Source organism: Roseibium sp. LAB1 (assembly GCF_054658235.1).
This window is the reverse complement of sequence record NZ_BAAGIB010000001.1, coordinates 1-56,864: the sequence shown is the minus strand read 5'-3', so window position 1 is coordinate 56,864 and position 56,864 is coordinate 1. Positions and strand designations below refer to the sequence as shown.

The window sequence follows — 56,864 nt, the reverse complement described above, 5'->3', positions numbered from 1 at the left end:
AGTCATGATGACTGCCCTGTCGTTCCTGTTGGGTGTCGTGCCGCTGATGACTGCGTCGAGTGCCGGCGCAGCCAGCCAGAAAGCCATTGGTTTTGCCGTGTTTGGTGGAATGCTGTTTGCAACCTGCATCGGCATTCTGATGATCCCGATTCTCTATGTGAACATGCAGACGATGCGTGAAACGGTCAAAGGCTGGTTTGGCGGCAAAGGAAAAGCCCCGACGGATCAGGAGCCTGTCGCATCCTGATCTGAAAATTTATTCAACACGCGGATGAGTTTGCGTTGTTTGAATCTTACTTAAGGTAAGTTTTGCCGGGCGATCCAGATGGGTTGCCCGGTTTACTTTTTCCGGTCAAGATTCTGAAAGCAACGGAGCAGCCGAGTTTCACGACCGTGCAATCGCAGAACAAGTTTCAGCAGCAGAGCCATTGGCTCTGTGTAGATGTTACAAGCTTAAAAATTTTAAGGATAAGTTTTTGGAAATATTGGTGAGCCGACAGGGGTTCGAACCCTGGACCTACTGATTAAAAGTCAGTTGCTCTACCAGCTGAGCTATCGGCTCTCACCAATTTCCGAAGCGGTTCAGTGCGTTGTTGCAGCGCCACCGCGTTGGTGGCGTGTGTTTAGGCCGACCGTGAGGACATTGCAAGAGGCAAAATCGATTTTTTCAACAGGGTAGGAAAAAACGGTGTTAATCGCAGGTCACTGTTGAAAACACATAACCAAATTCGGGGAATGTCGATCTCCCGCAACTGAATTTAGCAATATTGAGAAGTCTCTTGATAGTAATAACAGGTACAGTCCAGTTTACTCTTTTTAAATCTAGTTGCTAATTTTCGCTTTTAAGAAAATAACGATCATTCTCCTGCGAAAACTGTCAGGTAGCGCAATAAAGCTTTGTGATGTAACGTTATCTGGCACATGAGAGGTTACATGCACACTACAACAATGGACACCCATACGAGCTCCGTCGAGTTCGATTTCGTGAAGGGACATATCGCTGCAACGATGACCCTGATTCACGGATTGATCGACCAGGGCTTGATTGACCGGGATCGACTCGACCTGTTTTTCGCGTCGTTTATCGGAGAGTTACCGCATAGCCGGGAAACGCTCGGTTTGCGCCTGATCCTTGACCAGTGGCGGCAAGGTCTTCGGGACGGTGATGCTGACGAAGAGCTGAAGGGGAAGCTCTTTGAAGTGATCCGGGGAGGGCGAAACAACTGATGTTGTCTGGGGTGTGGCCGGTTCAGGGTTTGAACTTGGTCTTATTCGTCAGGCCCCTTCAACGCATTGATGCAGATCGATTAGAACCTGAATTCAATTTTTTTGCTGATTTCGTCACTGGCCCCAGACACGGGTTCAGATAACTTGTGATTGAACCTGATTTTCGCGAACTGGTGTTCACCCGTCACCTTTGCTATCCCTTGGACATCGCGTATTTCTGCGAATGCTGCAGTATCGAATGAACACAGTTCGAAACTGCGACGGATATTCGGGTGCTGCGGCTGGCGGCTCGCCCGTGTTAAAAAGGGCGCCGTCTCTGGTGGGCGGCAGAAGGGCGGAACGATTTGGCAAAGTCTCGTGAGATTCTCGTTGCAGCTAAGTGCCTTGTGCACCAGTTGACTGGAGGGAACGCCGCACGCAGCCAGCTTTCCGTTCTTCTCGGTGCAGGCCTGGTGGTCTTGAGCGGTGCATTTGCCGCTGTGAAGGCGGACGATCAGCATTTCATCACAATAGGCACTGGGGGCGTCACTGGCGTTTACTATCCCTCCGGAGGAGCAACCTGCAAGATCGTCAACATGACGCGTGCGGACCATGGGGTCCGCTGTTCTGTCGAAACGACACTCGGCTCTATTGCCAACATCGAGAAGATACACTCAGGTGAGATTGATTTTGGTTATGTACAGTCCGACTGGCAGCATCATGCTTTTCTAGGGACATCGGCCTTTCAAGAAAACGGGCCGTTCGAGGATCTGCGCTCCATTTTTTCGCTGCATGCGGAAGTGGCAACCATCGTCGTTCGTGAAGAATCCCCGTACCGGGAGTTCGATGACTTGAAAGAGGCGAAGATCAACATCGGCAGCAAGGGGTCCGGCTCTGCCGCTTCCTGGAACGCCTTGATCAGCAGACTGGGCTGGACGCAGAAGGATCAGGAAGGGCTAGAGGAGCTCAAGACCTCTGCACTGGCGGAAGCGCTGTGCTCAGGTAGGATTGATGCCTATTTCGAACTTATCGGCCATCCTGCAGCCTTGATCGAGGAAACGCAGGAACGTTGTGATATTCGCCTGATCGGCATCGATGGAGAGGCGGTCGACAAGCTTTTGGCGGAATTTCCCTACTACATGCCGGCGGATATCCCTGCTGGCCTCTATGGTCTTGCTGAGCCGGCGGAATCCTTTGGTGTTATCGCGACATTCGTAACCTCTGCGAAAATGCCGGAAGCAATCGTAAAGACACTCGTGGAAGCGGTTTTCGAGAATTTCGACAGTTTCAAACGTCTGCATCCGGCTCTGGGCCGGCTGACCGAAAAAGACATGGTGGCTTACAAGATGCCCGCGCCGCTACATCCTGGCGCATTGACCTACTTCCGGGAAAAGGGCTTAGTGCCCGCGACCACACCGGCGCAGGGAAATTGAGCGGGCGTTTCTTGCTCTCCAAATGGTGAGCACCTTGTGTCTTTGGTCAAAGTGGGGAAGCGGCTAAGAAGGTCGCTCCGAGCCTATCCGGATTACCGGCCGGGCTACCAGAACAACCGGAATGTCGAATGATCCAGGAAGTCACCATAATAGGCGCCGCACTTGCCGGTGTCCTATCCTTTGTCTCGCCTTGCGTCCTGCCGCTCGTGCCACCCTATCTCGGATTTCTGGCAGGCGTCTCGCTGGAACAACTGTCCGGTGAGGCGGAGGACAGCACGGCAGCATCGAGACGTGTTTTCCTGAGCGCGCTGTTTTTTGTGCTCGGGTTTTCGACGGTATTCGTTCTGCTAGGGGCGACGGCCAGTTTTCTGGGACAGTTCATCCGCGCCTATCTGGACTACCTGAGCTACATTGCAGGTGCTGGAATCATCGTAATGGGGCTTCATTTCCTGGGCGTTTTCCGCATCGGCATGCTCTACAAGGAAGCGCGTGTTCATGTGGAGAAAAAGCCGGCAGGCCCGCTCGGGGCGTACGTGATCGGTCTGGCCTTCGGCTTCGGCTGGACGCCATGCGTCGGGCCCATTCTGGCTGCCATTCTTTTTGTCGCAGGCGGAAAAGAAACCGTCGGGCAGGGTGCGTTGCTGTTGAGTGCCTATGCGCTCGGCCTTGGGATCCCGTTTCTGATCGCAGCACTGTTTGCGGCGCCGTTCCTCAAATTCATGAGGCGGTTCCGTAAACACATGGGCGCGGTTGAAAAAACCATGGGCGGCGTGCTCGTTCTGACCGGAATCATGTTCCTGACCGGGCAGATGGCCGTTTTGTCCTACTGGCTTCTGGAGACGTTTCCGGCCCTTCAGACTGTTGGATAGAAGGCTTTCGGAAAACGGGCCGCGATGTCCTTAAGTTCCCTCTGGCGTTGCCGAAGACACGGTTTGCCCGGGTTGACCTGGTCTAGAACGCCGTATCGCGAAATTCAGCTGCGGTGACGAGAGGGTCGCCTGCGAACAGGGCCGGGTGACAAAGTTCCGTCACATCCAGAAGGTGAAGGCAGGCGACGGCGGCATCGGCAGCATTTGCGAAGGGGCCGACCAGTAAGGCAATGCCGCCTTGTGGCGTATTCCGCTCCCTCAGAAGCGGGCGAAGGTCGCGCATACGTTCCACATTCTGGTTCTTGAAATCTGCCCAGGCTTTCGCCGCCGCGGCCGTGGAACTGTAGTGGCCGATAATTGCTCCGAAATCGCTTCGCTTCAGTTTGCTGTCGCCGCCGCTGCGAAGCCGTCCGGATGGAGTTGAAGGCGTGATCACCTTTGGGCCATCGGTCGTGCGCGTTGGCGTTGCATCAAACGTGCCCGGTGTGGCCGTGGCTGGTGGAGCGCTCTCTTCGACTGCCAGGGGAATGGATCCGGTTGACCGTGGTGCGTCGCTGGTCTGAGGCAGGTCGACCTTGGGCATGTCGACGATCCGAACCGGGTCAGCCGGATTGAAACCTGCGGATGGTGCCGCAGCAGGAACTGTGGCGGACTGAAGGCTGATCAGCCTGGGGGGAGTCTTCGGAGGTTCCGCCAATGTTTTTGGAGACGGACCCTTCTGGACTGCCTGACCATCTTTCATTGAATTAGCCGGTGCAGGTGCTTCAACCTTCATTCTTGGCGCGGCCTGCGGAACGGGAAGGGGCTTTCCGGATGCTTCCGGCGCAGCCTTCGTTCGCACAACTCCAGGACCTGGTTCGGCCGGGGGGGCGTTCGCCGTGGCAAGATTTTGCGAGCTGGAAAGCTTCGAAAATGCGGCTTCCTTTTCAAGTGCCGCAATGCGGCGCGAATAGGTGAGGTTCTGTTCTGCTAGTGCGCCAAGGCGCCGGCGCAACCCGACGATCTCCTTTTGCAGCACTTCGATCTGGCTCTGGCTCAGGTCGGGCAGGGCACCCTGTTCGCCATCTTCCGGCACCTGCATGACTTCGATCGGCATTCCTTTGCCGGAAGATGTTGCGATGGAAGCGGTTGAACCGACGTTCCCGACCGAAGGCAGCGGTAATCCCGCCGGAAAATCGAATTTTGGGGCGAACTGGCTGTTGGCAGTGCTGAACTGGTAAGACGCAAGTCCAACCGTTCCCATGCAGACGGCAGCAAACGCCCAGGAAAGCAGGCCGACACGCGAGGGCGTGAACGTATCCCGGACAACGTCCCGAACGGATTTCTGTGCCTTCCGTTTTGCCAAAGGTGCTGCTTCCTGAACCTGAAACCGAATCTCAAAGAAGATACCCCATCAGGTGCGTATTATGGTTAATGAAAAGCAAACCTGAATGCTCGGGAAGTCAGATCTTTCAATGTTCTGTGGATCGGGGCATATAGAGGCCGACTTGTGTGGGCATTGCCCGGAAAATTTACAGTGGACCTTTCATGACTTCCCGTTCTTGCCTTTCGATCGTTCTGGCCGCCGGGCTCGGCACCCGGATGAAATCCAACCTGCCTAAAGTGATGCACGAGATTGGCGGACTGCCGCTGGTCGGGCATGTGGTGAGGGTATTGAAACAGGCCGGATCCGACAGGATTTCCGTTGTAACCGGCCCGGACATGCCGGAGGTCGAGACGTTGGTGAGAGCTTTGGCGCCTGAGGCCCGCTGCCATGTCCAGCATGACCGCCTGGGAACGGCCCATGCGGCCCTTGCCGCGCGCGAGGCGCTCGAAGAAGCGTCAGACGATGTCCTGGTGCTGTTCGGCGACACACCATTGGTGACGGCAAACACGATCAGTAAAGTCCGGCAGGCATTGTCCAACGGCGCGGATCTTGTTGTGCTCGGGTTTGAAACCGCGCAGCCATTCGGGTACGGGCGGCTTTTGACCGAGAACGGCAGGCTGGTTGCCATTCGCGAGGAAAAGGACGCGTCGGAGGATGAACGGAAGGTCACATTCTGCAATTCCGGTATCATGGGCTTTTCTGGGCAGCGCGCACTTTCCTTGCTGGACGCCATCGGCAATACCAACGCCAAGGGCGAATTTTATCTTACCGATGCAGTTGAAATCGCCAACAGCCGAGACTTGAAGGTTATCGCGGTTTCGGGGACTGAAGACGAAACGCAAGGTATCAACACGCGCGCGCAACTGGCGGTCTGTGAAGCGGATTTCCAGGCACGCATGCGCCATGCAGCCTTGGAAAACGGCTGTACCATGCTTGCTCCGGACACAGTGTTTTTCTCTCACGATACCGTACTGGAACCGGATTGTGTTATCGAGCAGAACGTGGTGTTCGGGCCCGGTGTCAAGGTGGCCGGCGGGGCAAGGATCCGAGCTTTCAGTCATCTGGAAGGAGCTGCCGTCGGTGAAAACAGTGTCGTTGGGCCCTATGCGCGCTTGCGGCCCGGTGCCGTTCTGGGCGCTGATACCCGTGTCGGCAATTTCGTGGAAGTGAAAAACGCCACCTTCGGACCGGGCGCAAAGGCCAATCATCTCAGCTATATCGGTGATGCCAGCGTCGGGTCCAAGTCGAACATCGGCGCAGGGACAATCACCTGCAATTACGACGGTTATCTGAAACACCGGACGGACATCGGCGCAGGCAGTTTCGTGGGATCCAACTCAACGCTTGTTGCGCCGGTAAAGCTCGGCGATGGTGCCTTCATCGCAGCGGGAAGCGTGATCACTGAAGACGTCAAGCAGGATTCCATGGCTTTCGGTCGGGCTCGGCAGACTGCCAAGGAAGGCAAGGCCAAGCAATTGCGTGAGCGGCTGAAAGCCGCGAAAGACAAGAAATCCTGATCTTCGAACATTTACCGACCCCTGTCATTTTCTGAAACAGGGATTGATTTCTGGCTGGACGGCACTGTCGTCTAAAGCAGTACGGTCCGTTGGATCCATTTTTAAAGGGCTTTTGCATGTGTGGCATTGTTGGCGTGTTGGGAACGGTTGACGCAGCGCCGCGGATCGTGGATTCGCTGAAGCGCCTGGAATATCGAGGTTACGATTCCGCCGGCGTTGCCACCCTGGTGGACGGTGCCATCGTGCGCCGCCGGGCTGAAGGCAAGCTTCGCAACCTGGAAGCCGTTCTCGAGACGTCGCCGCTGCAGGGCTCCGCCGGCATTGGCCACACGCGATGGGCAACGCATGGTGCACCGACAGTTGCCAATGCCCATCCGCATCTTGCCGGCTCGGTCGCTGTCGTTCACAACGGCATTATCGAGAACTATCTGGATCTGCGAGAAGAGATCGTTGCCTCAGGCGCGATTCTGGATACGGAGACCGACACTGAAGTCGTGGCTCATCTGGTGAATCTGGCCTTGGCTAAAGGCCTTTCTCCACGCGATGCCGTTGCAGAAGTTCTGCCACGTCTGAAAGGTGCGTTCGCGCTCGCCATGTTGTTTGCAGGTGAAGACGATCTGCTGATCGGTGCCCGCAAGGGATCGCCGCTTGCCGTCGGGCACGGTGAAGGCGAAATGTTCTTCGGTTCGGATGCTATTGCCCTGTCACCCTTCACAGACCGGATCACCTATCTGGAAGAGGGGGACTGGGCGGTCATTACAAGGGCAGGAGTGCAGATCTTCGATCAGCAGAACCAGCCTGTGACCCGTCCTGAAGCCAGGTCGTCTGTGACCTCCAGCTTGATGGACAAGGGCAATTACAAGCACTTCATGGCCAAGGAGATTCACGAGCAGCCGGAAGTGCTTGGTCATACGCTGTCGCGTTACTTCGACTACACGACCAAACGCGCGCGGGTTGAAGGGGCCGAGCAGCTGAAGTTCAAGGATCTGTCGCGCCTGATCATCACCGCTTGTGGCACGGCTTATCTGGCCGGTTTGGTATCCAAATACTGGTTCGAGAAATATGCCCGTCTGCCGGTGGAAATCGATATTGCCAGCGAGTTCCGCTATCGCGAAACCCCGATTAGCGACAAGGATACGGCGCTGGTGATTTCCCAGTCGGGTGAAACTGCCGACACGCTGGCGTCGCTGCGCTATTGCAAGACTCATGGTGCGACGATCGGAGCGATTGTCAACGTTCCGGAAAGCACGATTGCGCGCGAAGCCGACAGAGTGTTTCCGACCATCGCGGGACCGGAAATCGGGGTTGCCTCGACGAAGGCCTTCACCTGTCAGTTGGCGGTGCTGGCCGGTCTCGCCCTGCAGGCCGGACGGGAACGTGGTGTGCTTACCCCGGAGCGCGAGCAGGAACTTGTCGCGGAATTGACGGAAGTTCCGAGCCTTGCGCTCAAGGCGCTGGCCTGTGAAAGCGACATTGAGAAGCTGGCACATCCGCTGTCCAAGGCGAGCAACGCGCTTTATCTCGGCCGGGCAACCAATTTCCCGCTTGCCCTGGAAGGCGCACTCAAGCTCAAGGAACTCTCCTATATCCACGCTGAAGGTTATGCCGCCGGGGAGCTCAAGCACGGTCCGATTGCGCTGATTGATGAAAACATGCCGGTCTTCGTGATCGCTCCCCATGATGCGATCTACGAGAAGACCGTTTCGAATATGCAGGAAGTGGCGGCGCGCGGCGGGCGGATTGTACTCATCACCGATGAGCGCGGTGCTTCGGAATGCGGTAATGCCGCGGAAAACACCGTCATTCTTCCGGACATGTCAGACATCGTCGCACCGATTATCTATGCACTTCCCGTCCAGCTAATTGCCTATCATACGGCCGTCTTCATGGGGACCGACGTCGATCAGCCGCGAAACCTCGCCAAATCCGTGACGGTCGAATAATCCGAGGACGATGAAATCATGCAAGATCGGGTTCTGCCGTTCGAGGAACGGTACAGAAGCGATGTGATCGCGCTATGGGAAAAATGCGGCCTGACGCGGCCGTGGAACGACCCGGACAAGGATATCGATCGCAAGCAGACTGACGAAAATGGCGCGTTTTTCATGTTGCTCCGTGGCGAAAGACTGATCGGGTCTGTCATGGTTGGCTATGACGGTCACCGCGGGTCGATCAATTATCTTTCCGTCGATCCCGAATGCCAGACGGTCGGGCTTGGAAAGATGCTGATGAGCCGTTGCGAAGCATTCCTGATTGCGCGGGGTTGCCCAAAGATCAACCTGATGGTGCGTCAGGACAACGAAAAGGTTCTGCGGTTCTATGAACAGCTCGGGTACGCGGAGGAATCTGCCGTTTCCTTGGGAAAGCGACTGATACCGGACATACGGCCCTGAGGATCAGGACGGATCCTTGCAGCCGTCGGGCGGTGTGTTTCCCGGGCCCGAGGGGCGCGACAGGACGTAAGCTGCACAGCCGACCATGAACAGTCCCACAAGAATGGCAAGCCACAGGTCAGGATGGGCTGACAGATAGAAGACACAATAGCCGAAGGTCATGCCGGAAACGGCGAAGATCTTAGCTTTTGGCGGGATTGCTCCATGTTCGCGCCAGGCGATCACTGGTGGTCCGAAAATCGGGTGTTTGAGTATCCGGGCTTCGAGAGCCGGAGATGACCTGGCAAAGCAGGCAGCGGCCAGAATGAAGAAAATGGTGCTTGGCAGGATGGGCAGGAACGCACCGACAATCCCGAGCCCGACACATCCGGTTCCCAGAAGTTTGAACGTGGTCCGCCGCAACACTGCCTCCAAATCCGGCACTATTTGAATATATCGCTGAAAAATAAATCGAGCGAAGGATACCGCACTGCGATAAAGATGCTTATCTAAATGCGGGTCAATTGAAAAGACGAGCACACACAGGGACGTTTCGTGTTTAACCCATGAGCCGACACAAACATAAAGCAGAAGAGACGCACAAGATAGGCCATCGGCCGCGTGCGGCAACGCGTCTTCGCAACTACTTTCTGACCGGGCTGGTGATCGCCGGTCCGATCGGCATTACCTTGTGGTTGACCTGGACCTTCATCAAGTGGGTGGATGGCTGGGTCAAACCGTTTGTGCCCAAACTCTATAACCCGGACACCTATCTGCCGTTTCCGATCCCGGGGTTCGGGCTGATCGTTGCAGTGTTCGTTCTGACCGTCGTCGGTTTCTTCGCAGCTAACTTTCTTGGCCGTAGTCTCATTTCGGTTGGCGAGAAGATCGTTGGCCGTATGCCGCTTGTTCGTAATATTTACAGTGGCTTGAAGCAGATATTTGAGACAGTACTTGATCAACGTGGAAGCAGCTTTACCACGGCTGCCCTGATCGAATATCCTCGCCGCGGCCTTTGGGCGATCGTCTTCATTTCCACTGACACAAAGGGCGAAGTGGAGCGCAAGCTCAAGGACCAGGCCGATACGCTTTCCGTGTTCCTGCCGACCACGCCGAACCCGACATCAGGCTTCCTGTTGTTCGTGCCGAAGGAAGACGTGATCGAATTGGACATGAGCGTCGAGGACGCGGCAAAGCTTGTCATCTCAGCAGGTCTGGTCAATCCGAAATATCCGGAAATACTGGAAGAAGAAATTGTCGACCCTGTTCAGCTGGAACGGGTGAGAACTTCCGAAGACGCCTGAGCGACGTCGTCTGTCAGATCAGTAACTACGCGTTACCAGCGGATGCTTTGAGCAATTGCCGCGAAATGGGCTTGACGGGTTGCCGACGCAGCACGACCGACGTCGTCACCGTCCCGAGGCGGGCGATGAAATCCACGATCTGTTCCAGGTCTGCCGGTCTTGGCACCAGGACACGCAAGACAAAGCAGTCCTCACCGGTCACCCTGTCTACGCCGACAATTTCCGGCGTTTCGTCAAAGAGTTGAAGGGCGCGGGAAATATTCTCGTGGGTCGTTTTCAGCCGCAGGATGGCTTGCATGGCAAGCCCCAGGGCTTCCGGATCAACGCAAGCGGTATATCCCGTAATAATGCCACGTTCTTCCAGCCTTTTTATGCGTTCGGATGCGGCTGGTTGAGACAGACCGACGCGGCGCCCGATTTCCGATACGGATAACCGGCCGTCCTGCTGCAGCACGTCCAGAATTGCGATGTCTGTCGGGTCAATTTTGATTTGCAAGTCGATCTCTCATTTTGCCGTCAAATCATCTGAAATTTGATGCGCAATCCGATGAAATACCCTTCATCTAGGGCCTGTCTGTCTTGATTATCGTCATTCTCATTGAAAGTACAAACCACAAGGGTTTTCTGAATGACGAAGATTGTCTCCATTCCAGGAATTGGTAACTCGGGTCCTAACCATTGGCAGACACATTGGGAGCGGATCTTTCCGAAGATGATCCGGATCTCACCTGCTTCGTGGACCGCGCCAGAACTTGGTAACTGGGTTAAAGCGATTGATCGCGTGTCGGGTAGCAGTGATATGGGGCCAGTTTTCGTCTGCCATTCGCTTGGCTGCCTCGCCTTCCTTCATTGGGCTCAACAGACCACCAGCTCCTGGCAGGGGGCGCTTCTTGTGGGTGTTCCCGATGCTACCGGAGTGAATTTTCCGAAATCTGCCGCAGGGTTTGCTGCCAGAAACATTTCGGTAATGCGGTCCCCGATGCTGGTTCTGGAAAGTTCCGATGATCCGTATGATCCGGTTGGAGAAGGGCGGCAGCTTGCTCAAACAGCCGGCGGGACAGTGATCAACCTCGGCTGCAAAGGTCACATCAACGAGGCAAGCGGTCTTGGAGACTGGAAGGAGGGGCAGGGGATCCTTACCGCGTTCATTGCCGGGTTGGCGGCTGCCTGAAACCTGCTAGCCCGCTCGAAGAAGTCTGATGGCAGCGTCCCGGCCGAATAGATACAAGAGACAGCGCAGCGCCTCGCCGCGGTTCGATTTCAGATCCGGGTCCAGTTCGAGGATCAGCCTTGCATCGTCACGGGCAACTTCCATCAGATCGGCGTGTTCATCGGCACGCGCAATTCGGAAGCCGGGTGTTCCCGACTGGCGCGTGCCGAGAATTTCACCCCCACCACGCAGTTTCAGATCTTCTTCGGCGATCAGGAAGCCGTCATTTGTCTGCCGCATGATGTTGAGCCGGGCGCCGGCCGTTTCGCCCAAGGGGCCTTTGTAAAGAAGGACACAGGAGGACGGCTTGTCGCCGCGCCCGACCCGTCCTCGCAGCTGGTGTAGCTGTGCCAGTCCGAAACGTTCGGCATGTTCGATCACGATGATCGTGGCATCGGGCACGTCAACGCCGACTTCGATGACTGTGGTCGCCACCAGTACCTTGGTTGCTCCCGACTTGAAGTCTGCCATTGCGGCGTCCTTCTCGTCAGCGTTCATCCGGCCGTGGACCAGCGAAACCCGCTGTCTGAGGGCATGTTCCAGTACACGGTGTCGTTCTTCGACGGCGGCAAGGTCGATCTTTTCGGATTCCTCCACGAGTGGACACACCCAATAGACCTTCTGGCCGTCCGCGACCGCAGCACCGACACGCCCGATGATCTCGTCCAGCCGATCGAGGGATACGGACACGGTGGTGATCGGCTTGCGCCCAGCGGGTTTGTCGGTCAAGCGTGACACATCCATGTCTCCAAAGCCTGTCAGCACAAGTGTTCTGGGGATCGGAGTTGCGGTCATGACGAGAACGTCGACCCCATTGCCTTTTGCGGACAGGGCCAGCCTCTGGTGGACACCGAACCTGTGCTGCTCGTCGACAACGACCATGGCCAGATTGCGGAAGGTCACAGATCCCTGGAAGAGAGCATGGGTTCCTACCACCAAGTCGATCTCTCCCGCGTCCAGCTGCTCCTGCCGGATACGGCGCTCTTTCTGGCTATCCTTTCCGGTCATCAGGGCAAGGCGGATGCCCACCTTTTCACACAGCGGCAACATCGATGCGTAATGCTGGCGGGCGAGGATTTCGGTTGGTGCCATCAGACCGCCCTGAGCGCCGGTTTCGATCACCTGAGCCAGGGCGGCAAGCGCCACCACGGTCTTGCCGGCGCCGACATCTCCTTGCAGAAGACGCAACATGCGCACAGGCTTGGCGAGGTCTTCGTTTATTTCCTCAATTGCCTTCGCCTGGCTACCGGTCAATTGAAACGGAAGTGCCGCGATCACTGCTTTTTGCAGATCCCCTTTCGGGATCCGGGCAATGCCGCCAAGCGTGCGCATGTGCGCTCGCACCATGGCAAGAGCCAACTGGCTGGCAAGTAGCTCGTCGTAGGCGAGCCGCTGCATGAAAGGAGAGACGGGGTCGATGTCACTGCGTTCATGCGGCGCATGCAGTGTTTTCAGAGCCTCGGCAAAGTCCGGCCATCCAGTCTGGTGAAGATGTGCATCATTCAGCCATTCCGGCAGGTGTGGAATACGGTCGACAGCGGCCCGGACTGCCTTCTGCAGGGTTTTGGAGGCAAGGCCGGCGGTCAGAGGATAGACCGGTTCGATGGCCGGCATTTCCTCCGCCTCCTCGGGTTTCAGCGAATAGTCCGGATGCACCATCTGCGGGCGCTCGTTGAACCATTCGACCTTGCCCGACACGATTCTTCTTTCGCCTTCGGGAAAGGTCTTCTCCAACCAGTCGCGGCGTGAATGAAAAAACACGAAGGTGATCTGTCCGGTCTCGTCAAACGCGTTGATCCGGTAGGGAGCCTTTGAATGCCGGGGTGGAGCCATGTGCCGGCCGATTGTGACATCCAGGGTGACGATGTCGCCATTTTCCGAATAGGCAATGCCCGGGCGATGGCGGCGGTCGATCAGACTATGAGGAATGTGAAAGAGCAGGTCGGCAACCGTTGCGTCCCGGTCAGGCTGGCTGCCGACGAGGCCGGATACGAGCTTCTCGATCTTAGGACCGATTCCAGGCAGGGTCGAAACCGGGGCAAACAGGGGATCGAGGACCGGAGGGCGCATGTTCGGCGTATAAACCTTCAGAAGACAGCGAGGCGTTCGGGCATCAGGGCTCCCTGTTCTGCCATGAAGGCGGAGCCCTGCGCAACAAATAGAACATTCTGTGAACTGGACGCTGACAAGCGTGAACTCTGGCGCTATATAACCGACACGAAATCACCCGTCCGGCCCATATCGGCGAATGGAAAACCGCCTTTCGCTTCAAGACCGGTCAGCTTCATATAGGTCTGTCTCACATGTCCGAAACGTCCGGCGCACAAGTCGATACCAACGGTGGCGAACGGGATTCCCGGCGCAAGAAAATACTGTTTCGGTGCTGGCACCGGGGTATGAAGGAGATGGACCTGCTTTTGGGTGGATTTGCGGATGCCCAGATCGATAACCTGTCAGAAGATGAACTCCGTGAACTGGAGCACCTTCTGACGGCGCACGACCAGGATCTTTACGCCTGGATGACCGGGCGCAAGCCTTTGCCGCAGGAGTGGGACGGGCCGCTTTACCGCCGTATCATTGCCTATCACGAAGCCGCCGGTCCGGCCGGGTTCGTCAGATAACAACAAGGACGCCAGCTGTGTTTGACAGCCTGCTGAAGGATCAGGCCAACGTGACGCTTGCCAGCGTTCCGGATGGGGCCGAAAGCTACGCTCTTGCCAGGTTGCTCGCCGAAACCGACAAACAGGGTCTTGCACTTGTGTTTGTCGCCCGCGATGCCACCCGTATGGCCATGGTCAGTGAAGCGCTGCAGTTTTTTGATCCAACGGTCGACATCCTGCAACTGCCGGCCTGGGATTGTCTGCCCTACGACCGTGTGTCACCGAACTCGGCCATCAGTGCCCGCCGGCTGCTGGCGCTTGGTCAACTCGCGCGGGGCATTGCGGACGGGCGGAAAACCGTCTTGATGACGACGCTCAACGCTGCGCTCCAGCGCATGCCTGAGCGTTCTTTCATGGCTGATCAGACCTTTTCCATGGCACCGGGAAACCGTGTGGATATGGCAGCCATTTCCGCCTGGCTGGAAATGAACGGCTTTTCGCGAACCCCGACGGTGCGCGAGACGGGTGAATATGCGGTGCGCGGTGGCATTGTCGATCTGTTCGCGCCCGGCGCGGAAGAACCGGTGCGGCTCGATTTCTTCGGCGATACGCTCGAGTCGATCCGCTCGTTCAACGCCGAAACCCAACGGACTTCCAAACAGCTGAAGCGGCTCGACCTGGTTCCGATGAGCGAAGTCGTCTTGTCGGAGGAAGCGATCTCGCGTTTCCGTCGGTCTTATCTGGCCAATTTCGGCGCCGCCAGCCGTGAAGACGTGCTTTATCAGTCGATCAGCGACGGCCGGCGGTATGCCGGAATGGAACACTGGCTGCCACTGTTCCACGAACGGCTGGAAAGCCTGTTCGATTACATCGGCGACACGCCCGTTGTGCTGGATACCAGCATGAGCGACGCGGTGCGTGAACGGGTCGACCAGGTCAATGAATATTACCGCGCGCGTCAGGAAGCGCGTGAAATGGGGACCAGCGCCGGAACGGTACCTTACATGCCGGTGGAGCCGGCCAGTCTCTATTTCACTGAAGACGAATGGCGTGCCGCCGTTGCCGACCGGGCAAGCGCCTCGCTTGATCCTTTCACTCCACCGCCAGGCAGTGGCAAGACGATTGTCGAACTTGGTGGGCGCCAGGGCCGCAGTTTCGCCGCTGAACGGGCCGCCGGCGACATCAATATTTTCGATGCGCTGACCACCCATGTGCGTGACCTGCAAAAACAGGGCAAACGCACAGTGATCGCCTGCTGGTCTGAAGGTTCGCGGGACCGTCTGGGTCAGATCCTCGGCGATCATGGTCTCGGCGCGGTCAAGAATGCGGACACGCTGAAGGAACTCGAGGACCTTCCCGCCAAAACGACGGCGCTTTGCATCCTCGGCATCGAGCACGGTTTCGAGCTGAAAGACGTTGTCTTCATCGGCGAGCAGGACATTCTGGGCGACAGGCTGGTGCGCAAGTCGCGCCGAAAGGCCAAGGGCGCCAACGTCATTACCGAGGCGACCGGCCTGTCCGAAGGCGACCTTGTCGTTCATGTGGACCACGGTATCGGCCGGTTCATCGGTCTCAAGACGATCGAGGCTGTCGGCGCGCCGCATGACTGCCTTGAACTGCAATATGCCGGTGGCGACAAACTTTATCTGCCGGTCGAAAACATCGAGCTTCTGTCCCGTTATGGTTCGGAAGATCAGGAAGCCCAGCTTGACAAACTAGGCGGCGGAGCATGGCAGGCGCGGAAGGCCAAGCTCAAGAAACGCATTCTGGAAATCGCCGACGGCCTGATCAAGACAGCTGCACAGCGCGCACTCAAGACCGCACCTGTGGTGGAAACGCCGGACGGCGTCTACGACGAGTTCGCAACACGATTCCCATATGAGGAGACGGACGATCAGCTCACAGCAATCGATGCCGTATTCGATGACCTTTCCTCCGGCCGGCCGATGGACAGGCTGGTGTGTGGAGATGTGGGCTTCGGCAAGACGGAAGTCGCGCTGCGCGCAGCCTTCATTGCGGCCATGTCTGGCCGACAGGTGGCCGTGGTGGTGCCCACGACCCTTCTGGCCCGCCAGCATTTCAAGACCTTTTCCGAACGTTTTCATGGTCTTCCTATCAACGTTGCCCATGCTTCCAGGCTGGTGCCGGCCAGGCAATTGAATCTTACGAAGAAAGGCATCGCCGACGGGTCTGTCGACATTGTCGTCGGCACCCATGCCTTGCTGGGCAAATCCATCGAATTCCGTGATCTCGGGTTGCTGATCATCGACGAGGAACAGCATTTCGGGGTCAAGCACAAGGAGCGGCTGAAGGAGCTGAAATCTGACGTTCATGTGCTGACGCTCTCGGCAACACCGATCCCGCGGACCTTGCAGCTTGCGCTGACTGGGGTACGCGAACTGTCGCTGATCGCAACGCCGCCGGTTGACCGGCTGGCGGTGCGCACGTTCGTTTCGCCGTTCGATCCGTTGGTGGTTCGAGAAGCCCTTCTACGCGAGCATTACAGAGGCGGGCAGAGCTTCTATGTCTGTCCACGCCTTGCCGACATTGCAGAGCGTCTGGAGTTCTTGGAGAACCAGGTGCCTGAACTGAAAGTGGCGGTTGCCCACGGCCAGATGCCCCCGGGTGAACTGGAAGATGTCATGAACGCCTTCTATGAAGGCAAGTACAACGTCCTGCTGTCGACCACGATCGTGGAATCCGGGCTGGATATTCCGACCGCGAACACGTTGATCGTGCACCGGGCGGATATGTTCGGCCTAGCGCAGCTCTACCAGCTGCGGGGTCGTGTCGGCCGGTCCAAGACCCGCGCCTACGCGCTCTTTACGGTTCCAGCCAACAAGACGTTGACGGCAACTGCCGAGCGCCGATTGAAGGTCCTTCAGTCTCTCGAAACGCTAGGTTCAGGCTTCCAGCTGGCCAGTCACGATCTCGACATTCGCGGGGCCGGGAACCTGCTTGGTGAAGAGCAATCCGGCCACATCAAGGAAGTCGGCTTCGAACTTTACCAGCAGATGCTGGAAGAGGCCGTTGCCCAGCTCAAGGATGGCGGCGCGGATTTCGGCGACGAACAATGGTCGCCGCAGATCAATATCGGTACACCGGTCCTCATACCGGAAGACTATGTCGCCGACCTGCAACTGCGCCTGCAGCTCTACCGCCGTTTGGGCGATGTCACCGAGGCGGAGGAAATTGATTCCTTTGGCGCTGAACTGATCGACCGTTTTGGGCCACTTCCAGAGGAAGTGCAGCATCTCCTCAAGATCGTCTTCATCAAGGGTCTGTGCCGCAAAGCCAATGTGGAGAAGGTCGATGCCGGTCCGAAGGGGATCGTCATCACGTTCCGCAACAGCGAATTCGCCAATCCGGCGGGGCTTGTTTCCTACATCGCCGAACAGGGCGTTCTTGCGAAGATCCGGCCGGACCAGAAGGTGGTGCTGTCTCGCGACTGGGAGAAAACCGATGCTCGCTTGAAAGGCACGGCAACGGTGCTGACAAAGCTGGCGCGGTTGGCGGCAGCTTGACTGGTTGCTGCCGCCAGGCCTGGCCTTGGAGCCAATCTATCTGATACTTGTTGAGCAACATTCGGACCTCAATCCCCGTCCGACCAGCCTTCCGCCCCTACAAGTGGCACATAAGCGACTGCACCAAGATTCTCCACCTGGAACTCTGTTTCGGAAGTCCGCAACACCCGGATCAGGTCCTGCAATCGCCTGGAGCGGCCGACCGGAACGACAAGTCGTCCTCCAACCTTGAGTTGCTTTTTGAGTGAATCGGGAACAGCCGGCGCACCTGCGGCAACGGCAATGGCATCGAAGGGAGCTTCGACCGGGCAGCCGAGAGTACCGTCAGTGCACATGACTTCAACATTGCTGCAACCGGCCTTTAGCAGATTGTCCCGGGCGAGCTGGACAAGTTCCGGAAGGCGCTCGAGGGTGATGACTTTTTGTGCCAGGTCTGCAAGCACGGCTGCCGCGTAGCCTGACCCGGCACCAACTTCGAGAACCTTCGCGTTTTCGCCGATTTCAAGGAGTTCGCAGGTGAGGGCCACCACATAAGGCTGGGATATTGTCTGGTCATGCCCGATGGATAGCGGGCCGTCCCAGTAGGCGCGAGGCTGCTCAGCTTTTGGGACAAAAAGGTGGCGCGGCACTCTGGCCATGGCAGCCAGAACCCGCTCGTCGCTAATGCCGCGACTTTGCAGTTGCCTATCAATCATTTCCGAGCGCGCAGTTGCGAATTGATCCATGGCGCAGCTCCTGCATGACACAAATTTACCGTGCATTTGATTGGTCGTCTCAAGATTCTATTAAACCTAAGACCGCATAGTAGGGGAACCAAGAGGCCAGTGTATCAGCGTTAAGGTCCAAAGAGTGCCCCGAGCAGCTACCCGTCAGCGAAAACAGTCTTTTCTTCGTCGTCTGATCACGCCCGCGATCGCTATCGCGGCGCTTGGCTATTTTGGCTTTCACGCCATGAGCGGTGAGCTCGGTATGGTCGGTCGGGCTATGATCGAGCGCCAGGTTTCCGAGCTGGAGGGAGAGCTGGCTGTCCTGACAGCGCAACGCCAGGAACTGGTTGCCAAGGTCAGCCTGCTTCGGCCCGAGAGCCTCGATCCCGACATGCTGGATGAACGGGCAAGGCTCAATCTCAATCTTGTGCATCCTGACGAGCTTGTAGTTCTGCGACCGGGGCATCGTTACAGCATGAACTGAATTTCGGTTTATTTTGCTCAATTAACAAGAAATCAGTTAAACATTAAATTATATAGCCAAAACAAAGCGTTGATGTATTTGTTGCAGTGCGAGATGTGTGGATTGGATTGACAGACCCAACCGGATAAGTTGCTCCTACCTATCTTAGGGGAAACGTCACGCCGAGATGAGGGTTATGGCCACAGCATCAAAGACCACTTCCGCTAGCTCCAAGAGCACCAGCCGGACCCGCAGCTCCGCCAAGAAGGCGAAGCCTGCGATCGCCGAGTTCGATAAGGACGAAGAACTTCACGCATACCGCGAAATGCTTCTGATCCGCCGTTTTGAGGAAAAAGCCGGACAATTGTACGGTATGGGCCTCATCGGCGGATTTTGTCATTTGTATATCGGACAGGAAGCTGTCGTCGTCGGTATGCAGATGGCCAAGAAAGACGGCGATCAGATGATCACCGGTTACCGGGATCACGGCCACATGCTGGCGATGGATCTCGATCCGAAAGGCGTGATGGCGGAATTGACCGGTCGTCGCGGTGGCTTGTCGAAGGGCAAGGGCGGCTCCATGCACATGTTCTCCAAGGAGAAGCATTTCTATGGCGGCCATGGCATCGTCGGTGCGCAGGTGCCCCTCGGTACCGGTCTCGGCTTTGCCAACAAATACCGCGAAAACGGCAATGTCGCGATGGCCTTCTTCGGAGACGGTGCGTCCAACCAGGGCCAGGTCTACGAGAGCTTCAACATGGCCGAGCTTTGGAAGCTGCCTGTCGTTTATGTTGTCGAGAACAACAAGTACGGCATGGGCACCAGCGTTGCCCGGGCATCCGCCACCACGGACCTCTCCCAGCGCGGCGCCTCTTTCGGCATTCCGGGCAAGCAGGTCGACGGCATGGATGTACGCGCCGTCAAGGCTGCCTCCGCCGAGGCACTGGAATGGTGCCGTGAAGGCAAGGGGCCGTTCATTCTCGAGATGATCACCTACCGCTACCGCGGCCATTCCATGTCGGATCCGGCAAAATACCGCTCCAAGGACGAAGTCCAGAAGATGCGGACCGAGCACGACCCGATCGAGCAGGTGCGTGCGCGCCTCATGGACAAAGGGTGGGCCTCGGAAGACGACCTGAAGGCCATCGACAAGGATGTTCGTGCCCGGGTTGCCGAAGCTGCCGAATTTGCCCAGACGGATCCGGAACCGGATGCGTCTGAACTTTACACCGACATTCTGCTCTAAGGCCGGGGGACAACATGCCGATTGACATTTTGATGCCGGCGCTTTCGCCGACAATGGAAGAAGGCAAGCTCGCCAAGTGGCTGAAAGCCGAAGGTGACACCATTTCCGCAGGCGATGTGATCGCCGAAATCGAAACCGACAAGGCCACCATGGAAGTCGAGGCGGTCGATGAAGGCACGCTTGGAAAGATCCTGGTTGCCGAAGGAACCGACAACGTCAAGGTGAACGAGAAGATCGCCGTTCTCCTGGCCGAAGGTGAAGACGCCAGCGCTATCGATTCCGCTGCATCCGCACCTGCCGCCGCCGCTCCGGCTCCGGCTGCCAACGAAGCGCCGAGCGCACCTGCTGTTGCTTCTGCGCCGACACCGGCAGCTCCTGCACCCGAGACTGCCGAAGATCCGGAAATTCCGGCCGGTACATCGATGAAGTCCTCTACCGTACGCGAAGCCTTGCGTGACGCCATGGCCGAGGAAATGCGCCGCGATCCGGACGTCTTCGTCATGGGTGAAGAGGTTGCCGAATACCAGGGTGCCTACAAGATCACCCAAGGCCTGCTCGACGAGTTTTCCGCAAAGCGCGTTATCGATACGCCGATTACCGAACACGGCTTTGCCGGTCTTGGGGTCGGGGCAGCGATGTCGGGGCTGAAACCGATCGTCGAGTTCATGACATTCAACTTCGCCATGCAGGCGATCGACCAGATCATCAACTCCGCCGCCAAGACGCTTTACATGTCAGGCGGACAGATGGGCGCGCCGATTGTTTTCCGTGGACCTAACGGTGCCGCGGCTCGCGTCGGCGCGCAGCACTCTCAGGATTATGCATCCTGGTATGCTCATGTGCCCGGCCTGAAGGTGGTGCAGCCTTATTCCGCGGCGGACGCAAAAGGTCTTCTGAAGGCTGCCATCCGCGATCCGAACCCGGTCATCTTCCTGGAAAACGAAATCCTCTACGGACATTCCTTCGAGATCCCGGACATGGACGATTTCGTCCTGCCGATCGGCAAGGCCAAGGTGGAGCGTGGTGGTACCGACGTGACCCTGGTTTCCTGGGGCATCGGCATGACCTACACCATGAAGGCCGCAGAAGAGCTGGCGGGCATGGGTATTTCCGCCGAAGTCATCAACCTGCGGACCATCCGGCCGCTGGACATCGACACGGTGCTGGCGTCGGTGCGCAAGACTGGCCGGGTCGTCACGGTTGAAGAAGCCTACCCGATGTGTTCGGTGTCTTCGGAAATTGCCTATCAGGTTCAGGAAAAGGCCTTCGATTATCTCGACGCCCCGATCCTGCGCGTGACCGGCAAGGATGTTCCGATGCCTTATGCTGCGAACCTTGAAAAGCTGGCTCTGCCCAACGTTGGCGAAGTCATCGATGCGGTCAAAGCAGTGACCTACACCGCCTGAGGCCAGGGAGACGGACATGCCAATCAATATTACCATGCCGGCCCTTTCTCCGACCATGGAGGAGGGCAACCTGGCCAAGTGGCTGGTCAAGGAAGGCGATCAGGTTTCGGCGGGCGATGTGATCGCCGAGATCGAAACCGACAAAGCCACGATGGAAGTCGAAGCGGTTGACGAAGGCACGGTCGGAAAGATCGTCGTGCCGGCGGGAACTGCCGGTGTGAAGGTCAACGAACTGATCGCCGTGCTTCTGGAGGACGGCGAGGATGCCAGCGCCATTGACACATCCGGTGGTTCTGCTCCTGCGGCCTCGTCCGGTGGTGACAAGGTTCCTGCCGTGCCCGAAAGCTCTCCGGCGATCGAGGTCGGTGCCAAGGCGGCCACGGATCCGGTCCCGGCTCCGAAAACGGAAGGTGGCGAGCGCATTTTCTCGTCGCCGCTTGCGCGGCGTCTTGCCCAGCTGAATGGTCTCGACCTGAAATCGCTTTCCGGTTCCGGTCCGCACGGTCGTATCGTCAAGCGCGACATCGAGGCAGCTCTGGCTGCAGGAACAGGCAAGGCTGCACCTGCCGCTGCTGCTGCCGAAACTCCGAAGGCCGCAGCCGCTGCACCGGCTCTGGCAACCGGTCCGTCCGCGGAACAGGTTCTGAAACTGTTCGACAAGGACAGCTACGAGCTTGTGCCACACGATGGCATGCGCAAGACCATCGCAAAGCGTCTCACCGAGTCCAAGCAGACCATTCCGCACTTCTATGTCTCCGTGGACTGTGAACTCGATGCGTTGTTGGCCCTCAGGGCCCAGCTCAACGATGCTGCTGCCAAAGACAAGGAAGGCAAGCCGGCCTACAAGCTCTCCGTCAACGACATGACAATCAAGGCGCTGGCCTTGGCGTTGCGCGATGTGCCGGATGCCAATGTCTCCTGGACCGACGACAACATGGTCATGCACAAGCATGCGGATGTTGGTGTTGCCGTTTCCATCCCGGGTGGTCTGATCACGCCGATCATCCGCCGGGCGGAGGAAAAGCCTCTGTCTGTCATTTCCAACGAAATGAAGGATTACGGAAAGCGGGCGAAAGAGCGGAAGCTGAAGCCTGAAGAGTATCAGGGCGGCACCACAGCAGTTTCCAACATGGGCATGATGGGCGTGAAGAACTTCTCGGCCGTCGTCAACCCGCCGCACGCGACCATCCTGGCCGTTGGCGCCGGCGAAAAACGCCCTGTTGTGAAGAATGGCGAACTCGCGGTCGCCACGGTCATGAGCGTAACGCTCTCAACCGACCACCGCTGCGTGGACGGTGCGCTTGGCGCCGAACTGCTCGCCGCCTTCAAGGGCTACATCGAAAATCCGATGAGTATGCTGGTTTAAGCCTCATCTCCGGCGCGGCGGCAACGCCGCGCCGTTTTCAATCGATGACTTCAATCGCCGGGGAACAACACCATGGCTGATACCAATTACGACGTAATCATCATCGGCTCAGGGCCGGGTGGTTACGTAACCGCTATCCGCTCCGCCCAGCTGGGCTTCAAGACTGCGATTGTCGAACGCGAGCACCTGGGCGGCATATGCCTCAACTGGGGCTGTATTCCGACAAAGGCGCTGCTGCGCTCGGCTGAAATCCTGGATCACGCCAACCATGCCAAGAGCTTTGGGCTGACCCTGGACGGTACCATGAAGGCGGACGTCAAGGATGTCGTTGCCCGTTCTCGAGGCGTTTCCGCCAGGTTGAACGGGGGCGTCGGCTTCCTGATGAAGAAGAACAAGATCGACGTGATCTGGGGTGAAGCCAAGCTCACCAAACCGGGGGAAGTCTCGGTCGGAAAATCTTCCAAACCGGTCGTCGAACCCCAGAATCCAGTCCCGAAAGGTGTGAAGGGCGAAGGTACCTACACCGCCAAGCATATCATCGTGGCGACCGGTGCACGTCCACGTGCGCTGCCGGGTATCGAACCAGACGGCAAACTTATCTGGACCTATTTCGAAGCCATGAAGCCGGCCAAGATGCCGAAGTCCCTGGTGGTCATGGGCTCCGGTGCTATCGGCATTGAGTTCGCGTCCTTCTATCGTTCGATGGGTGTTGACGTTACTGTTGTCGAGTTGATGGCCAACGTGATGCCGGTCGAGGACGAGGAAATCTCGAAATTCGCACGCAAAGCGCTCGAGAAACGTGGCCTCAAGATCATCACCGAAGCCAAGGTGACCAAGGTCGACAAGGCGGCAAATTCCATAACTGCCCATGTTGAGACCAAGGACGGAAAGGTGAGCCAGATTACGGCTGACCACCTGATTTCCGCTGTCGGCGTTCAGGGCAATATCGAAAATATCGGTCTGGAAGCACTCGGCGTAAAAACTGATCGTGGCTGTGTCGTCATCGATGAGTATGGCCGTACCAACGTGCCTGGCATCTACGCCATTGGCGATGTTGCCGGCCCGCCGATGCTCGCTCACAAGGCTGAACATGAAGGTGTGATCTGCATCGAAAAGATTGCGGGTGTTCCTGGCGTTCATGCGATGGATCATCGCAAGATTCCGGGGTGCACCTACTGCAACCCGCAGGTTGCTTCTGTTGGCCTGACCGAGGCAAAGGCAAAGGAGCATGGGCGTGAAATTCGCGTTGGACGCTACATGTTCAACGCAAACGGCAAGGCCATCGCGCTCGGCGAAGACAACGGAATGATCAAGGTCATTTTCGACAAGAAGTCCGGAGAGCTTCTCGGTGCTCATATGTGTGGCGCCGAAGTGACCGAACTCATTCAGGGCTTTGTGGTCGCCATGAACCTCGAGACGACAGAAGAAGAACTGATGCACACGATCTTCCCGCATCCGACACTTTCGGAAATGATGAAGGAATCGGTGCTCGACGCCTATGGCAAGGTTCTGAATGCCTGATTCCCGGTCGGCCCCGGACAAAAAGTGCCGGGGCCGATCCGACCGTCTCACCTTCGCGCCGACGACATTCACAACGGCTGCGTCAAGCCGAAGGCAAATTCTGGACATCGGTGCTGGACGCCTCTTCCGAAATGGGTAACTTGAGACCGTTTGGGGAACAGGCTGAAAGGAGTCTTCAGTCATGGATGTGAAAGCAATTCTGATCTGGGTAGCCATCGGTATCATCGCCGGCTGGTTGGCAAGCGTCGTCGTTGGTGGCGGTGGTCTGGTCCGTTACCTCGTCAGTGGTCTAATCGGCGCTTTCGTCGGGGGCTTTCTGTTCAAGCTCGCCGGCATCAACGTCAATCTCGGCAATGCCTACGTGAATGAGATTGTTGTGGCAGCTGTCGGTGCGATTGTCGTCGTTCTTCTGGCGCGCTTGATCGCCTGAGAAATCTTGCTCGGATGAAATAGGAGCCCGCGATGGGGTGGATCATCACAATCATCATCGGCCTGATTGCGGGTGCCGTTGCACACCGGGTGCTGAACAGCCGCGGCGGTTTTCTCGGTAGTCTGGTTGTCGGCCTTGTTGGAGCACTGGTCGGTGGTGAACTCGCCTCACTTCTCAACCTGCATGTGACCGGCGGGATTCTCGATCGGCTGATCATCGCCGTTCTAGGCTCGATCCTGTTCCTGTTCATCTGGAAGAAGATGTTTCGGTGACCTGATGGGAATGAGCCGGCGAGGACAGGAGTTTATTGGATGACGGGTCAGGGAATTGAAGTTTCAATATATCTTTTTCTAATTTTCTACGGAGCAATTTTCCGTAATACGATTTTCAGCCGTTTATTTTTGGTACCTGCCGCAATAGTCCTTGTTGTGGGCGCTATTACTGTTGGTATTGAACTATCGTTTATCGTCATTTTTTGTCTTCTGCCTATCGTGGATTTGTACAAGCGCATCAGAACCAGATTTCCCGGGTCATCTTCCTCCGATGAGCCTTTGGGGCAATCGGAAGCGAATTGACGAATGGAGTCACCAGACCAATTCCCGCTTCGGGCAGCCGACAAGCTTCGTTACGGAGATACGGACCGGCAGGGACACGTCAACAACGCCGTTTTCGCCACGTTTTTGGAAACCGGCCGTGTCGAGCTGCTCTACAATGACGCACTGGCAGACGATGGCGCAGCTTTCGTGATCGCGCGGTTGGAACTGGACTTCCTGGCGGAGGTCAATTGGCCGGGCGATGTAGAGATCGGAACCGCAGTGCTTGACGTCGGACGCAGCTCGTTCAAGCTGTTCCAGAAGGTATTTCAGGATGGCAGGGCGGTGGCACAGGCTGTCACGGTAATCGTCCAGATGAACGAGAGCACGCGCAAGTCTCAGCCGCTTTCGGAACACGCAAGGAAACGACTACAGGAACTGACCGGGCCTGCGTTAAGCACATAGCTGGCTCAACACTAATCCGTCTTGACCTTTCACCGGAATAACGACACTTAAGGCCCATGGTTACGATCGTCGACACGCTCAATCGCCCGCAGCAGCAATCCGAAGCGCGCCCGCGCCATCCGGAAAAGGCTCACCGTCCGGACAATCCTATCCAGCGCAAGCCGCACTGGATCCGCGTCAAGGCACCGACATCACCGGTCTATCGCGAAACGCAGAATGTCGTGCGCGAGAACAATCTCGTCACGGTCTGCGAAGAAGCGGGGTGCCCGAATATCGGTGAATGCTGGTCGAAAAAACATGCCAGCTTCATGATCCTTGGCGACACCTGTACGCGTGCCTGCGCCTTCTGCAATGTTCGTACGGGCATGCCCGGTCCTGTCGATCCGAAGGAAGCCCAGGGTGTTGCGGATGCCGTTGCCGCCATGGGCCTTGAGCATGTGGTTATCACTTCGGTCGACCGGGACGATCTGGACGATGGCGGCGCACGGCATTTTGGCGATGTCATCACTGCCATACGCAAGACAGCACCGACGACCACCATCGAGGTTCTGACGCCCGATTTCCTGCGCAAGGACGGTGCTCTTGAAATCGTCGTGGCCGCAAAGCCGGATGTGTTCAATCACAACCTGGAAACCGTGCCGTCTAAGTATCTGACCGTGCGCCCGGGCGCCCGTTATTTCCATTCGATCCGCCTTCTTCAGAAGGTCAAGGAACTGGATCCGGAAATGTTCACCAAGTCCGGTATCATGGTCGGGCTGGGGGAAGTGCGTAATGAGGTGCTCCAGCTGATGGACGACCTCAGAGCCGCCGATGTCGATTTTCTGACGGTTGGCCAATATCTGCAACCGTCGAAAAAGCATCACCCGGTTGTGTCCTTCGTGACACCCGAAGAGTTCAAAGGTTATGAGCGCATAGCCTACGCGAAGGGTTTCCTGAAGGTATCAGCCAGCCCGCTGACGCGGTCGTCTCACCATGCGGGTGAAGATTTCGCGGATCTTCGCGCAGCCCGGAAAGCAAAACTCGGCCACTAGCGCCAACGCAACAGGACACTGGACACCTTATGCCCAGTTTTTCATCCGACCATAAGGTCAATCACAAGGCGGACGAGATGTTCCGCCTTGTTGCCGATGTTGAGCGCTATCCCGAGTTCGTGCCGCTTTGCCAGGATTTGCATGTGCGTGGCCGCAAGGAGCTTGATGGCGGACGGACGGTACTGGTTGCCGACATGACGGTCGCCTACAAGCTATTCAAGGAAACCTTCACCAGCCGTGTCGAACTGCGACCGCAGGAGCGGACGATCCTGGTGGAATATCTGGATGGGCCCTTCAAGCACCTGGAAAACAGGTGGACTTTCGCGGACACAGGCGAGGGCACCTGCATTGTCGGATTCTATATTTCCTACGAATTCCGCAGTCGTACGCTCGGGTCTCTCATGGGGGTCATGTTCGAAAAGGCATTCAGGAAGTTTTCCAGCGCCTTTGAAGCCCGTGCAGACCAGGTCTACGGGACCTGACCGAGCCGTTCCCAGGTTTTATTTGAACTGTTTGAAGGCGTCGCGAATGATGCGAATGCGGCTCGACTGCATGTCGACGGGTTCAGCCCTCCGACGGATCTGCTCGATTTCCTTCTTCTTCAACCCAAGGCTTTCAAGCGTTGCGAAAGAAGTGTAGTCGGTGCAGACGGGTGTGCGGCTGGAGCCGACGTTTTCCTCCACGATGAGATTCCGACCTGCTGCGGCCTCTTCTTCCGTCCAGATAACGGTGTTCGAGGAGACCCAGAAGGTACGGTCACAATAGCGGGCTTCGTAGTAGCCCTCTTTCGGTTTTGTCAGGATTTCGTGGAAACCGGTAAACGTGCCGTTGGAATACTGGGACCTGATATAAAAATCACTCTGAGCGTGGGCGCTGCCGGTAACTGAGATACCAGCGGCTGTCAGAGTGGCGAGGAACGCGAGAGCGCGTTTCATGTCAGGGTCCTTTTTTCTGTGCGTTTCTGTCACCTGTTCTCGTTGAAAGTCTAAGCTCACCAGCTTACCCGAGCCTTACCGGCCCGGTGCCGGCTTATATCAGTTGCCGTGATACGACTTGGCGGCGTTTTCACCACCAGTTGTTTTGAAGGCTTCGCGGATGACGGCAAAGCGGTTAACCCGCTTGACCGACGATCCATCGTTCTGAACGACAAGACGCGGATCGTCCTGAACACCGAGGTCTTCCAAAGTCACTTGTTCTTCCGGATGGTTGCAGATCGGGCGCCAGCCTTTGCCACGATTGAACTCAACCCGAACTTCGTATTCCTGCTGGACTTCAAGCTGTGTCCAGGCAACGGTTGCATATCGTACCCAATAGGATCTCCCGCAATACTGGACTTCAACCAGGCCGTCCGCCATCCGGTCATAGATGCGGTGGGAGCCGCGGAACAGCTGATTGCGGTCGCGGGATATAATATAGGTATCGCCCGGCTTCAGCGCAGCATTGCCGGCAAGCGCGTTGGTGCCGGCAAGGACAAGGGCGCTTGCTGCAAGAAGCGCACGTTGGATTAACATATCCCGTTTCCTTAACCGCGAAATCATTTCGCGTATTGGTTCCTGCTTATGGTGACCATACGGCAAGTGTTTGTAAAAGTGATTTCGTAAGGGAAATAGTTTTTATTAAAACTTTAAACGGTGCGATTATACGCAGAATTCTGCCGAATTCCTGGAAATACACATCAGCGCTCAGCGTGTGTGATATGTGCCGTGGCTGTTTCCAATCTTGTCGTTCTGGAAAATTGCACCGATCGCGGAAAGCCGGCTTTGTGGCGCCACTGGCTCGTCCGACGTCGCAAGCAGATCCTGTGCACTCAAGGTGATGCCGATATCCTCGAGCTTGACCTGTCTCTCGGGATTGCCGCAGATTGGCCGCCATCCACGACCGAAGTTGAATTCTACCTGAACGGTGTTGCCGCGTTCCGCTTCGACCTGCGTCCAGGCAACGGAATGACTGCGCACGAAATAGTTACGCTCGCAATAGGACACCTTGTTCAACCCGCGGGAATAATCCGTGAACAGTTTGTGGCTGCCCACAAAATGCCCACTGCGGTCGCGCGAGATCAGGTAGAAATCGCCGGGCTTGGGAATTGCGCCTGCAATTGCAGTGGAGCTTGCGCACAAAAATGCAGCCAGAAGGGTCGCCGGTTTTATCATATAGGATCGGATCTTGAGTTACGTTCAGGTCAAGTTGTCCGGAATATACATATGACCAAGCGGAAGCCCAGCGCGAACTCCTGCGAGCGTTAATGAGCATTTACTCAGGAAATTGCATTTAAAATCGATGTAAGCGCAGTTCTGACGGTCGCCAAGCGGATCGATTGCCTGCCATTGTCCGCAAACCAGCAATGAACATGATCAGTCGGCCGGTTCCGTGCTGCTACCGCGATATGAACAGTGCCGACCGGTTTTTCAGCACTTCCTCCGCCTGGTCCAGCAATACCGGTGACGGAGACCGCGATATCCGCCCTGGAGCGGGCAAGAGCACCTTCCGCCATTGCTATTGCAACTTTCTTGCTGACTGCGCCGTGTGCGTCGATCAGCTCCTTCGGAACGCCAAGCATCTCGATCTTCGCTTCATTGGAATAAGTAACGAAACCTCGGTCGACAGCCGCTGAAGACCCCGAAATTTCCGTAAGCGCCGCGCAGATCAGTCCGCCAGTGCAGGATTCCGCCGTTGTCACCATTTTCTCGGCAGATATCAACCCGTCCAGCACTGCGATCGTCAACGGTGCAAGTTCTTCCAGATTGTTTGGAGATGTTTCGGTCATCGAAGTCTAGTCCTCGTCCTGGAAGGGCAGACGAACGGTCACGCTGGCCAGGGCTGCGATGCCTTCCTTCCGGCCGGTAAAGCCCAGGCGTTCCGACGTCGTCGCCTTGATGGAAACCCGTGATACAGGTACGGAGCAAATCCCGGCAACGGAAGTGCGAATTGCCTCGCGATGCGGACCTATCTTTGGTTCTTCGCACACAATGGTGACATCGATATGTGCCAGTCTGCCGCCGCGCTCGGATAGCCGGCGCAAGGCATCCTGTTGAAACCTGTCGGAAGAAGCGCCTTTCCACTGCGGGTCGCTCGGTGGAAAATGTTGACCGATGTCACCATCGCCAATGGCACCCAGCGTTGCGTCGGTGATGGCGTGCAGCACCACATCCGCGTCCGAATGTCCCTTGAGCTTGCGGGCGTGCGGAATGGCAACCGCGCCCAATATGACGGCCTCACCGTCTTCAAAGGCATGGACGTCATATCCGATCCCGGTTCTGACATCAGCAAGCTCCGAGAGCGGCGGGAGAGAGGTGGGGGCAGTGGACATTTGTTGAAACTCGGCATGTTGTTCCGCGCGCCGGAGGTCGGCGGCGGTTGTGATCTTGAAAGCAGCGGGATCTCCCTCCGTCAGGACAATGGTCATCCCGTCCCATTCCGCAAGGCCGGTGTCATCAGTGAAATCAAGTTTTTTGGCCGCGATCGCCTTTTCGTGTGCTGCTAGAATGCGCTGAAGGGAAAAAGCCTGTGGTGTCTGCGCGGCCCAGAGCCCGGTTCTGTCGACTGTTTCGATCGAGTTGCCGGATTGGTCGGCTTTTTTCAAAGTATCGGCAACCGGTACGGCGGCAAGCACTCCTTCGTCGCCTGCGTCCAGCCGGTCAAGCAATCTGTCGATCACTGCTGCAGGAAGAAATGGCCGCGCCGCATCGTGGATCAGGACAAAATCAAATCCTTCGAGAGCGAGGGCTTTCAAACCCGCGAACACCGATTGCTGCCTGGTCGCACCTCCAAAGACGGCAGGCCCCATCTTTAAAGCACAGTCTGGATCCACGACTGTCGTGGCTTTTGAAAAATGCCCCACATCGTCGGGATGGATGACGGTTACCACACGGCGTATCCGGGGATGATTCCCGAGTGCATTCAGTGTATGGCTCAACACCGGACGGCCAGCCAACGGCCTGTATTGCTTGGGTAACGCATTGTCGGAGCCCGCAAGACGGGTGCCACGCCCTGCGGCAACGACTAGGGCGGCAGCGGTTTTTGTCATCAACGGGCTCCTTTTGGTCTGCATCAAACCGTCAGCTTTGAACCGTCTTTACCTAGGAACCTGTTCGGACCGCAAATTTTGACTTGTTGCATTGCGAAACTTGTCTACAATATAGGCAATTATGAATCTGCACAGTCAATAAGCAGAAAAGAGACGCTGTGTCGCCGTCTATGAAAACGCTCACGATTGGCCGGTATCAACTCGCAAACCCGGCAGTGCTCGCGCCGATGTCCGGCGTGACCGATCTTCCTTTCCGTCGGCTGGCTGCCCGATATGGTGCAGGCATGGTCGTCAGCGAAATGGTCGCAAGCGAATCCTTTGTCAAAGGCGATGCCGAAACTCAGATGCGTGCTGAAGCACAAGACAAGGGGCTCCATGTTGTGCAACTTGCAGGGCGCGAAGCTCGCTGGATGGGCGAGGCCGCCAAGGTCATTGCAGATCTTGGCGCTAATGTAATCGATATCAATATGGGATGCCCCGCAAAGAAGGTGACTTCCGGTTACTCGGGATCTGCCTTGATGCGGGATCTGGATCATGCCCTGACGCTGATCGACGCCACGGTCGCGGCGGTGGACATTCCGGTGACGCTGAAAATGCGCCTTGGTTGGGATGACCGGAGCCTGAATGCACCGGATCTGGCTCGCCGCGCAGAAGCTGCTGGTGTGCAACTGATCACCGTTCACGGGCGCACCCGTTGCCAATTCTACAAGGGCAACGCCGATTGGCGCGCGATTGCCGCTGTTAAAGAGGCGATTTCAGTTCCTTTGATCGCCAATGGCGATTGCAAGAGCTTCGAAGATGCCTTGCGTATGCTGCAGCTTTCCGGTGCGGACGGTGTGATGATCGGCCGGGGTGCCTATGGACGGCCATGGCTGCCCGGTCACATTGGCCATTTTCTGATGACTGGCGAACGGCTGGAGGCACCACAGGGTGCTGAATTCGCCGAGCTTGTTGCGGAACATTACGAGGCCGTCTTGAGCCACTACGGCGAGCGTCAAGGCGTTCGCATCGCACGCAAGCATCTCGGTTGGTATCTGGACGAAGCAGCACCCTTGAGTGCGTCAGACATTCCCGGACCGGTTCGCAAGACCCTCATGACTTCCAATCAGCCGTCGGAGGTCATTCGACTCGCAAGCGACTGGCTTTCTTCCTCGAACAAACGGACAGCAGCTTGAAGGACACAATGTCTCAGACAGGCCGAACGGCCGCACTCGCCAGTGACGGGCCAACCATACTTGATGCCTTGCCGCACCCGGTGCTTCTGGTCGCACCGGACGGCGTGATCGAGTCGGCCAATATGGCTGCCGAAATTTTCATGCGCTCCAGTGTGTCTGTGCTTCGTCGCCATCCGATCAGCGATTTTGTTCCTTTCGGCAGCCCCTTGCTGACCTTGATCGAGCAGGTGCGTGAACGCAGCGCGCCGGTCAATGAATACAAGGTCGACATCGGTTCCCCGCGGATCGGCGCTCCGAAGGTCGTGGACATCAACGCTGCACCGGTTGCCGAACGGCCCGGCGCCGTGGTGCTGATGTTCCAGGAACGCACCATGGCCGAAAAGATCGACAGGCAGCTGACCTCCAGGGGAGCGGCGCGGACCGTGACCGGCCTTGCCGCGATGCTGGCTCACGAAATCAAGAATCCGTTGTCGGGTATTCGCGGCGCGGCTCAGTTGATCGAACAGTCGGTACCCGCAGAAGACCGCGCGCTTACGCGTCTGATCATGGATGAAACCGACCGGATCGTGAAACTGGTCGACCGGATGGAGGTCTTTTCCGACGAGAGGCCGATCGAGCGGGAGCCGGTCAACATTCACGTGGTGCTGGACCATGTGAAGCGTCTGTCGGATTCAGGCTTTGCCAGGGGCAAGCGTATCGTGGAAATCTACGATCCGTCGCTGCCGCCGGTCTACGCCAACAAGGATCAGCTCATTCAGGTGTTCTTGAACCTGATCAAGAATGCCAGCGAAGCGATTGGCGACGATCCAGACGGCGAAATACGCGTTTCGACGGCCTTTCGACCGGGTGTGCGTCTATCCGTTCCCGGAACCGACGAGAAGGTCAGCCTGCCGCTGGAATTCTGTGTCCAGGACAACGGTCCAGGCGTGCCGGAAGACCTGCTTCCGCATCTGTTTGAACCTTTTATCACTACCAAGACCAATGGCTCGGGCCTGGGTCTTGCACTCGTTGCCAAGATTATTGGCGACCATGGCGGTGTTATCGAGTGCGACAGCCAGCGCCAGAAAACCGTTTTCCGCATTCTGATGCCTGCATTCACGGGCGCCGGTACGGCTTCGTCCGACCGGACCAGCAGAGGAACCGAGTAACCATGCCGACGGGCACGATTTTAGTTGCAGACGACGACGCAGCCATCCGCACCGTTCTCAACCAGGCCCTGTCCAGGGCCGGTTATACGGTGCGGCTGACCTCCAATGCATCAACGCTCTGGAGATGGGTCTCTTCCGGCGATGGCGACCTGGTGATCACCGATGTGGTCATGCCGGATGAAAATATCTTCGATGTGCTGCCGCGCATGAAGAAGATGAGGCCGGAGTTGCCGGTTCTGGTCATGAGCGCGCAGAACACCTTCATGACGGCCATCAAGGCCTCGGAGAAGGGGGCATATGAATATTTGCCCAAACCGTTCGACCTGAAGGAGTTGACCAGCATTGTCCAGCGTGCGCTGGAAGAGCCGAAGAAACGGCCGGCGGTCGACCTGGACGATGCGGGCGAGGGCATGCCCCTGGTCGGACGATCTCCGGCCATGCAAGAGATCTACCGGGTTCTTGCGCGGCTGATGCAGACCGACCTGACGGTCATGATCAACGGCGAATCCGGCACCGGCAAGGAACTTGTCGCGCGCGCGCTTCATGACTACGGCAAACGGCGCAACGGTCCGTTTGTCGCCATCAACATGGCGGCCATTCCCAGGGATCTCATCGAAGCCGAGCTGTTCGGTCACGAGAAGGGGGCCTTTACCGGTGCGCAGAACCGTAGCTCGGGCCGATTTGAGCAGGCGGATGGTGGCACGTTGTTTCTGGACGAAATCGGCGACATGCCTATGGAAGCGCAGACGCGGCTGCTCCGCGTATTGCAACAGGGCGAATACACCACGGTCGGGGGGCGCACCCCGATCAAGACCGATGTCCGCATCATCGCCGCCACCAACAAGGATCTGAGGCACCTGATCAATCAGGGCCTGTTCCGAGAAGACCTCTATTTCCGGCTGAATGTGGTGCCGATCCGCTTGCCGCCACTGCGCGAACGCGTCGAGGACATTCCGGATCTGGTGCGGCATTTCTTTACGCTCGTTGAAAAGGAAGGGCTGCCGGCAAAGCAGATCGACCAGGGAGCCCTCAACTTGCTGCGCCGGTATCGCTGGCCTGGAAACGTGCGAGAGCTGGAAAACCTCGTCCGTCGCTTGGCTGCGCTTTATCCGCAGGATGTGATCAGTGAAAACCTGCTGGAACAGGAACTGAGCCAGCCATCGGTTTCTCCGATGGAAGAGGAAACGCAGGAGACCATCAATCTCGGCGGTTCTGTCGAGCGCTATCTCTCCGGTTACTTCGACACGTTTGGCGATGCCTTGCCGCCACCTGGGCTCTACCACCGCATTCTGAGGGAGGTGGAATATCCGCTGATCAGTGCTGCGCTTGCGGCTACGCGAGGGAACCAGATCAAGGCGGCTGAACTGCTCGGGGTCAACCGGAACACGCTGCGCAAGAAGATCCGGGATCTCGATATCCAGGTGATGCGGTCCACCCGATAGTCTCTCTACAGGATCGTTGGAACGATGTGGCGGGCAGATCTCGAGGTCTGTCCGCTTTTTTGTATCGAACAGGGGAGATGCGAACTTGGTGGTGAATCACGTGCGAGCGGACAGTACGAGTATCCGCCTATCCGGCCGCGCTTTTCTGCGGTAAAATCCCTGTCAGAGCGAGTGATCCAATAAACGAACTTTCGTGAAAACATTAATAATTTCAATTAAATAGTTTGAGCTTTTGGCCTGTCCACCGCAATTTTTCAACGCATCTTCGGGTCTGTCGCAATTTCGCAACATTGTGTGATAAGTTTGCCGCAAATAGAGGTGACTATCCGCATTTGGAAGGCGGAAGACAAAAAGAGACCGAATGATACTGGAAGCGGTACAAGAACCAGTCGCTCAATCAAGCGCCGCCGGCAAATTCTGGCGGCGGATGGGACTTGCGATCATTCTGCTGGCGCTCGTCTCCATCGGCGTCACCTTTGTCATTCTGATGGGTTTGACTTCCATCGATCCGACGAGGGATGTCATCACGGTTGCGATGACCATCAACGGCGCGCTGGCCGCGATTCTCGTTGGTGTGATCGCCTTCGAAATCCTGAAACTCTGGCAAGCGCGCAGGCGCGGACGGGCTGCTGCACGACTTCATGTGCGCGTTGTTGCCCTTTTCAGCGTCGTTGCGGCCGTGCCGGCGGTGCTGATGGCCATTCTTGCCGCCATAACGCTTGACCGCGGCCTTGATCGCTGGTTCGAGGACCGTACCCGCCAGATTATCGATAATGCCCTCACTGTTGCGCAGGCGTATCTTCAGGAGCATGCCAGGGTTCTTCGTGGCGATCTGATTGCCATGACCAACGATATCGACCGGGCGAAGGCAGTCTATGAATTCGAGCCGACTCGCTTTGACCAGTTCTTTTCAACACAGGTATCCTTGCGCGGTATTCTCGCGGCCTTCATTTTGAACGAGAACGGTGAGGTCGTTACCCGCGTCGTACTGGATCCGAATGCGGAAGTACCGCTGCCGCCTGCAGACAGTTTCTTCAAGGCAAAATCAGGGGATCCGATCCTGATCGCACCTGGAAGTTCCAATCTTGTCGGCGGTGTCATGAAACTGTCGGCCTATGACAATTTCTATCTCTACGCCGTGCGTGCGATAGATCCTCGAGTTGTCGAATATCTTCGTCTCGCCGAAACTGGTGCCTCCCAATATCAGCAAATGGAGAACAGCCGCTTCGGCGTTCAAGTTGCCTTTGCGCTGGTCTATCTGGGCGTTGCCCTTGTGTTGCTTCTGTCGGCGATCTGGATCGGATTCGGCTTTGCCAACCGGCTTGTGTCGCCTATCCGAACGCTGATATCGGCGGCTGACGAAGTGTCCAAAGGCAATCTTGTCGTCAAGGTGCCAACCGAAAAGTCTGGCGGAGACCTGGCAAATCTTGGTGAGACCTTCAACAAGATGACCGGACAGCTTCTGGGACAACGGGACGCTTTGCTGGCTGCAAACGAGCAGATCGACAGGCGCAGGCGGTTCAACGAAGCCGTGCTATCCGGTGTTTCTACCGGCGTTATCGGCGTGGACGACGAAGCTTCCATCATGCTGATCAACCGGTCTGCGCTTGAGTTGCTGCAGCTCGATGAAGTTCAGATCCTGAACAAGTCACTGGTCGAAGTGGTTCCCGAACTCTACGACTGCATTTCCGCCGTGCTGAAGAACGACAACGAAAAACTTCCCGAAACCCAGATCGAGATCACGCGGGGCGGGCGGCTGCGCAGCATCAACGTGCGCATCACCCGGGAGCAGTCGACACGCCGTGAACACGGCTTTGTGGTCACGCTGGACGACATTACCGATCTTGTGTCTGCACAGCGCAATTCTGCTTGGGCGGATGTTGCCCGGCGCATTGCACATGAAATCAAAAACCCTTTGACGCCGATCCAGCTTTCGGCCGAACGCATCCGCCGCCGTTATGGCAAACGCATCGAGGAGGACCGTGAGGTTTTCGATCAGTGCATTGATACGATTGTGCGGCAGGTTGGCGATATCGGCCAGATGGTGGACGAATTCTCTTCCTTTGCTCGCATGCGCAAGCCCAAGAAGACGCCGGGTGATCTGCGAGAAGCCGTGCGCGACGCCGCCTTCATGCAATCGGTCGCGAATCCGGAAATCAGCGTGACCGCGGATGTGCCATCCAGCCCCGTCAAGGCTGTCTTCGATGCTCGTCTCGTTGGCCAGGCCTTGACCAACGTCGTCAAGAACGCCGCCGAGGCCGTGAGCGCACGGACAGGCGACGATTTGCCAAAAGGCAAGGTGACCGTGCATCTGCGCGGTGAAGCGGATGACGGTAGCGGCCGGATCGTGATTGACGTCATTGATAATGGCATCGGTCTGCCGGAAGAAAATCGCAGCCGGCTATTGGAACCTTATATGACAACCCGGGAGAAAGGGACTGGCCTTGGCCTGGCCATCGTCCGCAAGATCCTGGAAGACCACGGCGGAGGCATCGAGTTGCTCGACGCCCCCAAAACCAACCCTGAGGACACGGGCACGCTCGTTCGACTGACCTTGGCAGCTCAAGCCGAGATCGAGCCGGAGACCGACCTGCAAAACCAGACTGTGACTGCCCATGGCGCATGATATTCTAGTCGTAGACGACGAAACCGATATTCGCGAGATGATCGCCGGCATTCTTGATGATGACGGCTACGGTACCCGGACCGCACACGATTCCGACAGCGCCCTTGCTGCGGTGAAGGAGCGCAAACCGTCGCTCGTGATCCTGGATATATGGCTGATGGGAAGCCGCCTCGATGGATTGGCGCTTCTCGATATCTTCCGCGAAACCGACCCGGAAATGCCCGTTGTGATCATATCCGGCCACGGAAATATCGAAACCGCTGTCTCCGCCATCAAGCGGGGTGCCTACGATTATATCGAAAAACCATTCAAGGCAGATCGACTGGTCCATATCGTTGAGCGGGCGCTGGAAGCCTCGAGCATGAAGCGCGAAATCCGCGACCTGAAACAGCGCAGCGGTGAAACCAGCGATATTATCGGCAATTCTTCTGCTGCGCATAACCTGCGGCAAACCATTCAGAAGATTGCCGGAACGAACAGCCGCATCCTGATCGTCGGGCCTTCAGGTGCCGGCAAGGAGCGCGCGGCCAGGATGATTCACGACATGTCGCCCCGGGCCAAAAGCCCTTTTGTGGTGCTGAATGCCGCAACGATCACACCCTCGCGAATGGAAGAAGAACTGTTCGGCATCGAGGATGAAAACGGCAATCTTCGCAAGATCGGTGCCCTTGAAGAAGCCCACGGCGGCACGCTCTACCTCGATGAAGTGGCCGACATGCCGGCCGAGACCCAGGGAAAGATCCTTCGGGTTCTCGTCGAACAGAGTTTTGCCCGCGTCGGCGGCACCCAGAAGGTACAGGTCGATATCCGCATTCTGTCTTCGACGTCGAAAAACCTTGAAGAGCACATCGCCTCGGGCCTTTTCCGGCAGGATCTGTATCACCGGCTGAGCGTTGTTCCCCTGCGGGTGCCTGGACTTGCCGAGCGGCGCGAGGACATTCCTGTTCTGGTGCACCATTTCATGCATCAGATTTCTGGCGCGTCCGGTATCCCGAAACGGCCGATCGGCGATGATGCCATGGCAGTGCTGCAAACACACGACTGGCCAGGTAACGTGCGCCAGTTGCGCAACAACGTCGAGCGCCTGATGATCCTTAGCCGTGGTGATCCGGACAGCACGATTACCGCCGATCTGCTACCTGCCGAAATCGGTGAGACCCTGCCGAGCCTGCCGACGTCCGGCACGGGTGAACACTTGATGTCTGTGCCCTTGCGCGAGGCCAGGGAAATCTTCGAGCGTGAATATCTGCAGGCACAGATCAAGAGATTTGACGGTAATATCTCGCGAACTGCCGAATTTGTCGGTATGGAACGGTCTGCGCTTCACCGGAAGCTGAAAACCTTGGGCATGACCTGAGACACTTCAGTTTTTCGGGACGCGATAGGTAACGGCAAGGCGGGAAAGGGATCTTTCCATGAAAATCGTGATTTGCGGCGCGGGGCAGGTGGGCTACGGCATTGCCGAACGTCTGGCTGCGGAACAGAACGACGTTTCCGTGATCGATTCCTCTCCGCAGCTGATCAACGCCATTGGCGACCAGCTGGACGTGCGTGGTTTTGTCGGCCATGGCGCGCATCCGGATGTTCTGGCGCAGGCCGGCGCCGAAGAGGCTGACATGATCGTTGCCGTCACACTCTATGACGAGGTCAATATGGTGGCCTGTCAGGTGGCGCATTCGCTCTTCAATGTGCCCACCAAGGTCGCCCGGATCCGGGCTCAGTCTTATCTGCAGGGCCGGTGGCGCAATCTCTTTTCGCGCGACCACATGCCGATCGACGTGATCATTTCGCCCGAAATCGAGGTGGGGGAGATGGTTCTGCGCCGTCTGGCTCTGCCCGGCGCCGTAGAAACCGTCCGTTTCGCCGACGATCAGGTCGTTGTGGTCGGGATCATGTGCGAGGAAGACTGCCCGGTCGTGGACACGCCCTTGCGTCAGCTGACCGAACTCTTCCCCGATCTTGGCGCCGTCGTTGTCGGGCTTTACCGCAACAACCGCCTGTTTGTGCCCAAAAGCAGTGATTCCATTCTGACCGGTGACCTGGCCTACGTGGTTGCCCGCCGTGACCAGGTTCGCAGAACGCTGAGCATTTTCGGGCACGAAGAGCCGGAAGCCGCGCGTGTCGTGATCTGCGGCGGGGGCAACATCGGTCTCTACGTTGCAAAGGCTCTCGAACAGCGTCAATCCGGTACGAAAATCAAGTTGATTGAAGCCTCACGCGAGCGTGCCATGGCCGTCGCCGACGAATTGAAACGCTCGGTCATCCTCCACGGCAGTGCGCTGGATCAGTCTATCCTGAATGAAGCGGACGCTGGCGATGCCGATACGATGGTGGCTCTGACCAACGAGGATGAAGTCAACATTCTGTCCTCGGTCATGGCGAAGAAGCTCGGTTGCAAACGCTCGCTGTCACTTCTGAACAATCCGAGTTACCCCGCCTTTGCCAATGCGCTCGGGATCGATGCTTTCATCAACCCGCGCGCTGTGACTATCTCACGTATTCTGCAGCATGTACGCCGCGGCCGTATCCGGGGCGTTCATTCGCTGCAGAACGGGGCCGCGGAAATTGTCGAGGCTGAAGCACTCGATACGTCGCCGCTTGTGGGCAAACCTCTGCGGGTGATCGATCTTCCGTCAGGTATCCGGATCGGTGCGGTTTTCCGTGGTGGAGAGGTGCTGACGCCGAATGGTGACCTGCAGATCCAGGCTCAGGACCGTATCGTGATCTTCGCGGTTGCGAACCGCGTGCGTCAGGTGGAACAGATGTTCCGCGTCAGTCTTGACTTCTTTTAAGGCTGACTGGCTTCTTTCTGGCCTTGCATTTGTCTGACCGAAAGGTCAAAACTTTCAAAAATACCAATTGGTTCATTTCGAACCATCCTGTTCTGGAGGAACCATGAGCCGGATTGCCTATGTCAACGGCCAGTATGTGCGTCATGCCGATGCTGCGGTGCATGTTGAAGACCGCGGTTATCAGTTTGCCGATGGCGTTTACGAAGTCTGTGAAGTCTGGCAGGGCAAGATCGTCGACGTTCCGCGACACCTGGATCGTCTCGGCAGGTCCTTGGGTGAACTGCGTATCGATTGGCCGATGTCTCGCAGTGCCGTGGAATTCGTGCTGCATCAGGTGGTGCGGCGGAACCTCGTTCGCAACGGATTGGTCTATATTCAGGTCACACGTGGCGTGTCCAAACGTGATCATTTCTTCCCACCGGAGCATGTTGCCCCGTCAATCGTCGTGACGGCACGTTCGTCCAGCCCGACTGCCGCAAAGGCGCAGGCGGAACAGGGAATTGCAGTTGTCAGTTACCCGGAGAACCGCTGGCCACGTGTCGATATCAAGACCGTCGCTCTTTTGCCGAACGTTCTGGCGAAGCAAAACGCCAAGGAACAGGGTGGCAAGGAAGCCTGGTATGTGGATACCGACGGCAATGTCACCGAAGGCGGATCGACGAATGCCTGGATCGTCACCAAGGATGGAGTTCTGGTTACCCGACCTGCCGAAAGCGGGATTTTGCGCGGTATCACGCGCGCCGTGGTTCTTGAACTCGTCCAAAAAGAAGGGCTGACGTTTGAGGAAAGAGCGTTTAGCCTAGAAGAGGCTTTCGATGCAAAGGAAGCCTTCGTAACGGCAGCAACCACTGTCGTTATGCCGGTGACACGTTTGGATGGCAGGATTATCGGAAACGGTCATCCTGGATCGGTGGCTACCCGATTGCGCGAATTGTTCCATACTGCTACTGATTTGCAGGCGGTATGATTCGATTGGCCTTATTGGGTCGAAAAAACGAAACTATTTCAGACCGAGGCAGACGGTCTTGACTGGTGGGCTGTACGAAAAGCGGGCGGTGCGTCAAACCTTAGACTTTGAAACTGAACGGCTTTTGACGGTAGGCTGCTGAAACGCCGGATGCTCGGCCGCATCCGGGGCAAATAGGATAAAAAGACTGATGGCTGAGCGCGCACAAAATCTCCAAGACACTTTTCTTAATCACGTTCGCAAGCAAAAAACTCCTCTGACGATTTTTCTGATCAATGGTGTGAAATTGCAGGGTGTTGTGACCTGGTTCGACAACTTCTGCGTGTTGCTGCGTCGTGATGGGCATTCCCAGCTGGTTTATAAACACGCGATTTCCACAATTATGCCAAACGGACCTGTTCAACTGTTCGATCAGGCAGAGGAAAACGCTGAAAAGGCAAGCTGATTGAAACCGAAGTCTCGCGCGGACGATTTTTCTAAATCCAACGGTTCCGAAGAACCGGGCCGGAAATCGCTAAGGTTGAAGGACACTGGGGTGGATCGCCTGCCCCAGCCTTTTCGTGCGATGATTCTGGAGCCGGTTCTACAATTGCGTGGCGAATCCAGCCAGGCAGAGCTTCGGGGCAATCGCAGCCCTGAAGCGCGGCTGGAAGAAGCCCTCGGCCTGAGCGCCGCCATTAATCTCGACATTGCGCATTCGGGTGTCATCCGGGTCAATAATCCCAAGCCCGCCACACTTTTTGGTGACGGCAAGGTTGCCGAACTGGCCGGTATTGTCGCCAGCGAGGATCTGGATCTCGTAGTCATCGATCATCCACTCACTCCGGTTCAGCAGCGAAACCTCGAACGCAGACTGAAGACGAAAGTGATCGACCGGACCGGTCTGATCCTGGAAATCTTTGGTGATCGGGCGCGTACCAAGGAAGGCCGGCTTCAGGTCGATCTCGCGCATCTGACCTGGCAGAAGAGCCGTCTTGTGCGCTCCTGGACGCACCTTGAGCGTCAGCGTGGCGGTGCGGGTTTCATGGGTGGTCCCGGGGAAACCCAGATCGAGGCCGATCGTCGGCAGATTCAGGACCGCATCATCGCGTTGCAAAAGCAGCTCGAACAGGTTCGCCGGACGCGAAACCTGCATCGCAAGAAGCGCAAGAAGATCCCGCAACCGGTTGTGGCGCTCGTCGGTTATACCAACGCAGGCAAATCGACCCTGTTCAACCGGATGACCGAGTCCGACGTATTCGCCAAGGATCTTCTTTTCGCGACGCTCGATCCGACCTTGCGCAAGGTCTCCTTGCCTCATGGCAAGGAAATCATCCTCTCTGACACTGTCGGGTTCATTTCCGATTTGCCGACCCACCTCGTGGCTGCGTTCCGCGCAACCCTGGAAGAAGTGCTGGAAGCGGATCTCATTCTTCATGTGCGCGACATTTCGCACTCCGATACCGAAGCTCAGGCTGAAGATGTCAAGAAAACGCTGACGGACCTTGGTGTCGATGCTTTGACGGGTGCGCCAGTTATCGAAGTCTGGAACAAGATCGATTGCCTTGATCCGGCCTACCGCGAAAAGCTGCTGGAGGATGCCGGCGAAGAGGGGCCGATTGCGCTGTCCGCGCTGACTGGCGAAGGGATCGAGCAGCTATATGCACGCGTCGATGCCTTCATGGCCCAGCACGACGATGTTTTGACGGTCAAAATTCCGGTTGCAGAAGGCGCATTGCTGGCCAGGCTCTATCAACTGTCGGAAGTCATGGAGCGAACGGATGCCGAAGACTTCGTAACCGTTGAAGTTCGTGTGTCTGACAAGCAGCGCGGGCCCTTCCGGGACACATTCTCCGACTTTCTCTAGAAATCGTCTTTCTATCGGCAAAGACAGGCACCGTGGGTCTGTCTTTGCTCCTTCCGCTGCAGCCTCTGAGTTGAAACCGGTGAACAGGTGGCCAGTATCGACGGGACAATTCCGAGACGGTTATTTTTTTTTCGCCGCCTGCCAGGCCGCTTCCATTTCCTCAAGCGACATTGCTTCAAGCGTTGTACCGGTGTGCGACGCGTGGTCCTCGATGGCGGCAAATCGCTTGCGGAATTTCCTGTTCGTGCGACGAAGGGCTTCTTCCGGATCGATATCCAGATGCCGGGCCAAGTTGGCGAGCGCAAACAGCGTGTCGCCGAGTTCGTCGGAGATCCGGTCTTTGTCCGGGGCGGATTTGGCGAGTTCCTCGTCGAGCTCGTGGGTTTCTTCTCTGATCTTGTCCAGAACCAGTCTGGCATCGTTCCAGTCAAAACCAACTCTTGAAGCCCTTCGCTGCAGCTTTTCGGCTTCCTGAAGGGCAGGGAAGGCGGTTGGCACGTCATCAAGGAAGCCCTTGTGTGCTTCCGTTATGCCCAGTGCTTCCCTGGCAGTCCGCTTTTCGGTCCGTTCTTCTGCCTTGATCCGTTCCCAGATGCCTTTGACAAGTTCGGGTTTCTCGCCGTTTTCGTCACCGAAAACATGCGGGTGCCGGCGGATCATTTTTTTTGTGATGGCTTCCACCACATCGCCAAAGTCGAAGTGGTCGTCTTCTTCAGCCATGCGTGCATGGTAGACGACCTGAAGTAACAGATCTCCGAGCTCCTCGCGCAGCTCCACCACATCGTTCTTGGCGATGGCGTCCGCGACCTCGTAGGCCTCTTCCAGCGTATAGGGCGCGATGGTCGCGAATGTCTGTTCCAGATCCCAGGGGCAACCGGTCACGGGCGTTCTGAGCGCAGCCATGATTTCGATCAGGCGGGAAATGTCGCGGCTGGGGGTCATGGAGGGCAAATGTCCTGTCTGCTTGTCATCCTGGATGATGCCTTTTGACACATCCAGGATGACAAGTGGAGGGGCAAATCACCCCCTGACCGATGGGTGCCAGAAAGTGACGGCGCGTTCCAGGAGCGCGACGAGGCCGTAGAACAGCGATCCGGCGAGAGCGGCAACGGCGATTTCTGCCCAGACCATATCAACGTTCATGCGGCCGACCTCCGTTGAGATGCGGAAACCCATGCCGACAATCGGCGTGCCGAAGAATTCGGCGACGATTGCGCCGATCAGGGCGAGCGTCGAATTGATCTTCAGCGCATTGAAGATGAAGGGCATGGCCATCGGCAGGCGCAGCTTGAAAAGCGTCTGCCAATAGTTGGAGGCATAGGTGCGCATCAGGTCGCGTTGCATGGCATCAGACGCGGCGAGACCTGATACCGTGTTCACCAGCATCGGGAAGAAGGTCATGATGATCACGACCGCAGCCTTGGACGGCCAGTCGAAGCCGAACCACATCACCATGATCGGGGCGACGCCGATAATCGGCAGGGCGGAAACCAGATTGCCGATCGGCAGCAGGCCGCGGCGCAGGAACGGCACTCGGTCCACAAGGATGGCGGTGATGAACGCAGAGCCGCAGCCGATGGCGTATCCAGCCAGAACCGCTTTCAGAAACGTCTGACGGAAATCCGCCCAAAGGGTGGAGCCGGACGACGTCAGGCGAATCCAGATTTCGGAAGGGGCCGGTAGCAGAACCTTCGGAATACCGGCGCCGGTCACCAAGATTTGCCACAGCACCAGAAGCGTAATGCCGAAAAGCGCTGGTATCGCCAGGTTGATGAGGCGCGTTGCGAGCGGCGACATGTGTCGCCACGTGGCAAGGCGCTCCACGAACAGCCATGAAGCCGCCCATGTTGCTGCCACCAGAGCCCAGAAACCGAGGGTGGCCTGTCCTACATGGTTGGAGGCCGTAGAGATCAGCAGCCAGGCGGCAACGGCGGTCACGAGACCAAGAACAATATCGCCCACAGGATTGCGCATGAAACCAAGTTCGTAACGCACGCCGGCGATTGCCAGGATCACCAGACAGATGGCCAGGCGCGGCACATCCATGATGCCGTAATCCGGGCCGAATATCGGGCTGAAAAGGCCTATCACGACCATGGCGACAATGAACCAGGCCAACAACGCCGGCATATCCAGGCGGCTTTTCTTAGCGGTCATGGTGCTCATCCGGCCATCCCCATACGTTTCAGCGTGCGCTTTTCGATCACGCCAATCAGCGCGACCAGAGACCCTGCCAGGAAGGCGGCCATGAGAAGTGCCGACCAGATTTGTACGGTTTGGCCGTAGTAGGATCCCGCAAGCAGACGTGCTCCAAGGCCGGCAATGGCACCTGTCGGCAGCTCACCAACGATGGCCCCGACGAGGGAGGCCGCCATGCCGATTTTCATGGAAGTGAAGAGGTAGGGTACTGCATAGGGCAGGCGCAATTTCCAAAAGGCCTGAAAGCGGGTCGCCGAATAGGTGTGCATCAGGTCCATGTGGATGACTTCGGGCGATCTCAAGCCCTTCACCATCCCGACCGTAACCGGGAAGAAGGACAGATAGGTGGAAATCATGGCTTTCGGCAGCAAACCGGAAATCCCGACCGCATTCAAAACAACGATGATCATCGGAGCGATGGCCAGGATTGGAATGGTTTGAGAGGAAATGACCCACGGCATAAGCGACTTGTCGAGAACACGAGAATGGACGATGCCAATCGCCAGAAAAATGCCGAGGGTCGTGCCGATCAGAAACCCTAGGAGCGTCGAAGATAGCGTGATGCCTGTATGATAGAGCAGGGACCGCTTGGACGTGATCTTCTTGTTCACCGTCGTGTCCCACATTTCCACGAGTACCTGGTGCGGTGCGGGAAGGACAGGGCGTTCCTGATAAAGCGTGTCGGCGACGAGTTGTGAAAACGCTACGTTGTCCTGGCCGGCTCGCTTATACATGTCTCGCTGGAAAGGGGCGTTGAGAGCAACAGCCGAGATGTACCACAACGCGATAATGGCCAAAACCACAATGGTGACGGGGCCAACCGTGCCGGACATGAGGCCGGAAAACGGATTGGTGCTGCGGGATGAGGAAAGAGAGGCGTCGGTCATGCGTCCTGGCTCCTCCTGCTTTTCCATGTTGCAACGACGATGTCCTTTTCATTGGCCGCCAGCCCGACGCTCCCTTGGACTTGCCCTTGCCAAACGCCGCGGATTCCCGGATTGAATCCGGCAAAGTCGTTGGGTGCAAAGCGGGTTTGATCAATCCTCATAGGAATGTCCCGCCTTCAGGCCTTCGCGCACCCGGTGCGCAATTTTCAGAAACTCCGGTGTTTCGCGAATATCGAGACTGCGTTCGCGCGGAAGGTCGCTTTCGATCACGTCGTAGATACGTCCCGGCCGCGGGCAGAGCACGACGATCTTGGTCGACAGGAATACGGCTTCCGGGATCGAGTGCGTGACGAAGACAACAGTCTTGTTGGTCTTTGCCCAGAGTTGCAGCAGCTGCTCGTTGAGGTGGTCGCGAACGATCTCATCAAGCGCCCCGAAAGGCTCATCCATCAGCAGCAGGTCAGGTTCGACTGCGAGGGCGCGGGCGATGGAAGCACGCTGCTGCATTCCACCGGAGAGTTGCCAAGGATATTTCTTCTCAAAACCGGTGAGATTAACCAGTTCCATGTTGCGGGCAATGCGCTGTTGCTGCTCTGCCCTGGAAAGTCCCATGATCTCGAGCGGCAGAGCGACGTTCTTTGCGATGGTCCGCCACGGATAGAGCGCGGCCGCCTGAAAAACATAGCCATAGGCCCGGTTGAGGCGCGCATCTTCCGGAGAGACGCCGTTGACCGAAATCGACCCGGCTGTCGGTTTTTCGAGATCGGCGATGACCCTGAGCAAGGTGGTCTTGCCACACCCGGACGGACCGATGAAGGAAACGAAATCGCCTTCTTCGATCTTCAGATCTATATCTGAAAGCGCATGAACCGGCCCGTCATTGGTCTCGAAGGTGAGCGAGAGGTTCTCGATATCGATCACCCGGTTCGGGCTGGCGCTTTGTTTGTTTTCCACCATTGCGGTGTCCTTTGCGCTGGCAAGTGCAGTCATCAATTTCCTCGCGGCACGAAACGGGTCCGATTTGACGCATTCGTTTCTTGAAAGTCCCCGCCCTCGTGGAGAGCGGGGATGGATCGGATCAGACGCCGCTGGCGGGAATGCCGGTGCGTTCCACCTTACGCGGTGCGGTCAGTTCCTTCCACGTGCTAAGTGCCTTGTTGACAGCCTGATACGGCTTGCGGGCGACAAATTCGCCATGACCCTGGCTGTGGTTGACCGTGCCATCTTCGACGGCAACGCGGCCCCGGGTCAGTGTGTAGCGCGGCAGACCCTTCACGGTCTTGCCTTCGAAGACATTGTAGTCAATTGCCGACTGTTGGCTGGAGGCGGAAATGGTCTTTGATTTTTCCGGATCCCAGACGACGAGATCGGCATCAGCGCCAACCAGAATTGCTCCTTTTTTCGGATAGATATTCAGGATCTTTGCAATATTGGTTGAGGTGACGGCGACGAACTCGTTTGGCGTCAGCCGGCCGGTGTTCACCCCGTAGGTCCACAACATCGGCATTCGGTCTTCCAGACCGCCTGTGCCATTCGGGATCTTGGTGAAATCGCCGACGCCGGTGCGCTTCTGATCAGTGGTAAAGGCGCAATGGTCTGTCGCAACCACCTGCAGCGAACCGGAGGCGAGACCTGCCCAGAGGCTGTCCTGGTGCCTCTTGTCGCGGAACGGAGGTGACATCACGCGGCGGGCCGCGTGGTCCCAATCAGCGTGCTTGTATTCGCTGTCATCAAGCGTCAGGTGCTGGATCAGCGGTTCACCGTAGGCACGGATGCCATTCTGGCGTGCCCGGCGGATCGCCTCATGCGCCTGTTCGGAAGACGTGTGGACGATATAGACCGGTACGCCGGCCATGTCCGCGATCATGATTGCGCGGTTGGTGGCTTCGCCTTCCACTTCCGGCGGGCGTGAATAGGCATGGGCTTCCGGCCCGTTGTTGCCCTCTGCAAGCAGCTTTTGCTGCAAGGTGGCAACCACGTCGCCGTTTTCCGCGTGCACCAGTGGCAGGGCGCCAAGTTCGGCGCAACGCGAGAACGAGGCGAACATCTCGTCGTCATTCACCATCAAGGCGCCCTTGTAGGCCATGAAATGCTTGAAGGTGTTGATGCCCTTCTGCTGGACAACGGTCTGCATGTCGTTGAAGACCTGTTCGCCCCACCAGGTAATCGCCATGTGGAAGGAATAGTCGCAGTGGGCCATCGACGACTTGTTGTCCCACATCTGCAGGGCTTCCAGCAGGGACTGGCCCGGCGAAGGCAATGCGAAATCGACAACCATGGTGGTGCCACCGGCCAGGGCCGCACGCGTGCCGCTGTCGAAATTGTCCGAAGAGAACGTGCCCATGAATGGCATTTCCAGGTGTGTGTGCGGGTCGATGCCGCCCGGCATGATGTAACAGCCGGTCGCATCCAGGGTTTCATCACCGGACAGGTTGGGTCCGATTTCGACAATCCTGCCGTCTTCGATTTTCACATCGGCTTCGTACGAAAGATCGGCGGTGACAACCGTACCGCCCTTGATCACTTTGCTGGCCATTTGTGGTCCCCTTCTCGTTTGTTCACTTGCCCGGTATGCGTATCCGGAAATTGGTGGCGGTAGCTTGCCCTCATGGACAGGCTTCTACCGGTGCCGTCAGATCCCTGTCTTTCAGGATCATGGCGATGTTCTGCTGCGAGGCAGCCTCGCAGGCTTCTGAAAAGTCTATTGGCCGGTCCGTATATTCCGCGTCGAAGATCGGTTTGCCCGCCCGGACATAAGCGCTGACATCCGTACACCACTTGTCCTGGAAACAGCTTTCGGCGATCAGGAAGTCCATATGTCCAATGAGGTCGCCTGTCAGATCCGGCACGTTCTTCTGACCGATGCCCAGCTCTAGAGAATGCGCGATGGCTGCCAGCCTGGCGACATAGGCTACGACGTCGTCAGCAGTGATCGGAAAGCCGCTGTCGTTGTCGTGAACGTCCATGTTGTCAGGTTCTATTGCATCGAAACCTTCATGCTTGCAGGCCTCGAACCGTGATTTCATGATGGGAAGCAGAACATCGAGCCGGCGGATATCGAGAAATCGCTCGTCAGGCCAGTCCTCATAGGTCTTGCCCACCACCAGGTCGGGAAACGCATTTGCGTCCCGAGCACTTTCTTCCAGCGTGCCGATACTGACGTAGCAGATGGTGCGGACACCTTTCCGTTTCAGCGCGGCGAGGTCGCCCGGTGTTACAAGGTCGGGGTGAAGATCCAGAACGCTGACAGCCCTGTCGAGATCGACCGGCTCTGTGAGTTGCCAGTCCCAGCTGTCGCCGACGGAAAAGGCAAAGGCAGGTGCCGCGACCCAAAACTGGGTGCAGAGCAGCGCCAATGCCTTTCCGTTCAAGTTCATGTTCCCCTCATCCCCTGTTCCTGGTCGCGGCTCAAGGCCGTGACAGCCGGGTGTTTCGTGCAATGCTGAAGCTAATTCGCGATCGGTTCGCCGATGTCAGTGCTACTCCACGATGCCCGCTGTCTCGACCACAGCGTGGAACAATACGTCCGCACCGGCTTTCGCCCAATCCCTGGAGATCTCTTCCGCTTCGTTGTGCGAGAGACCGTCGACACAGGGGCACATGATCATCGCGGTCGGTGCGACCTTGTTGATCCAGCAGGCATCGTGGCCGGCACCGGAAATGATGTTCTGGTGAGAATAGCCAAGACGTTCGGCAGCGTTGCGAACTGCCTCGACGCACCCCTTGTCGAATTCCACCGGATCGAAACCGCCGACTTTTTCGAATTCGACGTCCAGTCCCATGTCGTCGCAGATCTTCCTGGCGCCGTCCTTCAGACGGTCTTCCATATCCTTGATGACGGCAATGTCCGGAGACCGAAAATCAATGGTGAAGACGGCTTTTCCGGGTATCACGTTGCGTGAATTCGGGAAAACCTCGATGTGGCCGGCAGCACCAACCGCATGTGGAGCATGTGACCAGGCAATTTCATCGACCAGTTCCAGGATACGAGCCATGCCGAGACCCGCATTCTTGCGCATGGGCATCGGCGTTGAACCCGTATGGCTGTCCTTGCCGGTCACTGTTACCTGGGTCCAGGAGAGGCCCTGGCCATGGGTAACGACACCGATGTCCTTGCCTTCCGCCTCCAGGATAGGCCCCTGTTCGATGTGGAGTTCGAACATGGCATGCATCTTGGTCTTGCGGGCACCGACCTCTTCATCGCCAACCCAGCCGATGCGTTTCAGTTCGTCACCGAACTTCAAACCTTCATGATCGGCACGATCATAGGCCCAGTCCTGAGTATGGACGCCGGCGAATACGCCGGACGCAAGCATTGCCGGGGCGAAGCGCGTGCCTTCCTCATTGGTCCAGTTTGTCACAACGATCGGATGTTTGGTCTTGATGCCGAGGTCGTTCATGGTGCGCACGACTTCCAGGCCACCGAGGACACCCAGGACGCCGTCATACTTGCCGCCGGTCGGCTGTGTATCAAGGTGCGACCCGACATAGACGGGCAGGGCGTCGGGATCGGTTCCCGGACGCGTCATGAACATGTTGCCCATGGTGTCGACAGCCATGGTCATGCCGGCTTCCTCACACCACTTCTGGAACAGCTTGCGGCCCTCGGCGTCGGCATCGGTCAGGGTTTGCCGATTGTTACCACCGGCAACTCCCGGGCCGACCTTGGCCATTTCCATCAGACTGTCCCAGAGCCGTTCTGCGTTGATCCTCAGGTTTTCGCCGGGGGCTGCCATGCTTTTGTCTCCTAGTACGTGTCTTTGTCTCTAGTCCTGCAGGAACTCAGTCAATGGCGTTCAGCACGCTGCGCAGCTTGCCGAACAGCTCGTCGATCTGCTCCTTGGAAATGATCAGGGGTGGGGAGAGGGCGATGATATCGCCTGTAGTGCGGATCAGCAGCCCGTCGTCATAAGCCTTCAGAAAGGCCGAGAACGCCCGCTTGGTCGGTTCGCCGGCAATCGGTGTCAGTTCGATTGCGCCAATCAGGCCGAGGTTGCGGATGTCAATGACATTCGGGCAATCCTTTAGCGAATGCAGGCCGTCTTCCCAGTATTGGGCAAGGTCGGCGGCGCGCGTCAGAAGCCCTTCTTCGTCATAGGTGTCGAGCGTCGCTAGAGCGGCAGCGCATGCGAGCGGGTGCGCGGAATAGGTATAGCCGTGGAACAGCTCGATCATGTGTTCCGGCCCTGTCATGAACGTATGATAGATGTCGGACGAACAGAACACGGCCCCCATCGGAACGACACCTGAGGTCAGGCCCTTTGCAGTGGTGACAAGATCCGGCGTAACGCCGAAGAAATCGGTTGCAAACGGTGACCCCAGACGGCCGAATCCGGTGATGACTTCATCGAAAATCAGCAGAATGCCGTGCTGCGAGCAGATTTCGCGCAGACGTTCCAGGTACCCTTTCGGCGGGATCAGAACACCAGTAGACCCAGCAACCGGTTCAACAATGACGGCTGCGATGGTCGAAGGATCATGAAGCTGAATGATGCGGATCAGCTCTTCTGCGTATTCGGCGCCATTTTCCGGCATGCCGCGGGAGAACGCATTGCGCTCAGGATCATGCGTGTGGCGCATGTGGTCGACGCCGGTGAGCATCGTGCCGAAAGTCTTGCGGTTCGAGACGATGCCGCCAACCGAAATGCCGCCGAAACCGACACCGTGATAGCCGCGTTCACGGCCAATCAAGCGGGTGCGGGTGCCTTGGCCGATCGCGCGCTGGTAGGCAAGTGCGATCTTCAGTGCGGTGTCGACACTTTCAGAACCGGAGTTCGTAAAGAAGACATGGTCCAGCGGGGAGGGCATCATGGCCGCAAGACGGGCCGCCAATTCGAAGGCCTTGGGATGGCCCATCTGGAAGGCGGGGGCATAGTCAAGCTCTGCAATCTGCTTTTGAACCGCTTCAACCACCTTCGGGCGGGAGTGGCCGGCGTTGCAGCACCAAAGGCCGGCAGTGCCGTCTAGAACCTGTCTGCCGTCAGCAGTGGTGTAGTGCATGTCTTTGGCCGACACGAACATGCGCGGGGCCTGTTTGAACTGCCGGTTGGCCGTGAACGGCATCCAGAAAGCTTCGAGATTGTTGGTGGCAGCCTGGCTCGATGCTGACATACGTCCTCCTTGCGACCCTTCGCATTTGAAGTGGCCGACTGTTGCGAATTCGTGATGGAAGGAATAGCACGCGCACCGCATCAACGGCAGTGCTCACTGCGCTGGTCCTCTCCCCACACTGTTCCCTGGCGGTCCGGATGGGCTTTTGCCTCTTTCCCGTTCGCCTAAATCCTCTGTCCGGCCTTGCAGCCTGTCCGGGTTACCCGGAAATCACAAATGGCCGGAGGCCGCCGTTTGTTCAAGACATCCCCATTGCGAGGGACGGATCAATCGACTAGCCTTCTGACCATCTGGTCAATTTACCCTAGGAGGGATTTGACCAAATGGTCAAGATGCAAATCCGGTCGTCATGACTAATTTCTGGTCATTCTGTCCGGTGCTGCTCTTGCCGAGTACTGAAGCGGTGCTTTTTGCAGGAAAATCGCCGTTTTGAACCGGGGACAGGGTTGAGACCCTTCGGGGCGGGAAGCGGAACGGTCGATGGCGGATTTGGGTGAGCAGGCGCAGGCATCTTTGAAATCTGGTGGACTGAGCCGGATCCAGGAAAAGAACCGGTCCCTGATTCTGGAGGCGGCTCTAGGCGAGTTCTCCATGAAAGGGTTTTCCGGGGCAACCGTAGAACGGATTGCCGCAGACGCGGGTATGTCGAAGTCCAACCTGCTTTATTATTTTTCCTCCAAGGAAGCGATCTATAACGCGACTCTGGCCCATATTCTGGAAGTATGGCTGGCGCCGTTGAAGACGCTCAATCCGGATGGGGAACCGGCTCAGGAACTGGCAGCCTATATCCGCCAGAAGATAGAGATGTCTGCCAGGTTTCCGGAAGCATCAAAGTTATTCGCCAACGAGGTCATGCAGGGTGCGCCGCAGATTTTACCGATCCTGCAAACGGACCTGAAGCGGTTGGTGGCAGAAAAAAGCCAGGTGATCGAAGACTGGATAGCGGCGGGCAAGATGCGTAGCGTCGATCCAGTCCATCTCATCTTCACGATCTGGGCGACGACCCAGCATTACGCGGACTTTTCGGTTCAAATCAGGGCGTTGACTGGAAAAGACCTTTCGGACGCGGCCTTTCAAGCCGAAACGGAAGCTGCAGTCACGTCACTCATTTTGAACGGGGTTGGCCTGGAAATGCCAATGGAAAGTGATTTGGCGGTATGAGCAGCGGGACGGAAGATCCGTATGCGGCCTCAAGGATCGAGGTCACAGGACGGCTTTTCATCCGCAGGGAAGATCTCACCGAAGACTTCATACGGGCGTCCGGTCCAGGCGGGCAGAACGTCAACAAGGTGTCAACGGCTGTGCAACTGCGCTTCGACCTTGCCGGAAATGAAACCTTGCCGGAAGACGTAAAGGCGCGCGCAGCCAGACTTGCAGGCAGCCGTTTGACACTCGGTGGCGAAATCGTATTGCAGGCTGACCGGTTCCGGACGCGGGAACGCAACCGGGAAGACGCACTGGAGCGTTTGCTGGAATTGTTACGCAGGGCCACGGAAAAGCCGAAACCCCGCAAGGCGACAAAACCGACCCTCGGTTCCAAAAAACGCCGTCTCGACGCCAAGAAACAGCGCGGCCAGATCAAGAAAATGCGCGGCAGGTCTGGTGGTTTTGACGGATAGGCTTTGCGATGGGAGGTCTGTTGTGGATGCTCACCGTCTCATCTTACGTGATGACCACATAGGCATGGAATTTTTAAAGAACATCATCCTTGCCAAGAGCGCCGTATTTCAGAGGTCCCGTTTGGCGCGAGCAATGCCGTGAGCAATCAGGCGGTCGATGATGTCGGGATAGCTGACACCACTTGCTGCCATTGCCTTTGAATACATGCTGATATTCGTGAAACCGGGGATGGTGTTGAGCTCGTTGAGAAGGAATTTCATGTCCTTCGTGACAAAAAAATCGATCCGGGCCATGCCGTCGCAGCCGAGAGCCCTGAAGGCTTTTGCTGCCAGATCCCGCATCTGGTTCTCGACGTTTTCCTGCAATTCTGCCGGGACTTTCAAGGCTGCGCCATTTTCGTCGACATATTTTGCGTCATAGGTGTAAAAGCCGTGGCTTTCTGCGGGTATGATTTCACCAGGTCGGGAGACGAACAGCGAGCCGTCACATTCTTCCAGGACCGCAAATTCGATTTCCCTGCCAAGGACAAATTCTTCCGCCAGAAGTTTGCTGTCGTGCTTGAACCCTTCCTGAAGGGCTACCTCGTACTCGCCTCGCGTGAGAACCTTGCTGACACCTACTGAAGACCCCTGACGCGCAGGCTTGATGAATACAGGTAAGCCAAGTACCCGCTGCAAAGTCTCGAAAGCAGGTATGTCATCACTTCGGATCGTAACCGAACAGGCGGTGGGAAGGCCGGCTTCGATCAACAGCCGTTTTGCGAGATCCTTGTCGAGCGCGTTTGCCGAACCAGCGATACCGCACCCAACGAGTGGCACACGCGCCACTTCCGCAAGCCCCTGAACCGCGCCGTCTTCGCCATGAAGGCCATGAAGAACCGGAAAGATCGCGTCGAGTTTTGCCAGGTCATGTGTGGATCCGTCTTCGCTCAAAGCAACGACCCGGCCGTGGCCGCCGGGAACCAGGCAAATCTCTGTGCCTGATGATGGCTGTGCCAATGTTCCGTCTTCATAACGGCTCAGCAGCCATTGCCCGTCACGGGTTACATAAACGGGGACTGCATCATATTTGGCCGGATCAAGCGCATGCATGACATTTGTGGCTGAAAGAATCGATACTTCGTGCTCTGCGGAACGACCGCCAAAAAGGACAGCAACACGCAGCTTATGTGATTGCACTATCAAAAAAGTCTCCAGTAGAATCGAATATGAAAGCCAAATGTCTGATCAGCGATAGCGCGATATTGCGGCGGCGCAAAGACCAGCGGGAGGTTTTAGCCTGGTCATTCAATCCGTGAGCCTGAATACGATCTGTATGAAAACCGAGAGGCCCAGGTGCCAATGACTTTCTGTCTGGTGGCTTCAAAGGGCTCGCCACTGCGAGCCGGGTGACCACGCAACTGTTGATGAAGCAGTTGCGTATTAACAACGCCAACCAAGTGGAAAATCTCATTCTGTCAAAGTCGGCAAAGCGCATGACAGGTGAGGAAAGGGGGCTATGACGGCTCTCCGATACATGGGCCACGCGAAAAAATGTCGGTCAAAAAATCAGATCCTCTGGACTGACTTTCATCGGCAGTATTTTCCCCCATTGGGTGTTCTGAGGTTCGCCAAACTCCCTGAAACCTGCCTTTTTATAAGCTGCGATGGCACGCGCATTTTCCGGGTGTGGGTCGGTTGCAACGACCGGGGTACCTTCCTCAAAAAGCGTCTGAATTCGCTGCATGATAAAGGCAGGGCCGTGGCCTTTCCCTATCATGTTGGGGGCGCCGATGAACTGGTCGATGCCACGTGAATTTCTTGGGAGTGCGAAGAAGTGGTGACCTTCCCACCCGTGGACCGTGTAGTCCTGCATGTAGGCAAAGGGGTATCCTGCCTTCGAGACAATCCATCGACTTACCCGAGGATCTTTCAGTTGCTCTTCGCCGTAGGGTTCAGTCGTGTCCCACCACCTGCGTACATGCGGTTGAGATTGCCATTCCGCCAGCAGCGTTAAATCTGCCGGAGTCACCGGTCGAAATGTGTATTTCTCAATCATTGGCACAACACTCAGATACCATGTCGATCACCCACGCCGGCAAGGTTTGAAGCGCGGATGCCACGTATTTTCGATCAATAACGGCTGGTCATACATCCATGTTCCGGCGCCAACCCCGTTCTGGATAGCGATCCAAAACTGGCATAGCATTGCTCCATGAAAGACGAGTCATCAAATCAAGAAGTGCTAAGCCATTACGCCACACCCGGTTATCTCGCGACGCGTGGATCATTTCAGGCAAAGTATGCAACCGTTAGCTGGTTTGACTGGCTTGTCGATCGGATGAAGTTGCAGACGGCAATGGAGTTACTCGACGTGGGGTGCGGCCCGGCGTGGCTTTGGCGATCGCAGGCAGAGCGGTTGCCGAATGACCTTCGTCTTTCACTCGTAGACACTTCACCAGGCATGATAGAAGCGGCCAGGGCGAACCTCGTGACGGTGGACCGGATCGAGGTAACAGACGCGAAAGTGGCAGATGCAGTCAGTCTGCCCCATGCAGACGAGACCTTCGACGCAGTGCTTCTTCTGCACGTCCTGTACCATGTGAGCGATCCCGGATCCGCGTTACGTGAGGCAAGACGCGTTCTGCGCCCGGGCGGTCGAATATTTGCAAGCACAAACGCGCAGTCCAACATGAGCGAGTTGCATGCGATTGGCGCCATCGCGTTTGGAGGCCGACCAATCGATCCAGGAGCCGCGCTGTTTTCTCTTGATGATGCCGAGCAGCTTGTGGGCCAGCTCTTTGAAGATGTACGCAGAGAGGACCTTCTCGACGTCATGACCTGCACAGATCCGGAGGATGCGGTGAGTTTCCTGCTGTCGATGCCTCCGGGCATTTCAGCGCCGGAGGAACAGCAGAGACATCTTGCAGAATTGATCCGGAATGAAAGCGACCGTTCAGGAGGAGCGTTACAAACGACGCGTCGAAATGGGCTTGTCGTCGGTACCAAGGCGCTGTGAACGGAGCTCAGCCGCTAATGTCGATCGAAAATCCCGGTAGCACTCGTGCGTCAGTTTCATAGCGTATTCGTGTTTGACTGGATGGGTGGCGTTGTTCGGGTGGCTACAGCGAGTCCGGTATACGGATCCTGTCTGGACCTTCCAAGCGGAATTGGCACAGCAGACGGTAGACAGGCCGTCCGGACAAGTTCAGCGAAGCGGATGTGGTGGAGACACGCCGATAGAACCGTCATCAGTTTTTGTCGGCACTTCGAACCGGTTCAAGTCACGCTTACTCATCAATACCCATCCCATGCTCGAACGCCCGACAATTTAATGGTCGCGGGGAGCGCGACATTTTCGATTTGCACGAGAGAGACATTCTCGTCCGGCGCCTACACATCTTGTCAAAGCCGATTAGAGGCGCGACATGTTCAGCCCGAAAGAAATGCGACACTTGGGTTTTGCCACTTTCTCAAGCG

54 protein-coding genes and 1 tRNA gene (1 of these 55 running past the window's edge) are annotated in these 56,864 nt (G+C 57.1%); 34 read left to right on the top strand and 21 right to left on the bottom strand.

The genetic code is table 11. The annotated features are described in order from the left end of the window. A protein-coding gene (locus ACYQ54_RS00275; protein ID WP_460078264.1) for an efflux RND transporter permease subunit crosses the window boundary here: on the top strand, positions 1-247 show its 3' portion. Its footprint begins 2,909 nt before the window's first position; the window shows 247 of its 3,156 coding nt (coding positions 2,910-3,156); the start codon falls outside the window, past its left edge; its stop codon occupies positions 245-247. Between the two features lie 239 nt (positions 248-486). Here the strand turns inward: ACYQ54_RS00275 and ACYQ54_RS00270 are convergent. Continuing rightward, a tRNA-Lys gene (locus tag ACYQ54_RS00270) sits at positions 487-562 on the bottom strand. A gap of 371 nt (positions 563-933) precedes the next feature. Between ACYQ54_RS00270 and ACYQ54_RS00265 the strand changes: the two genes are divergently transcribed. The 3 genes from ACYQ54_RS00265 (at position 934) to ACYQ54_RS00255 (ending at position 3,508) form a co-directional block, all read left to right on the top strand. Next, entirely contained in the window at positions 934-1,227 is a 294-nt protein-coding gene (locus ACYQ54_RS00265) for a hypothetical protein (protein ID WP_460078261.1), read from the top strand. Between the two features lie 344 nt (positions 1,228-1,571). Then, a complete protein-coding gene (locus ACYQ54_RS00260) occupies positions 1,572-2,639 on the top strand; it encodes a TAXI family TRAP transporter solute-binding subunit (protein WP_460078259.1) in 1,068 nt (355 codons plus the stop codon). 128 nt (positions 2,640-2,767) lie between these two features. Further along, on the top strand, positions 2,768-3,508 hold the full coding sequence (locus tag ACYQ54_RS00255; RefSeq protein ID WP_460078258.1) for a cytochrome c biogenesis CcdA family protein: 741 nt from the start codon (positions 2,768-2,770) through the stop codon (positions 3,506-3,508). Between the two features lie 82 nt (positions 3,509-3,590). Here the strand turns inward: ACYQ54_RS00255 and ACYQ54_RS00250 are convergent, their stop codons facing one another. Next, the gene (locus ACYQ54_RS00250) at positions 3,591-4,853 is read right to left on the bottom strand and encodes a hypothetical protein (protein ID WP_460078256.1); all 1,263 of its coding nucleotides are present in this window, start codon (positions 4,851-4,853) and stop codon (positions 3,591-3,593) included. Between the two features lie 182 nt (positions 4,854-5,035). Between ACYQ54_RS00250 and glmU the strand changes: the two genes are divergently transcribed. The 3 genes from glmU to ACYQ54_RS00235 all read left to right on the top strand — a co-directional run bounded on the left by glmU (position 5,036) and on the right by ACYQ54_RS00235 (position 8,784). Then, positions 5,036-6,391: a bifunctional UDP-N-acetylglucosamine diphosphorylase/glucosamine-1-phosphate N-acetyltransferase GlmU gene (gene glmU / locus ACYQ54_RS00245; RefSeq protein WP_460078254.1), complete on the top strand. Its 1,356-nt coding sequence runs from the start codon at positions 5,036-5,038 to the stop codon at positions 6,389-6,391. Between the two features lie 116 nt (positions 6,392-6,507). After that, positions 6,508-8,334, top strand: a complete 1,827-nt coding sequence (gene glmS / locus ACYQ54_RS00240; protein WP_460078253.1) for a glutamine--fructose-6-phosphate transaminase (isomerizing) — start codon at positions 6,508-6,510, stop codon at positions 8,332-8,334. Between the two features lie 18 nt (positions 8,335-8,352). Next, on the top strand, positions 8,353-8,784 hold the full coding sequence (locus tag ACYQ54_RS00235) for a GNAT family acetyltransferase (protein ID WP_460078251.1): 432 nt from the start codon (positions 8,353-8,355) through the stop codon (positions 8,782-8,784). Between the two features lie 3 nt (positions 8,785-8,787). On the opposite strand, the gene ACYQ54_RS00230 is transcribed toward ACYQ54_RS00235, so the two are convergent. Then, complete coding sequence (locus ACYQ54_RS00230) at positions 8,788-9,186, bottom strand: YbaN family protein (RefSeq protein ID WP_460078250.1); 399 nt, start codon at positions 9,184-9,186, stop codon at positions 8,788-8,790. A 143-nt stretch (positions 9,187-9,329) separates the two neighbouring features. Here ACYQ54_RS00230 and ACYQ54_RS00225 point away from each other — a divergent pair, with 143 nt between their 5' ends. Beyond that, complete coding sequence (locus tag ACYQ54_RS00225; RefSeq protein ID WP_460078247.1) at positions 9,330-10,067, top strand: DUF502 domain-containing protein; 738 nt, start codon at positions 9,330-9,332, stop codon at positions 10,065-10,067. 25 nt (positions 10,068-10,092) lie between these two features. Here ACYQ54_RS00225 and ACYQ54_RS00220 read toward each other — a convergent pair whose 3' ends face one another. Continuing rightward, entirely contained in the window at positions 10,093-10,563 is a 471-nt protein-coding gene (locus ACYQ54_RS00220) for an Lrp/AsnC family transcriptional regulator (protein ID WP_460078245.1), read from the bottom strand. A 132-nt stretch (positions 10,564-10,695) separates the two neighbouring features. Between ACYQ54_RS00220 and ACYQ54_RS00215 the strand changes: the two genes are divergently transcribed. Next, positions 10,696-11,238, top strand: coding sequence for an RBBP9/YdeN family alpha/beta hydrolase (locus ACYQ54_RS00215; RefSeq protein WP_460078242.1), 543 nt, complete (start codon positions 10,696-10,698; stop codon positions 11,236-11,238). Positions 11,239-11,244: 6 nt separating this feature from the next. Here the strand turns inward: ACYQ54_RS00215 and recG are convergent, their stop codons facing one another. Beyond that, on the bottom strand, positions 11,245-13,347 hold the full coding sequence (gene recG / locus ACYQ54_RS00210; RefSeq protein WP_460078239.1) for an ATP-dependent DNA helicase RecG: 2,103 nt from the start codon (positions 13,345-13,347) through the stop codon (positions 11,245-11,247). Positions 13,348-13,580: 233 nt separating this feature from the next. Here recG and ACYQ54_RS00205 point away from each other — a divergent pair, with 233 nt between their 5' ends. Further along, positions 13,581-13,898: an FAD assembly factor SdhE gene (locus ACYQ54_RS00205; RefSeq protein ID WP_460078238.1), complete on the top strand. Its 318-nt coding sequence runs from the start codon at positions 13,581-13,583 to the stop codon at positions 13,896-13,898. Between the two features lie 17 nt (positions 13,899-13,915). Further along, positions 13,916-17,401 carry a transcription-repair coupling factor gene (mfd, locus tag ACYQ54_RS00200; RefSeq protein WP_460078236.1) on the top strand — a complete coding sequence of 1,162 codons (3,486 nt, stop codon included), beginning with the start codon at positions 13,916-13,918 and terminating at the stop codon, positions 17,399-17,401. 68 nt (positions 17,402-17,469) lie between these two features. Here the strand turns inward: mfd and ACYQ54_RS00195 are convergent, their stop codons facing one another. Next, a complete protein-coding gene (locus ACYQ54_RS00195; protein WP_460078234.1) occupies positions 17,470-18,126 on the bottom strand; it encodes a protein-L-isoaspartate(D-aspartate) O-methyltransferase in 657 nt (218 codons plus the stop codon). A 124-nt stretch (positions 18,127-18,250) separates the two neighbouring features. Between ACYQ54_RS00195 and ACYQ54_RS00190 the strand changes: the two genes are divergently transcribed. The 11 genes from ACYQ54_RS00190 to ACYQ54_RS00140 all read left to right on the top strand — a co-directional run bounded on the left by ACYQ54_RS00190 (position 18,251) and on the right by ACYQ54_RS00140 (position 27,051). Further along, positions 18,251-18,592, top strand: a complete 342-nt coding sequence (locus ACYQ54_RS00190; RefSeq protein WP_460078232.1) for an FtsB family cell division protein — start codon at positions 18,251-18,253, stop codon at positions 18,590-18,592. 175 nt (positions 18,593-18,767) lie between these two features. Continuing rightward, positions 18,768-19,817 carry a pyruvate dehydrogenase (acetyl-transferring) E1 component subunit alpha gene (gene pdhA / locus ACYQ54_RS00185; RefSeq protein WP_460078229.1) on the top strand — a complete coding sequence of 350 codons (1,050 nt, stop codon included), beginning with the start codon at positions 18,768-18,770 and terminating at the stop codon, positions 19,815-19,817. Positions 19,818-19,831: 14 nt separating this feature from the next. Beyond that, positions 19,832-21,223: a pyruvate dehydrogenase complex E1 component subunit beta gene (locus ACYQ54_RS00180; protein ID WP_460078227.1), complete on the top strand. Its 1,392-nt coding sequence runs from the start codon at positions 19,832-19,834 to the stop codon at positions 21,221-21,223. Positions 21,224-21,239: 16 nt separating this feature from the next. Then, positions 21,240-22,589: a pyruvate dehydrogenase complex dihydrolipoamide acetyltransferase gene (locus ACYQ54_RS00175; RefSeq protein ID WP_460078225.1), complete on the top strand. Its 1,350-nt coding sequence runs from the start codon at positions 21,240-21,242 to the stop codon at positions 22,587-22,589. A 72-nt stretch (positions 22,590-22,661) separates the two neighbouring features. Beyond that, entirely contained in the window at positions 22,662-24,110 is a 1,449-nt protein-coding gene (lpdA, locus tag ACYQ54_RS00170) for a dihydrolipoyl dehydrogenase (RefSeq protein WP_460078222.1), read from the top strand. A gap of 181 nt (positions 24,111-24,291) precedes the next feature. Further along, positions 24,292-24,540: a GlsB/YeaQ/YmgE family stress response membrane protein gene (locus ACYQ54_RS00165; protein ID WP_460078219.1), complete on the top strand. Its 249-nt coding sequence runs from the start codon at positions 24,292-24,294 to the stop codon at positions 24,538-24,540. Positions 24,541-24,572: 32 nt separating this feature from the next. Further along, positions 24,573-24,812: a GlsB/YeaQ/YmgE family stress response membrane protein gene (locus tag ACYQ54_RS00160; RefSeq protein WP_460078218.1), complete on the top strand. Its 240-nt coding sequence runs from the start codon at positions 24,573-24,575 to the stop codon at positions 24,810-24,812. A 39-nt stretch (positions 24,813-24,851) separates the two neighbouring features. Beyond that, a complete protein-coding gene (locus ACYQ54_RS00155; protein ID WP_460078215.1) occupies positions 24,852-25,115 on the top strand; it encodes a hypothetical protein in 264 nt (87 codons plus the stop codon). A gap of 3 nt (positions 25,116-25,118) precedes the next feature. Continuing rightward, positions 25,119-25,538: an acyl-CoA thioesterase gene (locus ACYQ54_RS00150; RefSeq protein WP_460078213.1), complete on the top strand. Its 420-nt coding sequence runs from the start codon at positions 25,119-25,121 to the stop codon at positions 25,536-25,538. A 56-nt stretch (positions 25,539-25,594) separates the two neighbouring features. After that, positions 25,595-26,569, top strand: coding sequence for a lipoyl synthase (gene lipA / locus ACYQ54_RS00145; RefSeq protein ID WP_460078210.1), 975 nt, complete (start codon positions 25,595-25,597; stop codon positions 26,567-26,569). A 29-nt stretch (positions 26,570-26,598) separates the two neighbouring features. After that, the gene (locus ACYQ54_RS00140; RefSeq protein ID WP_460078208.1) at positions 26,599-27,051 is read left to right on the top strand and encodes a type II toxin-antitoxin system RatA family toxin; all 453 of its coding nucleotides are present in this window, start codon (positions 26,599-26,601) and stop codon (positions 27,049-27,051) included. A gap of 18 nt (positions 27,052-27,069) precedes the next feature. On the opposite strand, the gene ACYQ54_RS00135 is transcribed toward ACYQ54_RS00140, so the two are convergent. The 5 genes from ACYQ54_RS00135 to ACYQ54_RS00115 form a co-directional block, all read right to left on the bottom strand. Then, positions 27,070-27,504 carry a hypothetical protein gene (locus ACYQ54_RS00135; RefSeq protein ID WP_460078206.1) on the bottom strand — a complete coding sequence of 145 codons (435 nt, stop codon included), beginning with the start codon at positions 27,502-27,504 and terminating at the stop codon, positions 27,070-27,072. 99 nt (positions 27,505-27,603) lie between these two features. Next, positions 27,604-28,080: a hypothetical protein gene (locus ACYQ54_RS00130; RefSeq protein ID WP_460078203.1), complete on the bottom strand. Its 477-nt coding sequence runs from the start codon at positions 28,078-28,080 to the stop codon at positions 27,604-27,606. Positions 28,081-28,251: 171 nt separating this feature from the next. Then, positions 28,252-28,719, bottom strand: a complete 468-nt coding sequence (locus ACYQ54_RS00125) for a hypothetical protein (RefSeq protein ID WP_460078202.1) — start codon at positions 28,717-28,719, stop codon at positions 28,252-28,254. Between the two features lie 104 nt (positions 28,720-28,823). Then, entirely contained in the window at positions 28,824-29,333 is a 510-nt protein-coding gene (locus tag ACYQ54_RS00120; protein WP_460078200.1) for a CinA family protein, read from the bottom strand. A 6-nt stretch (positions 29,334-29,339) separates the two neighbouring features. Further along, complete coding sequence (locus ACYQ54_RS00115; RefSeq protein WP_460078198.1) at positions 29,340-30,593, bottom strand: bifunctional 2-C-methyl-D-erythritol 4-phosphate cytidylyltransferase/2-C-methyl-D-erythritol 2,4-cyclodiphosphate synthase; 1,254 nt, start codon at positions 30,591-30,593, stop codon at positions 29,340-29,342. A 170-nt stretch (positions 30,594-30,763) separates the two neighbouring features. Between ACYQ54_RS00115 and dusB the strand changes: the two genes are divergently transcribed. The 9 genes from dusB (at position 30,764) to hflX (ending at position 42,589) form a co-directional block, all read left to right on the top strand. After that, the gene (gene dusB / locus ACYQ54_RS00110; RefSeq protein ID WP_460078196.1) at positions 30,764-31,768 is read left to right on the top strand and encodes a tRNA dihydrouridine synthase DusB; all 1,005 of its coding nucleotides are present in this window, start codon (positions 30,764-30,766) and stop codon (positions 31,766-31,768) included. An 8-nt stretch (positions 31,769-31,776) separates the two neighbouring features. Next, the gene (locus tag ACYQ54_RS00105; protein WP_460078194.1) at positions 31,777-32,916 is read left to right on the top strand and encodes a two-component system sensor histidine kinase NtrB; all 1,140 of its coding nucleotides are present in this window, start codon (positions 31,777-31,779) and stop codon (positions 32,914-32,916) included. A gap of 2 nt (positions 32,917-32,918) precedes the next feature. Then, on the top strand, positions 32,919-34,358 hold the full coding sequence (ntrC, locus tag ACYQ54_RS00100) for a nitrogen regulation protein NR(I) (protein WP_460078193.1): 1,440 nt from the start codon (positions 32,919-32,921) through the stop codon (positions 34,356-34,358). A 361-nt stretch (positions 34,359-34,719) separates the two neighbouring features. Further along, the gene (locus ACYQ54_RS00095) at positions 34,720-36,984 is read left to right on the top strand and encodes a sensor histidine kinase NtrY-like (RefSeq protein WP_460078190.1); all 2,265 of its coding nucleotides are present in this window, start codon (positions 34,720-34,722) and stop codon (positions 36,982-36,984) included. Next, a complete protein-coding gene (gene ntrX / locus ACYQ54_RS00090; protein ID WP_460078189.1) occupies positions 36,974-38,341 on the top strand; it encodes a nitrogen assimilation response regulator NtrX in 1,368 nt (455 codons plus the stop codon). The genes ACYQ54_RS00095 and ntrX overlap by 11 nt, the downstream gene beginning before the upstream one ends. Positions 38,342-38,399: 58 nt before the next feature. Beyond that, positions 38,400-39,776: a Trk system potassium transporter TrkA gene (trkA, locus tag ACYQ54_RS00085; protein ID WP_460078187.1), complete on the top strand. Its 1,377-nt coding sequence runs from the start codon at positions 38,400-38,402 to the stop codon at positions 39,774-39,776. A 103-nt stretch (positions 39,777-39,879) separates the two neighbouring features. Further along, positions 39,880-40,743: a D-amino-acid transaminase gene (locus ACYQ54_RS00080; RefSeq protein WP_460078186.1), complete on the top strand. Its 864-nt coding sequence runs from the start codon at positions 39,880-39,882 to the stop codon at positions 40,741-40,743. 187 nt (positions 40,744-40,930) lie between these two features. Continuing rightward, positions 40,931-41,188 carry an RNA chaperone Hfq gene (gene hfq, locus ACYQ54_RS00075; RefSeq protein ID WP_173006241.1) on the top strand — a complete coding sequence of 86 codons (258 nt, stop codon included), beginning with the start codon at positions 40,931-40,933 and terminating at the stop codon, positions 41,186-41,188. Positions 41,189-41,308: 120 nt separating this feature from the next. Continuing rightward, complete coding sequence (hflX, locus tag ACYQ54_RS00070) at positions 41,309-42,589, top strand: GTPase HflX (protein WP_460081630.1); 1,281 nt, start codon at positions 41,309-41,311, stop codon at positions 42,587-42,589. 120 nt (positions 42,590-42,709) lie between these two features. On the opposite strand, the gene mazG is transcribed toward hflX, so the two are convergent. The 8 genes from mazG to aptA all read right to left on the bottom strand — a co-directional run bounded on the left by mazG (position 42,710) and on the right by aptA (position 51,786). Next, a complete protein-coding gene (gene mazG, locus ACYQ54_RS00065; RefSeq protein WP_460078184.1) occupies positions 42,710-43,531 on the bottom strand; it encodes a nucleoside triphosphate pyrophosphohydrolase in 822 nt (273 codons plus the stop codon). 78 nt (positions 43,532-43,609) lie between these two features. Continuing rightward, positions 43,610-44,755 (bottom strand): ABC transporter permease, encoded by a 1,146-nt coding sequence (locus ACYQ54_RS00060; RefSeq protein ID WP_460078181.1) that lies wholly within the window; start codon positions 44,753-44,755, stop codon positions 43,610-43,612. Continuing rightward, positions 44,752-45,675, bottom strand: coding sequence for an ABC transporter permease (locus tag ACYQ54_RS00055; RefSeq protein WP_460078179.1), 924 nt, complete (start codon positions 45,673-45,675; stop codon positions 44,752-44,754). Before ACYQ54_RS00055 ends, ACYQ54_RS00060 begins: the two co-directional genes overlap by 4 nt. A gap of 150 nt (positions 45,676-45,825) precedes the next feature. After that, positions 45,826-46,632 carry an ABC transporter ATP-binding protein gene (locus ACYQ54_RS00050; RefSeq protein ID WP_460081627.1) on the bottom strand — a complete coding sequence of 269 codons (807 nt, stop codon included), beginning with the start codon at positions 46,630-46,632 and terminating at the stop codon, positions 45,826-45,828. Positions 46,633-46,753: 121 nt separating this feature from the next. Continuing rightward, positions 46,754-48,211, bottom strand: coding sequence for a dihydropyrimidinase (gene hydA, locus ACYQ54_RS00045; protein WP_460078176.1), 1,458 nt, complete (start codon positions 48,209-48,211; stop codon positions 46,754-46,756). Positions 48,212-48,281: 70 nt separating this feature from the next. Then, the gene (locus tag ACYQ54_RS00040; protein WP_460078175.1) at positions 48,282-49,052 is read right to left on the bottom strand and encodes an endo alpha-1,4 polygalactosaminidase; all 771 of its coding nucleotides are present in this window, start codon (positions 49,050-49,052) and stop codon (positions 48,282-48,284) included. A 102-nt stretch (positions 49,053-49,154) separates the two neighbouring features. Next, positions 49,155-50,411: a Zn-dependent hydrolase gene (locus ACYQ54_RS00035; protein WP_460078173.1), complete on the bottom strand. Its 1,257-nt coding sequence runs from the start codon at positions 50,409-50,411 to the stop codon at positions 49,155-49,157. Positions 50,412-50,457: 46 nt separating this feature from the next. Then, positions 50,458-51,786, bottom strand: coding sequence for an omega-aminotransferase AptA (gene aptA / locus ACYQ54_RS00030; protein WP_460078172.1), 1,329 nt, complete (start codon positions 51,784-51,786; stop codon positions 50,458-50,460). Between the two features lie 480 nt (positions 51,787-52,266). On the opposite strand from aptA, the gene ACYQ54_RS00025 reads away from it, so the two are divergent. Next, a complete protein-coding gene (locus tag ACYQ54_RS00025) occupies positions 52,267-52,947 on the top strand; it encodes a TetR family transcriptional regulator C-terminal domain-containing protein (RefSeq protein WP_460078170.1) in 681 nt (226 codons plus the stop codon). Then, entirely contained in the window at positions 52,944-53,405 is a 462-nt protein-coding gene (gene arfB / locus ACYQ54_RS00020) for an alternative ribosome rescue aminoacyl-tRNA hydrolase ArfB (protein ID WP_460078168.1), read from the top strand. The genes ACYQ54_RS00025 and arfB overlap by 4 nt, the downstream gene beginning before the upstream one ends. A gap of 108 nt (positions 53,406-53,513) precedes the next feature. Here arfB and ACYQ54_RS00015 read toward each other — a convergent pair whose 3' ends face one another. Next, on the bottom strand, positions 53,514-54,590 hold the full coding sequence (locus ACYQ54_RS00015) for a D-alanine--D-alanine ligase family protein (RefSeq protein ID WP_460078166.1): 1,077 nt from the start codon (positions 54,588-54,590) through the stop codon (positions 53,514-53,516). A 355-nt stretch (positions 54,591-54,945) separates the two neighbouring features. After that, the gene (locus ACYQ54_RS00010; RefSeq protein WP_460078165.1) at positions 54,946-55,443 is read right to left on the bottom strand and encodes a GNAT family N-acetyltransferase; all 498 of its coding nucleotides are present in this window, start codon (positions 55,441-55,443) and stop codon (positions 54,946-54,948) included. 156 nt (positions 55,444-55,599) lie between these two features. On the opposite strand from ACYQ54_RS00010, the gene ACYQ54_RS00005 reads away from it, so the two are divergent. Continuing rightward, complete coding sequence (locus ACYQ54_RS00005) at positions 55,600-56,403, top strand: class I SAM-dependent methyltransferase (protein WP_460078164.1); 804 nt, start codon at positions 55,600-55,602, stop codon at positions 56,401-56,403. Positions 56,404-56,864: the final 461 nt, after the last annotated feature.

What these genes read in the sequence shown, in the direction of transcription:
- trkA (WP_460078187.1), top strand. Translation starts at nt 38,400, where the DNA reads ATGAAAATCGTGATTTGCGGCGCGGGGCAGGTGGGCTACGGCATTGCC.
- ACYQ54_RS00175 (WP_460078225.1), top strand. Translation starts at nt 21,240, where the DNA reads ATGCCAATCAATATTACCATGCCGGCCCTTTCTCCGACCATGGAGGAG.
- ACYQ54_RS00205 (WP_460078238.1), top strand. Translation starts at nt 13,581, where the DNA reads ATGTCCGAAACGTCCGGCGCACAAGTCGATACCAACGGTGGCGAACGG.
- ACYQ54_RS00155 (WP_460078215.1), top strand. Translation starts at nt 24,852, where the DNA reads ATGACGGGTCAGGGAATTGAAGTTTCAATATATCTTTTTCTAATTTTC.
- ACYQ54_RS00005 (WP_460078164.1), top strand. Translation starts at nt 55,600, where the DNA reads ATGAAAGACGAGTCATCAAATCAAGAAGTGCTAAGCCATTACGCCACA.
- lipA (WP_460078210.1), top strand. Translation starts at nt 25,595, where the DNA reads ATGGTTACGATCGTCGACACGCTCAATCGCCCGCAGCAGCAATCCGAA.
- aptA (WP_460078172.1), bottom strand. Translation starts at nt 51,786, where the DNA reads ATGTCAGCATCGAGCCAGGCTGCCACCAACAATCTCGAAGCTTTCTGG.
- ACYQ54_RS00160 (WP_460078218.1), top strand. Translation starts at nt 24,573, where the DNA reads ATGGGGTGGATCATCACAATCATCATCGGCCTGATTGCGGGTGCCGTT.
- ACYQ54_RS00060 (WP_460078181.1), bottom strand. Translation starts at nt 44,755, where the DNA reads ATGAGCACCATGACCGCTAAGAAAAGCCGCCTGGATATGCCGGCGTTG.
- ACYQ54_RS00130 (WP_460078203.1), bottom strand. Translation starts at nt 28,080, where the DNA reads ATGTTAATCCAACGTGCGCTTCTTGCAGCAAGCGCCCTTGTCCTTGCC.
- ACYQ54_RS00225 (WP_460078247.1), top strand. Translation starts at nt 9,330, where the DNA reads ATGAGCCGACACAAACATAAAGCAGAAGAGACGCACAAGATAGGCCAT.
- ACYQ54_RS00135 (WP_460078206.1), bottom strand. Translation starts at nt 27,504, where the DNA reads ATGAAACGCGCTCTCGCGTTCCTCGCCACTCTGACAGCCGCTGGTATC.
- ACYQ54_RS00255 (WP_460078258.1), top strand. Translation starts at nt 2,768, where the DNA reads ATGATCCAGGAAGTCACCATAATAGGCGCCGCACTTGCCGGTGTCCTA.
- ACYQ54_RS00025 (WP_460078170.1), top strand. Translation starts at nt 52,267, where the DNA reads ATGGCGGATTTGGGTGAGCAGGCGCAGGCATCTTTGAAATCTGGTGGA.
- ACYQ54_RS00050 (WP_460081627.1), bottom strand. Translation starts at nt 46,632, where the DNA reads ATGGTGGAAAACAAACAAAGCGCCAGCCCGAACCGGGTGATCGATATC.
- dusB (WP_460078196.1), top strand. Translation starts at nt 30,764, where the DNA reads ATGAAAACGCTCACGATTGGCCGGTATCAACTCGCAAACCCGGCAGTG.
- ACYQ54_RS00165 (WP_460078219.1), top strand. Translation starts at nt 24,292, where the DNA reads ATGGATGTGAAAGCAATTCTGATCTGGGTAGCCATCGGTATCATCGCC.
- ACYQ54_RS00040 (WP_460078175.1), bottom strand. Translation starts at nt 49,052, where the DNA reads ATGAACTTGAACGGAAAGGCATTGGCGCTGCTCTGCACCCAGTTTTGG.
- ACYQ54_RS00035 (WP_460078173.1), bottom strand. Translation starts at nt 50,411, where the DNA reads ATGGCAGCCCCCGGCGAAAACCTGAGGATCAACGCAGAACGGCTCTGG.
- ACYQ54_RS00265 (WP_460078261.1), top strand. Translation starts at nt 934, where the DNA reads ATGCACACTACAACAATGGACACCCATACGAGCTCCGTCGAGTTCGAT.
- ACYQ54_RS00235 (WP_460078251.1), top strand. Translation starts at nt 8,353, where the DNA reads ATGCAAGATCGGGTTCTGCCGTTCGAGGAACGGTACAGAAGCGATGTG.
- hydA (WP_460078176.1), bottom strand. Translation starts at nt 48,211, where the DNA reads ATGGCCAGCAAAGTGATCAAGGGCGGTACGGTTGTCACCGCCGATCTT.
- ACYQ54_RS00150 (WP_460078213.1), top strand. Translation starts at nt 25,119, where the DNA reads ATGGAGTCACCAGACCAATTCCCGCTTCGGGCAGCCGACAAGCTTCGT.
- ACYQ54_RS00140 (WP_460078208.1), top strand. Translation starts at nt 26,599, where the DNA reads ATGCCCAGTTTTTCATCCGACCATAAGGTCAATCACAAGGCGGACGAG.
- mazG (WP_460078184.1), bottom strand. Translation starts at nt 43,531, where the DNA reads ATGACCCCCAGCCGCGACATTTCCCGCCTGATCGAAATCATGGCTGCG.
- ACYQ54_RS00125 (WP_460078202.1), bottom strand. Translation starts at nt 28,719, where the DNA reads ATGATAAAACCGGCGACCCTTCTGGCTGCATTTTTGTGCGCAAGCTCC.
- ACYQ54_RS00055 (WP_460078179.1), bottom strand. Translation starts at nt 45,675, where the DNA reads ATGACCGACGCCTCTCTTTCCTCATCCCGCAGCACCAATCCGTTTTCC.
- ntrX (WP_460078189.1), top strand. Translation starts at nt 36,974, where the DNA reads ATGGCGCATGATATTCTAGTCGTAGACGACGAAACCGATATTCGCGAG.
- ACYQ54_RS00180 (WP_460078227.1), top strand. Translation starts at nt 19,832, where the DNA reads ATGCCGATTGACATTTTGATGCCGGCGCTTTCGCCGACAATGGAAGAA.
- hflX (WP_460081630.1), top strand. Translation starts at nt 41,309, where the DNA reads ATGATTCTGGAGCCGGTTCTACAATTGCGTGGCGAATCCAGCCAGGCA.
- lpdA (WP_460078222.1), top strand. Translation starts at nt 22,662, where the DNA reads ATGGCTGATACCAATTACGACGTAATCATCATCGGCTCAGGGCCGGGT.
- arfB (WP_460078168.1), top strand. Translation starts at nt 52,944, where the DNA reads ATGAGCAGCGGGACGGAAGATCCGTATGCGGCCTCAAGGATCGAGGTC.
- ntrC (WP_460078193.1), top strand. Translation starts at nt 32,919, where the DNA reads ATGCCGACGGGCACGATTTTAGTTGCAGACGACGACGCAGCCATCCGC.
- pdhA (WP_460078229.1), top strand. Translation starts at nt 18,768, where the DNA reads ATGGCCACAGCATCAAAGACCACTTCCGCTAGCTCCAAGAGCACCAGC.
- ACYQ54_RS00080 (WP_460078186.1), top strand. Translation starts at nt 39,880, where the DNA reads ATGAGCCGGATTGCCTATGTCAACGGCCAGTATGTGCGTCATGCCGAT.
- recG (WP_460078239.1), bottom strand. Translation starts at nt 13,347, where the DNA reads ATGCGCCCTCCGGTCCTCGATCCCCTGTTTGCCCCGGTTTCGACCCTG.
- glmS (WP_460078253.1), top strand. Translation starts at nt 6,508, where the DNA reads ATGTGTGGCATTGTTGGCGTGTTGGGAACGGTTGACGCAGCGCCGCGG.
- ACYQ54_RS00095 (WP_460078190.1), top strand. Translation starts at nt 34,720, where the DNA reads ATGATACTGGAAGCGGTACAAGAACCAGTCGCTCAATCAAGCGCCGCC.
- glmU (WP_460078254.1), top strand. Translation starts at nt 5,036, where the DNA reads ATGACTTCCCGTTCTTGCCTTTCGATCGTTCTGGCCGCCGGGCTCGGC.
- ACYQ54_RS00195 (WP_460078234.1), bottom strand. Translation starts at nt 18,126, where the DNA reads ATGGATCAATTCGCAACTGCGCGCTCGGAAATGATTGATAGGCAACTG.
- ACYQ54_RS00010 (WP_460078165.1), bottom strand. Translation starts at nt 55,443, where the DNA reads ATGATTGAGAAATACACATTTCGACCGGTGACTCCGGCAGATTTAACG.
- ACYQ54_RS00120 (WP_460078200.1), bottom strand. Translation starts at nt 29,333, where the DNA reads ATGACCGAAACATCTCCAAACAATCTGGAAGAACTTGCACCGTTGACG.
- ACYQ54_RS00115 (WP_460078198.1), bottom strand. Translation starts at nt 30,593, where the DNA reads ATGACAAAAACCGCTGCCGCCCTAGTCGTTGCCGCAGGGCGTGGCACC.
- ACYQ54_RS00215 (WP_460078242.1), top strand. Translation starts at nt 10,696, where the DNA reads ATGACGAAGATTGTCTCCATTCCAGGAATTGGTAACTCGGGTCCTAAC.
- ACYQ54_RS00105 (WP_460078194.1), top strand. Translation starts at nt 31,777, where the DNA reads ATGTCTCAGACAGGCCGAACGGCCGCACTCGCCAGTGACGGGCCAACC.